A 56,762-nucleotide genomic window follows, 5' to 3' on the forward strand; every position below is an offset into this window, starting at 1 on the left:
AAAACGCGCCCCCAGCAGGACTCGAACCCGCGACCAGCCGGGTAGAAACCGGATGCTCTAATCCACTGAGCTATGGAGGCTTGCCCTTCTGTCGCACACGGTGGCGTGCGTTTTGGGCGGATCTCATCGTAACGCACGGGGGACGGCTTTCCATATTGCCCTCCATCGAAAGTAGGGTGATTGCCATGTCGGATAAGCAAGCAGTGAAGTCGGCGTGGCCGGTCTACCTCGCGGTGCTGGCGGTCGGCGCCGTGGTGGCCGGTGCGTTGTCGTTCAGTTTCGTGGGCGGTTCGCTCGCGGCGCTGGGCATCCCGGACCCGGGTCCGCTGACCACGGTGGGGCTGCCGGCGTTGCGTGGGGTCGCGTGGCTGCTCGCCGCGTTGGCGGCGGGCTCGTTCATGTTCTCGGGCTTCGTGATCGCGCCGGACCGCGCAAAGCTTATCGACGCCGCCCTCACCGTCGACGGCCACATCGCCGCCCGCACCGCGTCGTGGGCGAGCGCCGGAGTGGCGCTCATCGCCGTGGTGATGATTCCGCTGGTGCTCTCCGATGTCTCAGGCACCCCGTTGCCAGACGTCATGTTCTCCCCGCAAATGTGGGCGACTGCGCTGGAACGGGTCGCGGAAGCGAAGATCTGGCTGATCGTGGGGCTGATCGCTGCCGTCGTGGCCTGTTTCGGTTTCGCATGCAGCTCGTGGGCCTCGCAGGTCGCGCTATTCATCGGGTCGATCATCACCGTGATCCCGCTGGGCTTGTCTGGCCACTCCGCCTCGGGCGGCAACCACGATTACGGCACGAACTCCTACCTGTGGCACCTGGTGTTCATGCTGCTGTGGGTCGGCGGTCTCTTGGCGCTGATCGCCCATGGCCGCAGGCTTGGTCCGGAGATGCCGCGTGCGGTGCGCCGGTATTCGTCTGTGGCGTTGTTCGCATTCATCACGCTGATGGTCTCCGGCGTGGTCAATGCCTTGATTCGCGTGCAATTCTCCGACCTGACGTCCACCGCCTACGGCTGGACAGTGCTGCTCAAAGTGGTCGGACTGGCCGTGCTCGGTCTGCTCGGTTTCGCTCACCGCCAACTCACTATCCCGCAACTGGGGAAGAAGCCGGGGCTGTTTGTCCGCGTTGCGGTCGTCGAGACGCTCGTGATGGGTGCGGTCACGGGCGTGGCTGTCTCGATGGGCCGCACCCCGCCGCCGGCCCCGTTGCAGCCGGACCTGACACCGATGCAGATCCAGATGGGCTACAACCTCCAAGTCGCCCCGACGGTGACCAACGTATTCGGCATGTGGCGCTTCGAGGTCTTCTTCAGCGTCATCGCGATTCTGCTCGCCGCCTATTACCTGCACCTTGTGCGCCGCGTGGACGGCTGGAAGCACTCGCGCACCGCATGGTGGCTGGCCGGCTGTGCGACGACGGCCGTGACCATGTCGTCAGGCATCGGCATGTACATGCCGGCGAGCTTCTCCGTGCACATGGTCGTGCACATGATTCTCTCGATGGTGGTGCCCGTCTTCCTCGTGCTTGGCGCGCCGTTGACCTTGGTCAAAGAGGCGTACCCGGAAGGCGAATTCAATGCCCGCGCCTGGGTCGAAGCGTTCGAGGAATCCACCTTGCTCAAGGTGGTGACGTACCCGCCGGTGTCCACCGTGCAATTCCTCGTGGTCTTCTACGTGCTCTACGTCTTCCCGTCGTTCTACGAATTCGCGGTCTCCGAGCACGCCGGCCACCTCATCATGAACATAGTGTTCCTGCTGTCCGGCTACTTCTACTTCTGGGAACTCATCGGACCGGACTATGTGCCGAACCGGCGCTCCACCGTGATCCGTTTCGCGTGGTTCGTGTTCTCCATGCCCATCCACTTGTTCATGGGCGTGTACCTGATGCAGCTCAATTTCATTTTGGCGGAGACCTTTTACACGGAACTCGAGCTCCCATGGAACCCGGATCTGCTGCGCGACCAAAAGGTCGGCGGCGGCATCGGCTGGGCGGCCGGCGGTTTCCCGATGGCGCTCGTCTTCGTCATCCTCCTTCTGGGCTGGCTTCGCGACGATCGCGCTGATGCCAGAGATATCGACCGCCGCGAAGACGAGTCCGACGACGAAGAATGGCGCGCGTACAACGAGATGCTCGCGCAGTATTCGGCGCGCTCCCAACAGGGCTCAAACGGGGCCCGCTAGGGGAGAGAGGGAACCTTCTGCCTGTGGATAACTTTTGGTTATCCACAGGTTCTTTTTTGCGTGCTCGCGCTGGTGCGAAAAGTGGGAAAAGCTTGAAGCGTCACCGCCTTATCGCAGGCAGGTGGCGTTTAGAACACACCGAGACAATTGGACAATTCTCACTACTGACACACCAGCGAAAGGTTCGAACCGACATGTCCCAACTTCCCATTACCCTGTCCGGCAATCTCACCGACGACCCGGTGATCAAGACTTTCGACACCGGCTCCACGCTCACACGCATGCGCGTGGCCACCAGCCGCCGCGTCCGCACCGAGACCGAAGATGCCAACGGCAACGCCCAGTGGGCGGACACCGACCTGCTCTACATCGACGTCGAGTGTTGGGGTCAGCTCGCCGTGAACACCCACGTTTCTCTCACCAAGGGCATGCCTGTTGTCGTGATCGGCCGCCTTGTGTCCGATAAGTGGACCGATGCCGAGGGCAATTCCCGCTACAAGCACATCATCAAGGCCAACCAGATCGCGCTCGAGCTCACCCGCTTCCAGGCATCGTCCCGCTCCACCAGCGTGCACAAGCACACCGTCGACGGCATGAATGACGTCGAAGAGACCACTCGCGACGACATCGTCGAAGCGCAGGGCACCGTCAAGACCAATGCCGGCCAGACTCCGCCGTCCCCGGCGCCGGCGACGGCTGCGGCTGCCAACGGCGTCATTGAGCGGGAGGGCACAGCAGAAGAGATGAGCTTCGTCGACCGTCAGCGCGAATCGGCCCAGGAGGAGCAGGCGAAGCAGGAGGCGCCACCCGTGCCCGTCGGTTAAGGCAGAACCGGCGTGGAGCCGCCCCGGTTAGTCGCGTTTGAAACCGCCTTGCAAAACCGCAGGTGAAATGTGGCTCATGTTTCTGGTGGGATCCGAAACTCAAACGGGACTAACCGGATCGAGTGGGCAGGCCCGAAACCGCCCGAAACCGCGTTGAAACCACCCGAAACCGCGTTGAAACCGCAATGAAACCCCAGGCGAACCCACCGCCACAGAAGCACTGTCGCTTTCACGCGCGCACTTCCACGCCTCGGCGCGGGGTGCGCGCTGCGCTGCGCGGTGCTGTGTGACTGCGCTGTCACTGAGCGGTTCCGGGGCTGGCTGTGTGATGTACCCTTTGTGGTGATTTACGTTGTTCCACCTACACGGATGTAAAGGGGTCTTAAGTGGCCGAGTTCATCTACACGATGAAGAATGTTCGCAGGGCCGTCGGTGACAAGGTCATTTTGGACAATGTCACGATGGCTTTCTACCCGGGCGCCAAGATCGGTGTCGTCGGTCCGAACGGCGCGGGTAAGTCCTCGCTGCTGAAGATCATGGCGGGTATTGACCAGCCGAATAACGGCGAGGCATTCCTCGACCCGGGCGCGACTGTGGGCATCCTGCTCCAGGAGCCGCCGTTGAACGAGGAGAAGACGGTCCGCGAGAATGTCGAAGAGGGCCTGGGCGACATCTTCGAGAAGAAGCAGCGCTTCGAGGAGATCGCCACCGAGATGGCCACGAACTACTCCGACGAGCTCATGGAGGAAATGGGCAAGCTGCAGGAGGAGCTCGATGCGGCTGACGCGTGGGAGGTCGACTCCAAGATCGAGCAGGCGATGGAAGCGCTCCGCTGCCCGCCGTCGGACTCGCCGGTGACCAATCTCTCCGGGGGTGAGCGCCGCCGCGTGGCCCTAGCCAAGCTGCTCCTCACGCAGCCGGACCTGCTGCTTCTCGACGAGCCGACGAACCACCTCGATGCCGAATCCGTCCTGTGGCTGGAGAAGCACCTGCAGGACTACCCGGGTGCTGTCCTAGCTGTGACACACGACCGCTACTTCCTCGACCATGTCGCGGAGTGGATCTGCGAGGTCGACCGCGGCAAGCTCTACCCGTACGAGGGCAACTACTCCACCTACCTGGAGAAGAAGGCCGAGCGTCTGGAGATCGCCGGCAAGAAGGACCAGAAGCTGCAGAAGCGCCTGAAGGGCGAGCTGGAGTGGGTCCGCTCCTCTCCGAAGGCACGCCAGGCGAAGAATAAGGCGCGTCTGGAGCGCTACGAGGAGATGGCGGCCGAGGCGGAGCAGTACCGCAAGCTCGACTTCGAGGAAATCCAGATTCCGACCCCGCCGCGTTTGGGCAACAAGGTCGTCGAGGTCAAGGACCTGAACAAGGGCTTCGACGGCCGCACCCTGATCAAGGACCTGTCGTTCACGCTGCCGCGCAACGGCATCGTCGGCGTCATCGGTCCGAACGGTGTGGGTAAGTCGACGCTGTTCAAGACGATCGTGGGCTTCGAGGAGCCGGATTCCGGCTCGGTCGAGGTCGGCGAGACCGTCCAGATCTCCTATGTCGACCAGAACCGCGAGAATATCGATCCGGAGCAGACGGTGTGGGAGGTCGTCTCTGACGGTCTCGATTACATTCACGTCGGCCAGAACGAGATGCCGTCGCGCGCGTACCTGTCCGCGTTCGGCTTCAAGGGCCCGGACCAGCAGAAGCCGTCCAAGGTTCTCTCCGGTGGTGAGCGCAACCGCCTGAACCTGGCTTTGACGCTCAAGCAGGGCGGAAACCTGATCCTCCTCGACGAGCCGACCAACGACCTCGATGTCGAAACCTTGGGCTCTTTGGAGAATGCGCTGCAGAAATTCCCGGGTTGCGCAGTGGTCATTTCGCACGACCGCTGGTTCCTTGACCGAACTTGCACACACATCCTCGCCTGGGAGGGCAATATTGAGGAAGGCAAGTGGTTCTGGTTCGAAGGTAACTTCGGCGACTACGAGGCCAACAAGGTGGAGCGTCTCGGCGAGGAAGCCGCCAAGCCGTCCCGCGTCACGCACCGCAAGCTGACGCGCTAGTCCACGCAGCTCACCCACCCGCGCACCCACGATCGCGCGGGTGGACTCGCTTTGAGAGAAAGGATCCACGGAATCATGGCTGACAACGCCCCGAACAATATCCAGCACATCACGCTGCGCTGGAACGATTTCGACCGCTACGACCACCTGAATAACTGCAAGTTCCTGGATATTTCCCAGGAGGCGCGCATCGCGTTCATGCGTGAGAATTTCGCAGACCGCGACCAGGAATTCGGGGTGTTCGTCCGCCACGTGGAGATCGATTACCTGCGCCCGGTCATGGCGGACACCACCGCGGTCGAGGTGGAGACGACGGTGACGGAGATCGGCAACACGTCGTTCAAGACGCGCCAGGATCTCAAGGACCGCCAGGGCCGCGTATGCGGCGTGGTCAACACGGTGCTGGTCGCCGTGGATCTGACCACCGCATCCCCGCGCGAGATCACGCAGGCAGAGCGTGGCATCTTGAACGCCGGCTCCGGCGAGTCCGACAACTAGTGGCCGCCGAGACGCTCACGATCGAGTCGGGGGCCGCCGGGCTCAAGGCGCTCGTCGAGCGTGCGCTTCATCTCGAAGCAACAGGTTCAGCACGCTTATCGACGCTCCCTGACACCCCCACCCCCTCCGTCGACGTCTACGTGACCACTCCGTTCAGTTGTGTGGCCTCGCGCCGGGTGGTGGGGCAGGCCTCCCGCGACGGGGCAGTGGTGTCGCTGCAGGATCTGCGCGATGCGCTCGCCGGTGTGCCCGACATCCGTTCCGGCTCCACCAATGGCCCGCTGGAGATCGGCGCTGCCCGCGACGCGAATTGGCTCGGCGCGCTGCCCCCGAAGTCCGGCTATGTCCAGCGCGATATCGTGCCAGTCAATGTCGTGCGCGACCTCGCCGACCAGGGCCGCCGCCTTGCCCGACAGTTCTCGGGTCCGATGGGCCCGCCGCGCTCGCTGCTCGAGCAGATCGTTCTTACCGCCGACACTGAAAAGACCGCCGGCAGCCCCGTCGACGTGCCGATGCGCATGATCTTCACGTGCACCTCGCTCGGCCTCATCCCGGGGCCTGCCGCTCCCGTGGAGATCCCGCGCCACCTGCGCATCTCCACCGCCGGCCGGTGGATTCGTCTCGACGCGCCGTTCGGCAGCGTCTACTACACCTCCGGCGGCATCAACCTGTTCGGTTAACCCTTTAACCGAACAGTTGCGTCAGGTGTTCCGACCCGAATTTCCGTGTCGGGTCCATCTGCTCGCGCAGGGTGCAGAATTCGTCGAAACGCGGGTACATCTCCGCGAAATCTTCCCGGCCGAGATTGTGCATCTTGCCCCAGTGGGGGCGCCCGTCCGCCGCTTTGAGAATGTCCTGGATAGCGGGGAAGAACTCATGCGGATTCATCGTCCGCGGCACGTGGAAGGCGATGTACATTGACTCCCTCCCAGTGGAAGTGGACAGCGCCACATCGTCGGCGGCCGTGGTGCGCAGCTCCAAGGGGAAGGGGATGAGCCAGTTGCGACGGTCGAGCTCCCGGCGGATCTCTCGCACGGCTTCCGGGCCGGCATCAAGGGGGACGGCGAATTCGGTCTCGTGGAAGCGCACCCGGCGCGGGGTGGCGAAGACGTCGTGAGCGCGGGAGCGGTAGCGGTTCGCGGCCATGGCGCCTGCGGCCACATTATTGAGCATGGGGGTCGTCTTCGGGGCCGCCTTCGCGATAGCCAAAGCCGTGGCGAAGGCACCGTTGCCGATCAAGTCGTCCTCGATGAACCGGGTGATCCGCCCGCGCACCTTGGGCTCCCCGCCAGGCGCCGGAGCGCCGGGCGCCAGACGGGTATTGGACTTCACCATCGCGCGGTCCGTGTGCGGGAACCAGAATGCCTCGTAGTGGTCGACGGCGCGGGAGCGTTCTTCCCAGGAATCGAGCACCGTATCGAGGCTTTCCGCACCCTCCTCCGCGAGCACGTCGAAGGCGTCAACACACTGCATTTCCACCTCGACGATGACACCCAATGCGCCCAGCGAGACGGTCATCAAACGAAGCATGTCCGGATCGGTGTCGATGGAGTAGTCGCGGCGCTCACCGGAGGCGTCGATAAGCGAAATGCCCGTGACTGTGCCCGCGAACCCCGTCCACTCGATGCCTGTGCCATGCGTCGATGTCGAGATCGCGCCGGCGACGGACTGGACGTCAATGTCGCCCTGGTTCGCGAGCGCGAGCCCGAATGGCTGGAGGTATTCCGGAATGCGGTACAGGCGCGTGCCGGCGAGAAAGCGCACGCGTTTCGTCTCCGTGTCAACGCGCATGATGCCTGCGAGCTTGTCCAGGCTGATCATCGCCTGCGTGCCCGCGGCGACCGGCGTGAAGGAGTGGCCGCCGCCGACCGTGCGCACCGACTGGCCTGCGGGAAGCGTGCGCACGATGTGCTGCACTTCTTCGATGGTGGCGGGGTAGTAGAACGCGCTCGGCGAGGTGCTCACTGACCCCGACCAGTTGGTGAAGCTCTGGCCGGTGCGTACCTCAGGTTTGCTGATCGTGAATGTCATCGCAGTGTCCACCCATTTCCTCTGTATGTGTCCCACATTTCTGCTGTCCCGTCTGGGGCGACGGCGACGATTCCGTCGACGTGTTCCGTCATCTCTCCGGCTTTCGCGTGGCGGAACCACACGAGGTCGCCGACGCTCACGCTGTCCGCGCCCGGCCCGTGGAGCGGGGTCTGCACCTCGCCTGCGCCCTCCGTCGCGGAATATTTCAGTCCGCCGGGGTGCACGGCCACGGGCACGCGGTCGGCGGCGGGCGGGCCGGACGCGATCCAGCCGCCCGAATTCACCGTCGCCCAGCCCTTCGCCGGGATGCGCGAGACCTGGCAGATGAAGAATGCGGCGGCGCGGTGGTTGACGGTGGCGAAATTGTCGAAGATGACGGGCGTGTAGAAGCCCGAGCCGGCCGCGAGTTCCGTCAACGTGCCTTCGTCCGCGCTCACGTCCAGCGATCCAGTGCCGCCGCCGTTGACGAATTCCAGGTCCGCGAATCCGCGCGCCGCTTCGATACACGCTTTGCGGCGCGGCGCCAGCTGCTCCATCGATGTGCGCCGCAGCCACCGCTTCACGGACCCCGCCACGCCCGATTCCGCATCAGCGACCGACGCGACCTGCCCCTCGTACGCCATGACGCCGACAAGACGCAGGCATCGCTTCTCGACGATCTCCCTCGCCAGCTCCTCCACCTGCTCCGGCGTGCGCACCGGGGAGCGCCGTGGCCCGATGACCGCGCCGGGCAGGTGGAGCGTGCAGTCCAAATCGATGGCCACCCGAACGGGGCCCGCACCTTGCGCCGCCACCTCGATCAGCTCGAGGTGTGCGGTGCAGTCCACCATCACCGTGATGGTCTCGCGCAATTTCTGGTCCGCCGCGAGTTCGCTTAGCGCCGCCGTGTTCACGCAGGGGTAGGCCACGACGATGTCGTCGAAGCCCTCCTGCGCCAGGTGGAGCGCCTCCGGCACGCTGTAGGCCAAGATGCCCTGAAAACCGTCGTGGTCCAGCGCCCGCCTCAGTGCTGCCACACTGCGCAGTGATTTCGACGCCACTCGGATGGGCAACCCCCGCGACCTGCCGACCATCTGCTCGGCATTGTGGTCGAATGCGGCGATATCCACGGCAGCGCACGGTGCCGCGATCTGCCCGCTTGCCACGAGTGGTGGCACGACCGCGAGCAGTGTCTGTGAAGGACTGATGACCGTAGATGGCATGACGCCATCGTAGTTTCACGAAACTAAATATGTGGGCGTTTTCACATTTTCGTTTTGTGTGAAGCCCCGTACCGCTACATCAAATTACCGCTCTGTGGTCGCATTCCCGGGTGGTCTTCCGGCTGGTTGATCAGCATGTAGGCGACCCGCTGCATGTGGTTCCACAGTGCATCGCGCTGCGCCGGGAGCAGTTCTGCTTCGGTGAATTGGTCGAGGGAATTCTCCATCAGCTCCAGCCAGCGCTCCGCCTCTTTCATGCCGATCTTGAAAGGGAAGTGGCGCCGGCGCAGCATCGGTGCCCCGCGTCGCTCGGAGAAAGTCTGTGGCCCGCCCCAGTACTGCACGAGGAACCACCGGAGCCGGTCTTCTGCTCCTTCGAAGTCGCCTTCGGGGTACATGGGGCCGAGGAGATCGTCGTCAGGCACTTGCTTGTAGAAGCCTCTGACAAGCCTGCGGAAGAAGTCCTCCCCGAGTGCCTCGTACATCGTCTGTGCGTTCCTATCCATCGGTCCCAATCCTACGCTGCCTCCCGTGGCCCAGTCGTGAATGTAAAACCCGAACTGTCTGATCAAAATGGACCGCTTGGTCTATTGTGCCTAACAAGATCAGAAAGGATTGTGATGTCTGCCGGATTCAACACCGATTCCATTCACGCCGGGTACGAGCCGGACTCCCTTTACGGGCCGATCAACACCCCGATCTACGCGTCGACCACCTTCGCGCAGGACGATCTGGCGGTGACCCGCAACGGCTACGAATACACCCGCGTGGGCAACCCGACCATCACGGCGCTGGAGAAGACCGTCGCCGCGCTGGAGAAAGCCGACTACGGTGTGGCATTCTCCTCAGGCATGGCGGCTGTGGACTCGCTGCTGCGCATCCTGCTCAAACCCGGCGACCACATCGTCATCGGCAACGACGCCTACGGCGGCACCTACCGCCTTATCCAGCAGATCTTCTCCCAGTGGGGGATCGAAAACACCCCGGTGGATATCACGAACACCGACGAGGTCGCCGCCGCGATTCAGGACAACACCAAGGTCGTCTGGGTGGAGACCCCGACCAACCCGCTGCTGTCCATCGCCGACATTCAGGCGCTCGCCGCGGTCAAGGGCGATGCCACCTTAGTCGTCGACAACACCTTCGCCTCCCCGTACCTGCAGCAGCCGCTGGAGCTCGGTGCCGACGTGGTGCTGCACTCGACGACCAAATACATCGGCGGCCACTCCGACGTCGTCGGGGGTGTCGTGGTCGGCCGCAACGCGACAGAAGGGCACGAGGGCGTTTCGGCGATCACCGCGGGCAGCTTCGATGCGCTGAATAACCTGGAGGAGCAGCTCCGCTTCTTCTTCGGCTGGGTCGGCGCGATTCCCTCGCCTTTCGACACCTACCTCACTGGCCGCGGCCTGAAGACCCTCGGCGTACGCATGGACAAGCACTGCGATAATGCCGAGGCCGTGGCCAACCACCTGAATGCCTCCGACAAAGTCGACCGCGTCTATTACCCGGGGCTTGCGGACCACCCGGGACACGACATCGCCGCCCGTCAGATGCGCCGCTTCGGCGGCATGGTCTCTGTGGCCTTCAATACCGCCGAGCAGGCCATCACGTTCTGCCGCTCCACCAAGCTGTTCTGCCTGGCCGAGTCCCTCGGCGGTGTCGAGAGCTTGCTCGAGCACCCGGCCACCATGACCCACGTCTCCGTGGCCGGTTCCGCCCTCGAAGTCCCGCCGACTCTGGTGCGCATCTCCGTCGGCATCGAGGACGAAGCTGACCTCATCGCCGATCTGGAGCAGGCGCTCGCGAAGCTCTGATCGGGCCGGTGGATTACGATTGCAATCGCGCCCGGCGCGGCCGGCAAAACCCCAGGTCAGTTTTGGTTGACGTGGTAATGATGCAATGTATATCCACCGGACCTAAGGGGGCAGTCCCGGGGCAGCCCAAGCGGGGCAGTGCATGGCCGCCCCAAACACTTAGGCCTGCGCGTCCACCTTGCGGTTCCGCAGCGCACGCGCGACGCGGTCCTGGCCCTCGGAGATGATGCGGCGCAGTCCCGCCGGCATGTCGCCGCCGAGGAATTCATCGGCCTTGGCGATCGCCTCCTCGGAGACATCCCACAGCGGGTACATGCCCTCGAGCGTGCGCTGTGCCATCTCGTTGGTCAGACGGTCCCACAGCTGCGGCGCGACGCGGAAGTACTCGTCGGTCAAGCCCTCGAGACCCTCGCGGGTGAACGTCAGGCCATCCATCAGGTAGCGGGATTCGAGGTTGGTCAGATCCTCGCTCACCAGCTTGTCCCACGCCCATCGCTTATCGACGCTCGCCCGCGCCCTCAACCGCGACACCGCCCCCTCCGAGGAGCCGTCCTTTTCATCCTCGGCAGCCGACAGATCCAACTCGCCGGCGGCGATGAGCGCGGTGATGGCCAGCCAGCGCGTTTCCTGGTTATCCGAGGTCTTCAGCAGCTGCGTGAAGTGGTCCACCGTCTCCTTTTCCGGAGTAAGGCGCGCCAGGGCACGGTCGAAGACGACAGCCGGCTCGGCACCGCGGAAAGCGGAGTTGAGCAGCCCCATGCCCTCGGCACGCCAGTCGTCGGCGACGTACTGCTTGACTGCCTGCGTGGCCTGGGCCAGCAGACGCTCCTGCACACTCGGGTGGGTCTCCTGACGGGCAAAGCGTGCGACCAGTTGCACGAACTGGCGGGCGGGCAGGAAACCGTCGCGCACGGACTCCCACAGCGACGACCACACCAGGGTGCGCGCGAGGGAATCCTCGATCTCGCCGAGGTGCTCTACAGCGAAACGCTGGTGCTCCTCAGTCAGACCCATGAGGCAGTAGGTGAGATCGTCGTCGTTGACCAAGGCGAGGTCGTGGTCCACACCAGACAGTTCGGGGATCTCGGTGCGCTCACCGGCGACATCGAGCTCGACCTGCTTGATGCGGGTAACGGAGCCGTCGATAAGCGAGTACAGCCCGACGCGGACGCGGTGGGTGCGCATGACGTCAGAGTCTTGGACGACAGCGAAGCTATCCGCCGAGATATCCGGGCGGAGGCGGGACACGCCCGTGGTGCGCAGCCACTGCTGCGCCCAGTCGGACAGGTCGCGGCCGGAGGCCTCCTCGAGTGCTCCGAGCAGGTCGGCGAACTCGGCGTTGGAATAGGCATGGTTGTCGAAGTGCCTGCGCACACCGGCGAAGAACTCTTCGTAACCGACATACGCCTGGAGCTGCTTGAGCACACTAGCGCCCTTGGCGTAGGTGATGCCGTCGAAGTTCTGTTCGGCGGTCTCGATATCCGGCGCATCCGCCGCGACGGGGTGCGTCGACGGGAGCTGGTCCTGGTTGTACGCCCACGCCTTTTCCACCGATGCGAACGTGGTCCATGCCTCCGGGTACTCGCCGATGCCCACCTGGGCTGTCGCCGCGGACCAGGTGGCGAACGACTCGTTAAGCCACAGATCGTCCCACCACCTCATGGTGACCAGATCGCCGAACCACATGTGGGCCATCTCGTGGAGGATCGTGTCGTTGCGGCGCTCGAGACGGTAAGGAGTCGGCTCGGAGGTGAACACGTACTCGTCGCGGTAGGTCACCGCACCGACGTGCTCCATTGCACCCATGTTGTACTCGGGGCAGAAAATCTGGTCGTACTTGTCGCCGAAGGGGTACGTGCGGCCGAATTTCTCGTGGTAGAAATCGAAGCCGTCTTTCGTCTGTGTGAACAGGCGCTCCGAATCCATGTGCGGAATGAGGCTCGCGCGGGCGTACAGGCCCAGCTCGATTGTCCGCTCCTCGCCGTTATCGGTGCAGGTGTACGTGTTGGAGACGCGCTCGAATTCGCCAGCGCACACGCAAATCAGGTAGGTCGACAGCGGGTAGTCGATCGTCGTGCGGGTGGTGGCGGTGCCGTCGCCGTTGTCGGTGCGCTCCACCGCTTCGTTGAGCACCACGACATAGCGTTCCGGCGCGGTCACCGAGATCGCGTACGTCGCCTTGATATCGGGCTGGTCGAAGCAGGCGAAAGTGCGCATCGCCATCGCTGGCTCGAACTGGGTGTACAGGTAGTCCTTGCCGTCAGCCGGGTCGGTGAATTTATGCAGGCCCTCGCCCGTGCGGGAATAGGTGTGGGTGGAGGTCACCACCAACTCGTGGGAGCCGGCAGAAAGGGGGAGGGCGCGGCCGTCGATAAGCGCGCCGTCGAGCGTTGCCTCGAAGCTATCCGCAACGAGGTCGAAAAACGTCTCGCCCTCTTTTGATTCAAACGTCACCGTCGTATGTGCGGTGAAGGTGTCCGTGCCGGTGATATCCAGCGCGATGTCGTAGCGCACCTCGCTGATCAGCTCGGCGCGGCGTTGGGCGTCGGATCGCAACAAATTCGTCTTCATGCAAACCAACGTACCCTTGGGGCCATGACTCAAAAAGTGACTTTCTGGTTCGATGTGGCATGCCCGTTCTGCTGGCTGACGTCGCGGTGGATGAAAGAAGTAGAGAAGGTGCGCGACGTGGAGATCGAATGGGTCCCAATGTCGCTCGCAGTGCTTAACGACGGCCGCGATATCCCCTCCGACTACGCCAAAGCCATGGAAGCCAACTGGGGCCCGGCGCGCGTGTTCGCCAAAGTGAAGGACGAAGCCCCGGAGAAGGTCGACGAACTGTACACCGCCATGGGCACCCTTGTGCACCCCGGCGGCGAGGGCGGCAAGAAGGGCTTCGGCGCGTACGACTCCGTGATCGCCCAGGCACTTGAGCAGGTCGGCCTCGATGCGTCCTTTGCTTCAGTAGCCAACGACGATTCCTACGACTCCACGCTCCGCGAATACCACCAGGGCGCGATGGACGCCGTCGGCGACGAGGTGGGCACCCCGGTGCTCAAGCTCGGCGACAACGCCTTCTTCGGCCCCGTGATCACCCGCGTGCCGGAAGGCGAAGAAGCCGGCAAGCTCTTCGACCACGCAGTCGGCCTGGCGGACTTCCCGTACTTCTTCGAGCTCAAGCGCTCCCGCACTAAGGCACCGCAGGTCTAAACCCGCGCCGGCGAAGTTCCCGTAGGCTAGGCACCATGCGTATTTACCTTGGAGCTGACCACGCCGGATTCGAGCGGAAGAACGAGATTGCCGAGCACCTCAAGGCCAAGGGCTTTGAGGTTGTCGACTGCGGTGCGCACGAGTACGACGCCGCCGACGATTACCCGGCGTTCTGCATCGCCGCCGCCGAGAAGACCGTCGCTGACCCGGAGTCCCTCGGCCTCGTGCTGGGTGGTTCCGGCAACGGCGAGCAGATCGCCGCGAACAAGGTGAAGGGTGCACGTTGTGCTCTTGCCTGGTCAGTGGAGACCGCGCAGCTCGCCCGCGAGCACAACAACGCCCAGCTCATCGGCATCGGTGGGCGCATGCACTCGCTGGAGGAGACCCTGGCGATCGTCGACGCATTCGTCGGCATCGGGCCGGACCACCGTGTGGAGGAGCGCCACCAGCGCCGCATCGACATCCTCGCCCGCTATGAGGAGACCAGCGAGACCGAGGAGATCCCGGCGCCGAAGACGCTCTAGTTCCTTCGCCTGACCCACTTCCCGAGGTCTTTCGAGCGGTTAGTCGCGTCCGAATCGCGATTCCCAAAAGACCAGGTCGGCTGTGACTGGTGTGATGCCAAACTGCAACGGGACTAACTTCCCCTACGCTGGCCGCGCGCGACGCGCAGGCCACCGCCAACCCCACTGGCAATGTCTACTGAAATGGACACTCTTTCCTCGCGCGACCGGCCTCGAAGAGGAATCATCGGAAAGCATGAGGGGGAAGCACAGAAAACAACAGGGGTTGGGCCTGGAAGAGATTCGGCAGATCGCAGCCGTCTTTCCACGTGCGGCAGTTACGGGGCCAGCGGCCGCGCTCGCACGAGGGCTTCCTACTTTGGGGTGGGTGGAGGCGGTAGATCTGCGGTATCTGTCGGGGGCGAAGTCGGGGAAGCAGCCGAAAGACCCGCGAGTGGTCTATCGCAGTGGACGGTTGAATCCTGACCTTGTCCAAGAACGCAATGGCATTGCGACTGTGCATCCAATCCAGGTGCTGTTCGATATTTACCGCTACTACGGACGCCTCGAGGCGCTGGTGCCGTTGGAGCATCTGCGTTTTCACCAGCGTATTTCGCAGGATGCGTTGCTGGATGCGATCAAAAGCATGTTGCCCAGGGCTAATGGGATCCGGGGGTTTGAGGGACTGGTGGGGTGGAGCGCGGGGACGTCGCAAAGCCCGCTGGAGACGATCGGCCGCGACGCGGTGTTAAGGGCGAATATCCCGGAGATAGAGAAGATCGAGTTTCAGGTGGCGTTTGAATATGCCGGGCCATTCGGTGAGTATTGCCGGGCGGTCGTTGACATGCTGATCAACGGGTGGCTCGTTGTCGAGCTTGACGGGCGTCTCAAGTACGAAGGCACGTACGGAGCGCCCACGGACGTGATGCTTGCTGAGCTGGAGCGCCAGAAGCATCTGCAAAGTCTGGGACTCACCGTGATCCGCGCGGGCTGGCGCGATGTGATGGGAGGGAAGCTCATCGAAGATATCCGCCGCCTTTTGCGCGCTCACCGCAAAGCTGCGTGATCTACCCGTGCCACTGCGCGAGCCGTTCGCGCAGAATCTTTTCCGCGTCGTCGTGGGCGGCGCGGTTTCCGTCGACGGTGCCGCCGAGCATGATCTGCCAGCCGTTTGCTACCTCATCGGCATTCGGGAAGAACGCGTGCCCCGCATCGGGGTAGACGTGCGCCTCGATGTTCTCGCCTTGCTCGGCAAGCGCACGTGCGGCGATCTCGGCCTGCCACATCTGGTCGGCCTCGCCGGCGAAGAGCAGCACGTTTCCACTGAAATCGCCGAGTTCGATCCGCGCGTCGTCCGCCGCGTTCCCGGCCGCGCCCTCGTACGTCGGGCGGTAGGAGACCGGGTAGCTCGTCGCCATATCCCACAGCATTTTCGCGCCAGCGCTTATCGACGACTCCCTGAACGACGCATACCCCACCGTCTCACCACGGTCGGTGAATGAGGGCAGCTCATCACCCCTGGCGAAGTCCAGGCCGCTGTACGAGTAGTGGGCCGGTGCGAAAGCGACCAGGTTGTCCACCGGGTAGCCCCTCGCCGCAAGCAGCTCTACGAATTCCGCGCCCTTGGACGTGCCGATCACAGTGACGGGGCCCGTGCTGTCGGTATTTTCCTCGATGTAGCGGGTGACCTCGTCGAACTGCTCCAGCGGGACATTCGCGAGGGTAGGCTTCTGATTCGGCTGGCCGAAGAAGAACAGGCTCAGGACCTCGTAGCCGTCGTCGGCAAGCTGCTTGGCGCGGGAGTAGTCCGGAGACCCTTCCGATCCGCCGTAGACCACGACCACCCCGCTGTGCTTCTTTTCTGCCGGGTGGAAGTGGAAGCCGTTCAGGTAGTCGCCTTCGATGGCGGTGACGCGTTCGGAGGTGTCGTAGGAGGATTTGTCCGAGCTCATGCCGCTATTCGATGCGTCCGTGATCGGGTACTTATTCCCGTTGTAGGCGCGCAGGCCGAACACCACGAGCACCAGCACGAGAATGGCGGCAAGTAGCCAGAGCAAGACTTTCCCGATGACGCGCAGTGCTTTCATACTCCCACTATCGCACGTTTTGAAGGTCAGTGGGTCGTGGTGGTTTGGGTGTAGAGCTTGAGGCGGGGGCGACCGCCCACAAGCGTGTACGTGCTGGTCATTAGTGCTTCAAAGGTGTCGTCGCCACGCACAGCGGTGGCGTTGTAGACCAGGGCGGCGGAATCGGTGCCGAGGGGGATGACTCGGGGATCGCGGATCTCGTAACGGTCCCATGCGGGTGCCTGGTTCATGGTGCTGGCGATTGTGGGCTGGTCCATGACCATGCCGTTGACAAGCACCATGACAGCGTCGTCGGTCATGAGATCGCCGTAAAAAGTGCCGCCGGTCTGGGCGCACAGTGCATCCCAACCATCGTGTTCGAGCTGGAGGAGAGTGTCGAGGTTCATGGACCCTTTCTTACCAGCCAGCGAAGTGCCGTTCGAGACGGACCGGACCGGTGATAAGTGAAAGGCCGAGTTGGGCAAGGGCGACGTCGGATACGTTCAGCTTGAGCGGGCCTGTGCGCAGCATACGGGAGCGGTGCGAACGGATGGTCAGCGTCGAGGAAGTCGAGGCGGCGAGCGCCACATGCATGCCGTTCTTTGTCTCGTGGAGCGCGTGATGGAACCAGGCGGCATTGTCGACTAAGAAAGCGCCGTCGACCTTGACCGTAATGCGGTGGTCCGAAATGGGGCCGTAGCCGGTCGTGGGAAAGAGACGCACGCGGGGATCGGCTCGGAAGAGGTCGGGGATCTCAAAGGTGGAGTTGAGGTAAATAGTGGCGTCGAGGGCGAGCCATGAGCTGACCACCAGCTTGAGGACACCGGGGCTGTCGAATGCGGCGTGGCGGGTGAGATACACGCTGATGTCGGTGCTGTCGAAGCGAACCCCAGCAGGGCGGGCGATCGGGTGCGTGATCCGGTGGGCGAGAGCGGTGGTCTCCGCGTTCTTCACGCGGGCTTCTTCTGCGGCATCGGGGAAGCGGCAGCCGAAGTCCTCTTCGTCGTGGACGGCGATAGCGGCGGGCTCGTGGACGAAAGTCGCGCCGGCGTTCCAGGCGCGGAACCCGAATTCCCAGTCCTCGCCGCCGTAGCCGACGAAGGATCCGTCGAAACCGCCGATGCGTTCGAAAAACTCCCTCGAGCAGGTGAGCACGGAGGAGATGATGAAGCGCCAGGAGGTGTCGTCGGGGGCGGAGAGGTGGTGGGTGGTAGACCAGGCGTCGATAAGCCATTGGGGCTCGGTGCGTTCGGGGCCTGTGAGCCGGGTGCCCACGACGACAGCGTGCGGGTCAGCTTTGATGTGGCGCGTGGCGGCGGCCAGGTAGCCGGGCTCGGGGACGGTGTCGCCGTCGAGGAAAGCGAGGATCTCGCCGTTCGCGTGGGTTGCGCCGAGATTGCGTGCGGCGGCGGCGCGGAAGCCATGGTCTTCTTGCGTGACGACGGTCGCGCCGGGCACGTCGGGCACCTGGTCAGACCCGTCGTCGGCGACGATGATCTCCACCTCGTCGGCGACGTCCTGTGCACGTACCGCAGCGACGACGCGGGCAAGGTGCTCGGGGGAGTTGTAGTGCGGAATGACGACGCTGATCATGCCTGTCTCTCCCAGAGGTCAATCCATTGCGCGGCGACATCGTCCCACGTCCACGATGGCGGATCCGTGGGGCCGGGTTCGGTGAAGGCATCGATGGCGGTCGCCCAGCTGCCGGGCGCGGACGGGTCGACGAGCGTGATGCGCCCCGGTAGCCAGTTGTCGATCTCACGGGTGTAGTCCGAAGCGGTCGCGAGCACGTGCCGGCCCGCCCCGAGCCAGGTCATGAGCGACCCAGAGGCGGAGAAGTGCTTGTGGGCGCAAACAGGAACTGCGGTGCGGCCCATTTCAGCGGCGAGTTCGTCGTCGGTCAGCCAGCCGGTGATCTCCGCGTCGAGCCCGGCGTCTGTGGCACGTCGGAGCAGACCGTCAGCCCAGTCCTCGTGGCCGGACGACACGGAGCCCAAGAAGCGCAGGCGGTAGCCGGTGCCGGCAAGAGCGCGAATGAGGTCCTCGTGGCCCTTGCCGGGGTAGAGAAAGCCGAGGACGCCGACGGTGCCGGGCTCCGGGGCGAATGCGGATTCCACACGCGGGATGGGCAGATGAACCACGGAAACGTCCACGCCCTGGGAGCGGAAGAAGCGGGCCTCGTGGTCCGAATTGGTCACGGCCACGCCGCCGGATTCGTTGCAGGCCTGCGCTAGGCGCAGGTAAGCGGGGGAGCGGCGGGCGAAGCGCTCGTCGCCCTCCTCAGGCTGAGGGATGTCATGGAAGCTGACGCTCACGCGCCGCTGCCCGATACGCGTGAGAAGGTTGTCCACGGCGGCAGCGGGGCTGTCGCCGAAGAGGTGGTCGGTGAACGTGGTGTGGATGAATCCATCGGGCAGTTCCGCGTTGCGGAATTCGGTCTCACGGAGCACATCGGCCTTCGTTGCGGCAGCGAGGGAGAAGGCATATTCCGTCACGCCGTGCCCCTCGGGTCCGACGACGAGGTGAGTGGGATCGCTCATTCCGCAGCCCCCAACAGTTCCAGGTTGGCGATGCGCTCGGCATGCCGCTCGAGGCCGTGCTGCACCAACGCAGGCCGGGCGCGGTAGTGATCCAACTGAGCGGAGACGATCTCATCCCAGGGGATCTCGTCGCCGCCGCGTCGGGTCCAGGAGGTGCGGTCAGAAGCAGTAACGCCAAGGGCGGAGGAGGCGTGGGCGTCGATGGGCGCGTCGAGCTCGCCCAGCATCTCGTAGTCCGGCAGCACGACGTCGCCACGCAGGCCGAGTGCCTCGCGGGCGCGGGAGGCCACCACAGCCAGGGTCGCGTTGCCGGGGTGGTTGACGGTGTGCCAGATAGGTGCGGTTTCCAAATAGTCGGAGACCACCACTGATCCGTGGCGTTGTTCACGGGAGCGGATCTGCTCGACGGACATCGCGGCGGCACGTACATAGGCATCGTGGAACGGGCGGTGTGCGACAGGCTCATTGTCGCCCCGGGCAGCGGCAGCAAGAATGCGCAGGTCGTGGTACGGGATCACAGGTGGGTTCAGCGATGAATCCGCCGGGTCGCGGATGATGGCCTGGTAGGGCATGAGGCCGTCGTAACGCATGACGGGGACGACGACGTGGCGCGCGCCCCGGGGCAGCTGCGCCAGTGTCTGGGAGGTGCCCACGGGCAGGCCTCTGTAGTCGTCACGGATGGGTTGGGTGACCAAGATATCGGTGCGGGCGAGCATCTCCCCGAGCCACTCCATATCGGCCTGCTCCAGCTCATGAACTGGGGGAATACGCGTCGAATCGACGTCCCCGGCAGAGGAGATGAGGCGGCGGAGGGACTCGGCTTGGCAGTTCCCGACGACGGTGAGAAACGGCATGGTGCCCCAATATAGCTGTGGGAATAGGACCCCCGTGCCGACGTGTGCAAAAACGTTTATATTAGGGACGGTATTCGGCCGTGGTCCGCGTGGACCTCGGCCGCCATTTGCGAGTAGCTCGGCGGAGGGACGGTGGGATGAAAGTTCTTTCAATCCCTGCAGAACATGTCTATCCGCAGGCGATCAAGCCTGATAACGCGAGCTTTAATCCCGATCCCGATATCAACGGCAATTGGTGGCCTCACCCGGCGCTGGAGGCACAGTGGTGGGATGAGCCACGGGATGTCGATGTAGTGCACATTCACTTCGGGTACGAGCACCGCACCCCGGAGCAGCTCCAGGAATTGGTTGACGCACTGCCGGTTCCGCTTGTGGTCACGGTGCACGACCTTGATAATCCGCACCTGTCGGACCCGGACGACCAGGAACGTCACCGCGCGAATGTGGGGGTGCTCGTGCGCGCGGCGAAGCAGGTGGTCACGCTCACCGAGTGCGCCGCGGCGACGATCGCACAGCGCTACGGGCGTGAGGATGTGGCGGTGGTGGGGCACCCGGCCGTCGTCAAGCAAATGCCCGACGTCGAAGCTGCCGCAGATGCCGCTGTCTTCCTGAAGTCGCTGCGCGCGAATGTCGTGGCGGAGGTCGAGTTTTACCGCGAGATCGCGCAGCATGTGCCCCTCACTGTCTACGCGCACGACGTTGCGGCCACGCGCGAATTGCGCACCGAGCTTTCGCTTATCGACGGGCTCTCCCTAGTCACCCATGACTCCCTCGACGATGCAGCTTTGCACAAGGCTGTGGCAGGCCACCGCGTGTGCATCTTGCCGTATGTGCGGGGAACGCATTCTGGCTGGTTGGAGATGTGTCGTGACCTGGATGTGAGCGTGGCTGTGCCGGACTGCGGCTGCTACGCGGATCAAGCCGACGCGCCTGAGGCTGTGGCTGTGTACCGTGCTGGCGACGGCGCCGCTGCCGGACGTGCCGCAGCTGCGTTGCTGGCGGCGGACCCGGTGCCGTACCGCGGCGACCGTGATGCGCAGCTTCGCGCGATTAAACAGGTGCACGCCGACATCTATGCCGCGGCTGCCGAGACGGGGGCGCGGCAATGACGATCACGCTGCCTGCCACAGGCGATGTGCGAAGCGGCCCGCGTTTGCGGATCGCGTTCGTGGCACCCGCGCGGTACCCGATCCGCGAGCCGTACGCGGGCGGGCTGGAGGCGTTTTGCCACACAATGGTGATGGCTCTGCGCGAGGAGGGCCACGACGTGGATTTCTTCGCCGCGAAAGGGTCCGACGGCAACGTCAAAGAATACGAACTACCTGGTGTGGACTGGGGTGCGCACCCTGAGGACGCCACGGACACCACGTACCCGGCGGGGGAGAAAGAGCGTGAAGAGCGCGCCTTCCTGCGCTTGAGGTCCTACCTGGTCAAGCAGCAGTACGACGTTGTGCACAACAACAGCCTGAGCCCGGCTATGTTTCCGTCGGTGTACTCGCCCGAACCGCTTCCGATGCTCACGACTCTGCACACCCCGCAGCTTGCTGAGATTCAGCAGGCGGTCGATGCGGCAGGTCAGCTGGCAGGCCGGTTCGCCGCGGTGAGCACGACCACGTCCCTCAGTTGGTGCATGCCCACGCCTGTCGAGGTCATTCCCAACGGTGTCAACGTGCGGCGCTGGGCTTTTGGTCCGGGCGGCGACGGGGCGGTGTGGTTCGGTCGCATCGTTCCCGAGAAGGGTCTTCACCTGGCGATGGATGCGTGCCGTCTCCTCGGTTTGCCCCTGACCATCGCTGGCCGGAAGGGTGAGCACGCGTATTTCCAGGAGGAGATCGCCCCTCGCCTGGACGGCCGGCTGATCCGTTGGGTCGGCGAGTTATCGCACGCCGAACTCCGCGGACTGGTCGGCCGCCATGCAGTCTGCGTGGTCACGCCGCGCTGGGAAGAGCCGTTCGGACTGGTGGCATTCGAGGCAATGTCGTGCGGCACACCGGTGGCGGCTTTCGACCGCGGCGGGATGGGAGAGCTGCTCGCTGACGCGCCGGCGGTGCTCGTCGAACGGGATGACGTTGTCGCCCTCGCGGGCGCGATTCATCGCGCGCTCCACCTCGACCGCGCCAAGGTCCGGGAGTGGGTGGTGGACAACCACAGTCTCACGCAAACGGCGCGCCGCTACGTCGATTACTACCGGGAGGTGATGGTCGGGTGAGCACAGCCAGAAAAATAGTCGGCATTTATGCCCACCACCATGGCAGCGGGCACATTCGGCGCTGCCGGAGGATTCAACGCGAACTGGCGGAGCTCGGGTGGGATGCCGTGATTTTGTCCACTGCGCCTGACGCGGACATCGTGCTTGCCGACGACGCCGGGCACGGCCACACCGGCCGAGCCATGACCGCAGGAGGCACTCTCCACTACGCCCCGTACGGCAACCGTGGCCTGCGTGAACGCTACGCAGCGATCGCATCCTGGGTCGACGAGAACGACCCAGCCGCGTTCTATGTCGACGTCTCTGCCGAGGTGTGCATGTTCCTGCGGCTCATGGGCGTCCCCGTGGTCACGTTGGCGATGCCTGGCTTGCGTGACGACGCGCCGCACCAGCTCGCCTACCGCCAGTCCGACGCCATCATTGCCGCCTGGCCCTCGTGGGTCCCAGTGCCCGACCACCTGCGCACGCATTCAGACCGCCTGCACCCAGTCGGCGGCATCACGCTGCTCGACCGCCCCGATGCAGCGCGTGGAGTCGACCGCGATCCGCAACACGTCGTTGTCATGGCTGGCCGCGGAGGGTCAACGTGGGAGCCGGGGGACTGGGACGCCGTGGAAGCCGCCTGCCCGGGTTACCGGTTCACCTTCTTGACTGGTGAGAACCGTGTCGACGACCCGACGGAGTTGATCGCCAGCGCCGGTGTGGTCGTTGCCGCGGGCGGCCAGAATTCCATCGCGGACATCGCTCACCAGGGTGCGCCGGCCGTGATCCTTCCGCAGCCGCGGCCGTTCATCGAGCAGAAAGCCTCCGCGACACTGCTGGCTCGCGAAGGACTCGCTGTCGTTCCCGAGCACTTCCCGGCTCCGGAGGAATGGCCAGACGTGCTCGCCGCCGCCCGCGAGCTGAACGCCGACTGGTCGCGTTGGGAAACCGCTGGGTCCGCGCGCCGTGCGGCCGAGGTGATCGCGCGAATCGCGGACGACCCGACAGACAGCACAGCTGCCATCGTCACGCTCGCCAACGCTGGTCGCGCCAGCCACCTGACGCACCAGGTCAATCTCGCGCCCGAGGGCACCGACCACATCACCGTCGCGCTCGCAGACCACGCACTGCTGGAAAAGGCAGTGCCGAAAAGCCACGTTGTGGACGTCGATAAGCATTCGGGCGCAAAAGGCGGACACCCGAACCTCGCGCGTGCCCGCAACCGTGGTGCCGCTGAAGCGATCGCGCGCGGCAACGACGTGATCGTCTTCCTCGACGCCGATTGCGTCGCCGGCGGCGACCTCGTCCCTCTGTATATGAAGGCGCTTGCGGAGCACCCGGATCCTGTTGTCGCAGGTCCCGTCACCTACATGAAAGAGGGGGAGTTGCGCACTGTGCGCCCGGACCCCCACCCGGCGCGCCCGAATCCGCCGGCGGGCGAGGTGCAGCGGGCGGAGGATTACAACCTGTTCTGGTCGCTCTCCTTCGCCTGCACTGCGCAAACGTGGGAGAGAATCGTCGAGAGCTTCGGCGGCTTCGACGAGGCGTACTCAGGCTACGGCGGGGAGGACACAGACTTCGCCTGGAACTTGCGGGAACACGGCATCGACCTGCTGTGGGTCGGCGGCGCGCACGCGTTCCACCAGTGGCACCCGGTCTCCTCGCCGCCGTGGGAGCACCTCGACGATATCCTGCGCAACGCCGCGGTCTTCCACAGCAAATGGGGCACGTGGCCCATGGAGGGGTGGTTGCGCGCCTTCGAGGAAGCAGGAGCAATCGCGCTTATCGACGGCTCCTGGCAGCGCACCCCTTAAGCGAACATCCCTTCCCCCACGAATCCTGTCTTGCCCACTCCGGGCGGGATGAGGTAGGTGCCGGTGTTGGTGGTCTTGAGGTATTCGAGGAACATCTCGTCGCGCGACATGGACTGGTGCACAGTGGCGAACCGGTCCACGGTGCGCGTGAACGCGATGAAGAATAGCCCCGCGTCAAGCCGCCCTTGGTCGTTGGACCCGTCGACGTAGTTGAACGGGCGCCGCAGCATACGGATCCCGCCGTTCTGGTCGGGGTGGACGTTGAACAGGTGCGATCCGTGGTCGATGACGGGTCGCCCGCGTTCGTTGGTGGCGGCGAAATCCGGTTCGTCGAATTCGTCGGTGCCGGTCAGCGGGGCGCCGACGACCTTGTCGCGGCCGGTGACGCGCTCCTGCTCTGAAAGCTGGAGGGTGTCCCAGACCTCGATATTCATGGCGATGCGCCGTGCAGTCAGGTACGACCCGCCCGCCGCCCAGGGCTGAGAAGAATCCGCCGGGATCCACACGTGCTCGTCCAAGGCATCGGTGTCCTCGGCACGAATATTCGCGGTGCCGTCCTTCTGCCCGAAAAGGTTGCGCGGGGTGGTTTCATCGCGCGTGGTCACGGCGGCTTTGCCGAAGCCGATCTGGGACCAGCGCAGCACCGCATCCGGCACTGCCAGCCGGGTCAGGTTGCGGATGGCGTGGGTGGCCACCTGCGGATCGTTGGCGCACGCTTGGATGCACAGGTCGCCGTCGGAGCGCTCGCGGTTGAGAAAGTCGTTGGTCATGGGCGGCATGTCCGTGAACTCGCTCGGCAGCTTGTCCGTCAATCCGAATTGGTCGCGGAACAGGCTGCGTCCGAAACCGATGGTGATGGTCAGCGCCGCCGGCCCCAAGTCGTAGGCCTCGCCCGAATCGTCCGGCGGGAAGTTTTCCCCGCCGCCGAAGGCGCCCTTCGCGCTGACTTCGCCTCCGAGCGTCAACCGGCGCGCGGCGTCTGTCCAGCGGGTGAGCAGGTCGACCAGGTCGTCCCTGTCCGCTTTCTCATCCATGTCGAAGGCGGCGAAGTGCAGGTTATTCTGCATCGGGCTGATGATCCCCGCTTGGTGTTCGCCAGCGAAGTCGATGATCATCTCCTCGTGGGCGGCGCCGTCGATGTCGCCTGTGGCGGCGGAACCGTCCCGCGAGCATGCTGCCGCAGCAGCGCCGGCGGCGCTCACACCGCCGAGCGCTAAGAATGTGCGCCGGTTGAGCCTGCCCATTTAGGACTCATCTCCCGCATCGACGTTGAGTCCCAGCACGGTGCCGGTGAGGTTGGACAGTGGCTCGCGCAGGGCATCCAGAGAGCGTGTCAGCTTCGCCTGCTCACCAGCGTCCACCTCGTCGTAGTCGACGAATCCGGATTCCAGGCTGCCGTACTGGTCGAGGAGCTCTTGGATGTCGTTGAAACGGTTCTCGATGTCGTCGACAAGCTTTTGGCCTTCTTCCCCGCGCTCTGCGGCGATGTCCTTGACCATGTCGAACGCGATGCGGGAGCCCTGGATATTGGCCTGGAAATCGTAGAGGTCCTTGTGCGACCACCAGTTCTCCTCGCCCGTGACCTTGGTGGTGGCCACCTCTTCGAGCAGGCCCATCGCGCCGTTGGAGACAGTGTCGACGGTGATGTCCTGCTCTTCGATGAAGTTGTCCGCGTTGACGGTGGTGTTCAGCTGCTCCACGTCGGCGATGAGAGTGTCGGCGATCTCGCGGCGGTGCTCCGGCGTGGACGGTTCCCAGCCCTCGCGGGCGGGCGCGCCGTCGGCGTTCTTCTCGTCCTCAGCCGGCGGCCACAGGTCCTTCTCCATGCGGTGGAAGCCGAGCCATTCGGTGAACGTCTGGTCGTCTTCTTTCAGCTCGTCAGCCTCGGCGATGTAATCCACCTCGCGGTAGTCGATGCGGGCGTCGAGGACACCGAGCGCCTCCGCGACCGGCTCAATGCGCTCGTAGTGTACGCGGGTGGTGGGGTAGAGCTGCTTTGCTTTCTCGTCGTCTCCCGCCGCGTAGGCCTCGGCGAATTCCTCGACCTTGGGCAGCAGCTCGGCGACCTCGTTCTGCACGAAAGCGACGTAGTTGTCGCGGGCCTCGTTGAAACGCTTCTCGTCGGACTCGTTGTACTGGATCGGCTCGCCGGTCACCGTGAATTCGCTCTGGCCGACATTCGCGCCGCGCAGACCCGGCTTGCAGGCCGTGAAGTAGTTGCCGGGTTCGAGCTGCACGGTGAGGTCCGCGGTGGAACCAGGCGCGATATTCTCGCGCTCGGCGATGACCCGTAGGCCGTCGTCCGCGAGCACGTAGAACTCGGTGACGCGCTCACCCGAGTTGGTGATGGAGAAGGTGCTGGTGCCGGATTCCACGGAATCCGCGGCTACCTGGCAGGCATCTTCTTTCGCCTCGACGTCGATGGCATCGCCCGAGCTGTTCTCCACGCACCCGGCCAACGGCAGGGTGAGGGCGAAAGCGGCGAGTAGAGCGGGGGAGCGTTTCATAGCAGGACCTTTCGTGAGTCATCTTCGTGGGCGGGGGTGGTGGTGTCCGTGTCGCCCTCGTACGTATTCGCGCTGCGTCGGCGACCCGCTTTCACGTGCCGCACGAAGATCGGCACGATGACGGCGATGTACGCGGCCCAGGCAATGACCTGCAGCCAGGACATTTGGGGCATGAAACCGGTGAATGCCTGCAGCAGCGTGGCGGTGATCCCGGCGGGATCAATGACGCCCTCGAGGTTGAACGCCCACCCGAACGGGAAGGACGCCAACCAGAACGGGTAAGAATCGAAGCCGGTGAGCACTTCGCCGGTGCGCGGGTGCGTCGGGGCAATGGGAGCGCCGGAGAAGGGGCCGGGGAGGAACTGCGCCTCCTGGAGATCGTGGATGGCGTAGGCGAGAATGCCCGCCGCGACGACGATAAGCAGGGCGCTGGACCACGTGAAGAACGTGCCCAAGTCGAGCTTCAGCGCGCCGCGGTAGATCAGCCACCCCATCACCACGGCGATGCCGATGCCCAGAAACGCGCCGACGACCGCGCTCGGGGTGGTGGTCCAGCCCCACAGCAGGAGCGTCAGCTCGATGCCCTCCCGGGCCACCGCGACGAACGCGAGCCAGAACAGCGCCTGAGTTCCTTTGTCCAGGGCGGTCCCGGTCTTGTCGTCGAGCATGGTGCGCAGCTTGCCGTTCTCATTGCTCAGGGAGACGATCATGCCGGTGATCATGGCCACCGCGATGAGCGACATGATCCCGCCGATGGCCTCCTGTGCCCGGAACGACAAACCGTAGCGGCCGAATGTGAACAGAGCGCCGAGCGCGGTGCAGATCACGGCGGCGGAGATCACACCGATCCACACGGTGCGCGCGGCTTTCTTGGCGCCCGTGGCACTGTCGTCGTCGCCGTGCCCGTTTGCATCAGTACCTGTGCTGCGCCGCGCGATGGCGGCGAAAAGCATGCCGACGATGAGGGAGGCTTCCAGTCCTTCGCGGAGGCCGACCAAGAATGCGGCGATGAACATATCCGGAACTTTCTCGTGCGTGATTTGGCTCGTCTTGGGGCGGTGACCTGCATAACTTAGGGTCACCTTGACTAGCCAAGGTTAACCTTACCTAACGGCTTTCAGGAACGTGAAAACGCCCTCCCTCCGCCGAGACCGCGGGGGTACCGCTCGGGCGGGGGAAGGGCGTTTGGTGTTGGGCGGAGCCGGGCAGTTAGAACTTCGGCGCGCGGCGCTCAAGAAATGCGGAGACGCCTTCGGCGTGGCCGGGGCTGTGAAGCAATTCGGTTTGGAACCGCGCCTCGTTGATCAAGCTGTTGGGCAGTTCCGTCAGCGCCACCCGGTTCACGGCCCGTTTGGTCTGCGCCACGGCGCCGCGCGGCGAGCCGGAGAAACTCTCGGCCCACTGCTGAGCCCGCTCCAACGCTCCGCCGGCGGGTGTGACCTCGGCGAAGAGGCCGAACCCGACAGCATCGGCGGCGGTGATTCGCTCCTGGAGCAGCACCATCTGCATCGTCCGGTGGCGGCCGATCGAGGCGGCGAGTGTGGCCACGGCGCCGCCGTCAGGCATGAGCCCGATGCGGCCGAAAGGCAGGGTGATAAACGACGATTCTGCAGCGACAATGAGATCGCACGCGCACGCGAGCGACGCGCCCACACCAGCCACAGCGCCTTCGGCTGCAGCGATGACCGGGACGTCGGCGCGCGTGATCGAGCCGATCATGTGCTCGATTCCGCCCAGCGAGTGAGCGGCGACCTCCGCGGTGCTCTCACCGGTGAATGCCTCGATGTCCATGCCGGAGCAGAAGGACTTCTCGTCGCCGGTGACGATGATGCACCGCACCTCCGGGTTGGCGTTCGCCGCCTGGACAGCATCGCCGATGGACCAGTAGGAATCCGGTTCCAACGCGTTGCGCTTGGAGGGGTTGGAGATGCGGATGAGGGCGACCGCGCCGTCGATAAGCGAAGTGATGTTGCCCTTGAGCTCGCGTGACATGGCTGCGGCCTTACTTGACGAAGTCCGCGAGACGGCCGGTGATGATGTCCGCCGCGTCATTAGCGATGCGGGTAACCACCTCGTCGCAGGTCGGGATGTCGTTGATGATGCCCTGGACCAGGCCGCAGGTCCAGATGCCCGCGTCCAGGTCACCGTTCTCGTAGACTGTGCGGCCGCGCTGGCCGGAAACGAGGTCGCGGACCTCGGGGAACTGCGCGCCAGCATTGAGCTTTTCGACGACCTCGCGGCTGACCTCGTTCGACGCCACGCGCGCCGTGTTGTTTAGAGTGCGGAAGATGAGCTCGGTGTCGAGCTCTGAGCGCTCCACGATCGCTTCCTTGACATTGCGGTGGACCGGCGCCTCCTCGGTGCACAGGAATCGGGTGCCCATGTTGATGCCCTCCGCGCCGAGTGCGAGAGCCGCCGCCATGCCGCGGCCGTCAGCGAAACCGCCGGAGGCGACGATCGGAATGTCCAGCTTGTCCGCTGCCGCCGGAAGAAGAACCAGACCCGGAATATCGTCCTCGCCCGGGTGGCCGGCGCACTCGAAACCGTCGACGCTGACCATGTCCACGCCCTTCTCCTGCGCGCTGAGCGCATGACGCACGGAGGTGCACTTGTGGATGACGGTCACGTCCGCGTCCTTCAGCATCGGGACGAGCTTCGCCGGGTTAGCGCCAGCCGTTTCGACGATCTTCACGCCCTTCTCGATGGCGACACGCAGGTATTCCTCGTAGGGCGGCGGCGTGATCGTTGGCAGGATGGTCAGGTTCACGCCGAACGGCTTGTCGGTCATCTCCCGCATGCGGTCGATTTCCTTGCCGAGGTCTTCCGGCGACGGCTGCGTCAGCGACGTGAGAATGCCCAGGCCGCCGGCGTTCGAGACTGCGGATGCGAGGTCGGCGGTACCGACCCACTGCATGCCGCCCTGGATGATCGGGTGCTCGATGCCGAGCATCTCGTTGACGCGGGTCTGGATTGCTGCCATTGTCGACTCTCCTTGAATCTCGCCGTGATTGTTCGGACTACCTAATGAGAGCTACATTACACATTGACTAAAAGTGTTGCGTAGGTAACGCGAATTTTGGTCGGGATGAACGCGTTGCCTCCGGCCAGGTTCGCTGAAAGGCCACGTGGAATTAACTTTTCTGTTAGTCCGAGCGCATATTTTTCACAGTATGTCTTCCACGTCCCGTCGCACTCTGCTCAAGGCGCTCGCGATCGGTGCGGGCTCCACGCTCGTCGCCCCAGCCCACGCGCTCGCCCAATCTAGCAGCGAATCTTCCAGTGGATCTTCCGTGCTTCAGCTCTTCGGCCCTGCCGGCGGGAGGTCGGTCGGATCATCGGAATCCGGCCTGGTCGTCGGAAATATCGGCTCCAACGGCCGCGGGCGCTTTCTTGCCGGCGATGTCCAAGTGGTCACGGTGACGGAAGATTCCGCCACGATCACGTGGCTGACGTGGGAGGCCGAGAGTGCATCCGATAAAGCGCCGAAGGGGCTGCCGACCGCCGGCGAACTCCGCGTCTGGCCGGTCGACAACCCCTCCGATACGACGGTGGTGAAAAGCCCGTCAGACCGCTTTTTCCATCAGCTCACGGTCTCTGGTTTGCGTGCAGACACCACCTACGCATTCCTGGCTACCTCTCACGGAACCGAAGCCGCCGCGACGCACAACCGGAAGCAAGAGGACACCCGGCTGTTCACCACCCTGCCGCGTCTGTCCGGGCCAATGCTGGGCACCATCATCGTCGCCAACGACACCCATATCGGTGAGAACGGCGACGGCATCTGGATGAACAACTTCCCGCCTCCGGCACGTTCCCTACCGGGGGAGCGCCCGTACCCGGAGGTCTCCCTCGATGCAGTGATCGACACCGCGCACTCTGTCGGGGCCAGCCACCTGTTCGTCAACGGCGACGTCACCTCCGAAGCGCGCCCCTGGGAAATCGCAAAGGCGAAAGAGCTGTTGGACGGCTTCAACGGAAAGGTGCGCTGCACCCGCGGAAATCACGATCGCCCGCACAAGCTTTCCGACGGCCCCGAGTACGCCGACGCCCCCGCCTACGACGACAAGCACACCGATGGCTGGGGTGCCGTTTTCGAGCCCCGCCAAACCGCATGGGTGGAAGATATCCGCGGTGCCGGTGGCGACCTGATCGCGCGCGTGGTGGGCATCGACTCGACCAAACTGGACACCAGCGGTGGAATGATTTCCGACGAGCAGTTCAAGCAGATCCAGTCCATCTTCGACGAGGACCGTTCAACGCCCATCGTGGTCATGCTGCACCACCCGGCCACGCGTCAGGCAGCCTGGACCAATCCCGCTGGCCCCGCTTTTGTTCTGCGCGATATGGACATCATGCGTCTCCAGCGCATGATCGCCGCCCAAGACAACATCAAGCTCGTTCTCACAGGCCACACTCACCGCGGCCGCAATAACCGCCCCGATGTTGCCAAGAACACCGTCTTCTTGGAGACACCCGCGGTGAAAAACTGGCCCACCGGCGCAACCCAGATCCGTTTCTTCCAGGACGGAATGGCGGTCAATTTCCGCCAGAATTCCTCCGAGGAAGCGCTGCGCTGGGCAGCCCGGACCCGTTGGACGATGTTCGGTCTCAGCCCCGAAGCGATGCTCGGCCCGCTCGATTCGCGGGCGCTGGTGATCCGCTACTAGTCGAAGCCGAAATCGCCGAAGCCCCCGAAATCTCCGAAGCCGTCGAAGAATCCGCCGCCATCGTCAGCGCCGCCGCGGGGGCTGCGCAGGAGAAGTTAGTCCCGTTGCAGTTTGGCATCACACCAGTAACATCTGACCTGGTCTTTTGGGGATCGCGATTCGGACGGGACTAACCGCTCGATTCACGCGCGCTGGTGATCCGCTACTAAAAGTCGAAGTCGAATCCGCCGCCGACGTCGCCCATGTCGCCGGCATCCGCGCCGGCGCCGTCTAGCCCGCCGGCCTCAAAGCTGTCCGCGCTGGCTGCGGTGGCCATGCCGGCGAACATCGTGGAATAGAACATCATGGAGCTCGCCGCCCACACACCGGTCATCGCGGCGGGTGCCCACCAGGCAGTGGAGTACCAACCAGCGGGCACTGGGCGGCCGGCGACCGCGCCGCCGGGGTAGTAGTGCGGCGTGGCATTGCTTGCGTAAGGGGAGGCCTGGACTGTTTCGCCGTCGAATTCGGCGCTGCGGGGCTCGCTCACGCGGCCAGCCTGGCGCTGAGCTTCAAGTTCGGGAAGCTCTGGGCCGGGCGCCAATCCGATGATCTCGCGTGCGGCGTTGACGTAATACATGCCCTCGAGCGCGGACTCGCGGGCGAGCTGCGCCTGCTTGACGGTCCGCGCCTGGGTCAGCGCGGAGTTGGCGGCGTTATAGCGTTCCGATGCGTCCCCCATCGCTTGTTCCGAGGCGGTGTCTGTCCCGGAAATGGTGAGCACCTGGTGGCCGAGGCGCTCGACCCAGCGTCGTGCGTCCGCAAGCGCGTCCTCGAAATTGGCTCCTTCGACCTGTGCGCGTTGGCTGTTATTTTGCGTGCGGCCGATGAGCGTGACGGTGCCTACGACGGCCGCCGCGATGATGAGCAAGGTGACTAATCCCATATTCGCTCCTTTCCGTAACTGCTTTCGCCAACGATAACGGCTTTCCCGACATTCCCTTCCGGCGTATTTTTGGAGTCGACCGCGCGGTGGGATACACTCGTTTTCGCGCGTATTCACGCACGTTTACGCACGTGGGAATGTCGTATAGTGGCTAATACCTCAGCCTTCCAAGCTGAAGACGCGGGTTCGATTCCCGTCATTCCCTCCACTTTTGGTCGGTTTTCGCTTTCTGCGGGACCTGCTGAAGCATGACGAAACGCCCCGGGCATCCTGTCGGATTCTCGGGGCGTCCGTTTATTTCTGTGCTGAGTGCAGCTCCTACTGCTGGTCGGGGTGAAGGTTGAAAATGATGACGTGCTCCGGGTCTGCGCCCACGGCGTAGGTGGTGTCGTTGATGCGGTAGAGGAAGGGGTGGGACCGCAGAACCTGCAGAAGGGCATCGGAGTCAGCGGTCGTCGGCGGGTCGCATGCCCTCTTCGTCAGCAGGATGTCGGTGATGGTCAGTCGGTTGTCGTGCTCGAAGAAGTAGTTGGCGGTGCCGGAATTGCAACCGTCAGCAATGCGCAGGTGGCCCCGCGCGGAGGGCTGCGACCGGAAATCAAGCGACACCAAGTCATTCTTCTGGGCGACCAGATCGCCGTTGAGGCGGCTAGCTTCGGGCGCGGTCAATGGGCGGGCGCCTTCCGGCAGGCTTTGGATCAGGCCGGTCTGCTCCTGCTTGCCGCCGCCGAAGAGTGCGGAGCTCATCTGAGCGAATTGGTTGGCGAGGTCTGGGTTGGAGGACAGCTCCTGGGCGCTTGCGGTGCCGGCGCCGAGCATGCCGGCAGTGAGGGCCGCAGTGGCTGTCGCGATGGACAGTTTCTTTACGGTGTTAGTACTCATGACTCCAAGCGTATGAGCGGCTCACTGCAGGTCAACGGTCCCGAGTGGAAGTCGGGGGCATTGTTATTCACCCGATAAGTTTTGTGCAGGAATCTACACCGGAGATAACGGGGCGGTTACAAAAAGCGCGTCGATAAGCGTCTTGTTGTGCTCAACCCTGACCTTATGATTCAGCAGTCTTTGGGGTACGCGGGATCCGTGACCCTCAAGCGAAAGGCCCCGGTGGTGAACCGGGGCCTGCGAATGTGGGAAGAGGAGCGTGGACTAGTTCTCCTGAGAAGCTTCGGCCTTGACGAACTCGATGGCCTTGCCCTGGCTTGCCAAAGCGACGGTATTGTCGTCGATCTGGTAGACCGCCGGGTTAGCCTGCAGAATCGTCTTCAGCGCGTCTGCATCGGCGGCGCCTGCGCCTTCGCACAGTGCGAGCGTTTCGGCGAAATCGCTGATGCGGAGGTTATCGGCGGAGTCGAAGTGATAGTTGGCGTTGCCAGCGTTGCAGCCGTCGTCGTAGGACAATGTGCCGTCAGGAGTGCCGGACGGGGTGAACTCGAGGCTGATGTTCTCGTTGTTCTTCGCCTTTAGCGGTCCGGTCAGCGCGGCTTTCGCCTTCACCGGGTCAAGGTGATTGGAACCTTGCGGCAGGTCGACGATCAACGTGGAATCCTGGCCCTTACCGGCATCGTTCTTGGGGCCCTGAAGCGTGGAACTCAGCTGAGTAGCTCGGTCCTTGATCTCGGATGTGGAGGAGAGCTCTTGCGCACCCGCTGTGCCTGCCCCGAGGGCGCCCCCGGCGATGGCCACTGCGGCGGTTGCGACTGTCATCTTCTTCACGGTTGCAAGTGTCTTAGAAACCATGCTTTTCACCGTACTTGCCGCCAACTGGATGACAAGACACTTCACGGAATACCGAGGGGGCTATGACCGGCTGGCCACCTCACGGCCAGTTTTGTCTGCGCTGAAACTCAGGCTCTCGCCCTATGTCTGTCCAATCGTAGATAAAGCGTGCGGCAGAACAGTTCGAAGGCGTTCAGTGCTCATTCCGGCCCCCAATGAAACGGCGCTTTTTTGGCTCACGCTAGAATCGTCTCCCGTGAGCCAGCCCGGTCAACAGCCGGGGGCTTTCAATGACCTACGGGGCGTGGCGCAGTTTGGTAGCGCACCTGCTTTGGGAGCAGGGGGTCGCAGGTTCAAATCCTGTCGCCCCGACAAGGAGACTTCTTAAGTCTCCTCGACATACTTTGAACGATTCCGCAATCTAGCCAGGAGAGAATTTCCGTGAAGACTTCCGTGGACAAGCTCAGCGACACTCGCGCGAAGCTGACCGTGACCGTTCCGTTTGACGAGCTCGGCCCGGAAATCGACCAGGCGTACAAGGCCATCGCACAGCAGGTCAACATCCCGGGTTTCCGTCGCGGCAAGGCGCCGCGCCAGCTTATCGACGCCCGGTTTGGTCGCGGCCCCATCCTCGAGCAGGTCGTCAACGATATGCTGCCGACCCGCTACGAGTCTGCTGTGGCAGAAAATGATCTGAAGGTCATCGGCCAGCCGGAGATCGACATCACCAAGATCGAGGACAACGACTTCGTCGAGTTCACCGCTGAGGTGGACATCCGCCCGGAGATTGAGGTCCCCGACTTCTCCAAGATCTCCGTCGAGGTGCCGGCCCTGAAGGTCGACGACGAGGCCGTCGACGAAGAGCTCGACAACCTGCGTGCCCGCTTCGGCGAGCTCAAGGACACCCGCCGCAAGATGAAGAAGGGCGACTTCGCGATCATCGATCTCGAAGCCACCATCGACGGTGAGAAGATCGAGGAGGCCTCCACCGAGGGCATCACCTACGAGATCGGCCGCGACGACCTCATCGAGGGTCTGGACAAGGCCATCAAGGGCCTCAAGACCGGTGAGGAAGCCGAGTTCACCTCCGAGATCCAGTTCGGCGAGCACAAGGGCGAAGAGGCCACCATCAAGGTCACCGTCCAGCAGTCCAAGGAGCGCAAGCTGCCGGAGCTGGACGAGGAATTCGTCCAGATGGCCTCCGAGTTCGACACCGTCGAGGAGCTGCGCGAGTCGACCAAGAGCCAGCTCGAGGAGAACAAGAAGGCCCAGCAGGCCGCCGACATCCGCGATGAGGTGCTCAAGGCTGCTCTCGAGCAGACGAAGTTCGAGCTGCCGCAGGCAGTTGTGGACGAGCAGGTTCACAACCAGCTCCACCAGATCCTCGGCCAGATGGCCCACGACGAGGCAGCCTTCGCCCAGATGCTAGAGGCGCAGGGCACGACCCGCGAGGAATTCGACAAGGAATCCCGCGAGAACGCCGAGAACTCCGTGCGCACTCAGCTGTTCCTCGACGCCGTCGCTGACCAGGAGGAGCCGGAAGTCTCCCAGCAGGAGCTGACCGACCACATCCTGTTCACCGCGCAGTCCTACGGCATGGACCCGAACCAGTTCATCATGCAGCTGCAGCAGTCCGGCCAGGTCGCCAACCTCTTCGCCGACGTCCGCCGCGGCAAGGCTCTCGCCGCCGCCATCTCCCGCACCTCCGTCAAGGACGACGAGGGCAACACCATCGACCCGAACGATTACTTCGGCGAGATCGAAGAGGATGAGATCGCTGAGGCAGAGGCCGCCGACAAGGCAGTCGCCGATGCCGCAACCGAGTCTGAGTCTGCAACCGAAGAAGATAAGTAAGACTCTTCTCTGAACCTCCCAGCCGTGTGAACTAATCCACCTCGGCCGGGAGGTTTTTCGCTGTCACGTCGGGGTGAGCGTCGATAAGCATTGCGCTGCCTTCTACGCTGTCAGCGAACATGGCCCCGCTCGCGGAATCCGCAACTAGGGTGGGGCGTTATCGTAGGCGAGAAACGACGATTGAAAATACTTAAAGGAGCACTTCGATGACTTCTCCGGCAACCGGCATGAATTTGGGCGACTCGGTGTACGAGCGTCTGCTGCGCGAGCGCATCATCTTCCTCGGCCAGCAGGTGGACGACGAGATCGCGAATAAGCTGTGCGCGCAGATCCTGCTGCTGTCCGCGGAGGACCCGAACCGCGACATCTCGCTGTACATCAACTCGCCGGGCGGCTCCGTGACCGCCGGTATGGCGATTTACGACACGATGAAATACTCCCCGTGCGACATCGCCACCTACGGTATGGGCCTGGCGGCGTCGATGGGCCAGTTCCTGCTGTCTGGCGGCACCAAGGGCAAGCGTTTCGCGCTGCCGCATGCGCGCATCATGATGCACCAGCCGTCCGCAGGTGTGGGCGGTACCGCAGCAGACATCGCGATCCAGGCGGAGCAGTTCGCCGAGACGAAGCGCGAGATGGCTGAGCTCATCGCGGAGCACACCGGCCAGACCTTCGAGCAGATCACGAAGGATTCGGACCGTGACCGCTGGTTCAACGCCCAGCAGGCGAAGGACTACGGCATCGTCGACCACGTGATTTCCAGCGCCCAGGGCACGATCAGCAACTAACCGGCAGAGCTACACAGAAGAGGAGATAAACACTATGTCTTTCCAGATGCCCAACTCCCGCTACGTCCTGCCGAGCTTCATCGAGCAGTCCTCGTTCGGCACGAAGGAGACCAACCCGTACTCGAAGCTGTTCGAGGAGCGAATCATCTTCCTGGGCACCCAGGTCGACGACACGTCCGCGAACGACATCATGGCGCAGCTGCTCGTGCTGGAGTCCCAGGACCCGGACCGCGACATCACGATGTACATCAACTCGCCGGGCGGTTCGTTCACGTCCCTGATGGCGATCTACGACACGATGCAGTACGTCCGCCCCGATGTCCAGACCGTGTGCCTCGGCCAGGCGGCATCCGCCGCGGCGGTCATTCTCGCCGCTGGTGCGCCGGGTAAGCGCGCCGCACTGCCGAATTCCCGCGTGCTGATCCACCAGCCGGCCACCCAGGGCACCCAGGGCCAGGTGTCGGACCTGGAGATTCAGGCCAGGGAGATCGAGCGCATGCGCCGCCTCATGGAGGACACGCTCGCCCGCCACTCCGGCCGCACGTCCGAGCAGGTCCGCATCGACACCGACCGCGACAAGATCCTCACCGCACAGGAGGCTGTCGAGTACGGCATCATCGACCAGGTCTTCGACTACCGCAAGCTCAACGCTTAAAAAGCATTCGCTTATCGACGCCCCCTCCGTCGCATCCCTTTCAAGGATTCCCGGCGGAGGGATTCGTCGTTTTAGGCGTGGTTATTCGCAGTAGATCATGTTCTCTTTGATTTCCTCGGGAACCCCGAGCTCTTCAATTGTGGCTTTGTCGTAGCACTTGAAGCCGGTCTGGGTCAGGCCGGCTTCTTCGATGGGCACCCACTCGTTTCCATCCCACATGACATAACCGACCGCGTCGGTCGCATAGATCCCAATCTCTGCAAACTTGCCGTCGCAGTAAACGGAGACTTCCTCTCCGGGAGCGCCTTCTTCCATCGGCTTCCACTCGCACGGGCCCTTCTCAGAACCAGCGTCGGGTTCTGCGGCCACTGCTTCTTTTTCTTCGGTCTAGTAAATAGTGGACACGGTGGTCGAAGGACGCTCGCTGGTCTCTTCTTTCGCCGCTTCTGTGGTCGCTGCTGCAGTTTCTTCCGCGGTAGTGTCTGCGGCGGACGCTGCGGGCGGGGACGTCATCTCCGGTTCTGAGAGAGTTTCATCCTCAGTGCCGCACGCAGCCACGGCGAGCGGGAGAGTGAGCGCGAAGAATGCGGCGGTGCAGCGGCGGCGGATGTGCGTAGTCATGGCGGGAAGTCCTTTTCATGGGGGTTGTTTTAACCAACACCCTAGCGTGTGGCTCGGACCAACGCGGGGACCAGCACATTCGCCGATTATTGAACTACAGTACGGTCAGGCCCCGTGACGATGAACGATGCGTCGTTATAGCCGCACTCGATGGTTTCCTCATCGGGGGCCTGGCACCAGCCGTTGAGGTGCTCGAGGCGCTCACCCGGGGCGAGCGCACCGTCGCCTGCGGGGATGCCCTCCAGAACGCCCCAGGAGACACCGTCGTCGCTGGCGAAGATCGCCCCTGGGCGTCCGGTGAACGGAGCCCACGGTTGGCCGGGCATGTCCTCGAGGTTCGGCACTGAGTCATCGGGGTTCGCGGAACACGCGACAGACGCTGCGCCGAGGACGCAGAAATAGTTCGTGCCCGCCTTGTCCATTTCGATCACGGCAGTCTCGCCGCGCTCGTCCAAAAACTCAGCGGGGGAGACGAGCGAGTACTCGGGTTCGGTCGTCTCGCTGGCAATTTCGCTGGCTGTTTCGCTTGCCGTTTCGCTGGCAGTCGAGGTGCTCGGCTCCGGCTCGGCGATGTCCTGGTCCTCGGAGCAACCCGCCATGGCGAGCGGGAGAGCGAGGGTACAGCTGGCGATGGCGAAACGGCGAAACATCATAGGCCGCAGTCTACTTCGCCAAAAACGCCAGTAGGGCCTCGTTGAACTTCTCGGGCTGCTCGGTGCCGACTTGGTGGGAAGCGTCCTCGATGACGACGCACTGGGCCTCACCGGTCACGCCCGCGGCGATCTCCTGGAGCTGCTTCGGGCCAGTCGAGGGGTCCTCGGCACCGGCGATGGTCAGCACCGGAATGCTGATCTCCTGCAGACGCTCGTCAAAGCCCCACTTCGCCAGGGCATCGCCGCATTGCGCGTACGCTTCGGGGTCGACGGATCCGACCATCGCTTTGAACTTATCGACGACACCCGCCTCCCTTTCCTTGAATCCCTCCGTGAACCAGTTGTCCACGGTCGGGTCCACGATGGAATCCATGCCGCTGTCGCGCGCGGTATCGGAGCGTTCCTGCCACTTGCCGGCACCGCCGAGGAAAGTGGCGGTGGAGGCGAAGACAGCGCGGTCAATGCGGTCGGAAGTCGCAGCCAGGTACTGCGCGATCGCGCCGCCCATGGACAGCCCGACGATGGTGCAGTGCTCGATGCCCAACGAGGTCAACGTCTCTAGCACGTCCTGTGCGAGATCGTCGACGGTGGTCATTCCCAAATCGACAGCCGGGGTGGGGGAGTCGCCGTGGCCGCGGTGATCGATGCGCACGACGCGGTAATCACCTTCCAAGGCTGACATCTGCGGCTCCCATGCCTCGTGCGTGGTGCCGATGGACGGGAGCAGAACGACGGTTTTCTCGCTGGATTCGTTGCCGGATACGATGGAATGCAGTGTGGTCATGCTTTTCATTGTTCCCAAAAACGACGCTGCGTGCAGGCGCTCAGCGGGGCCTCCCACTGTGCGTGGCTTCCATCTGAAATAGTGGTGGGAAGGAGAGCTCAGTGGCAGTGTTCGAGTTGTTCGAACGGCCGCATCGGGAATGTTCACCCCACCGGGTAGCGTTGGGGTTCACAGCACGATCCTGAACCGACAAGAAGACGTAAAAGCGAGAAGTAGAACACCCCATGGCAGTTACGCAAGACAGTTCCGACCTGTTGAAGTGCTCCTTCTGCGGCAAGAGTCAGAAGCAAGTGCGCAAACTCATCGCCGGCGGCGGTGTGTACATCTGCGACGAGTGCATTGAACTGTGTAACGAGATCATTGAGGAAGAGCTGGCTGGTGCCCAGTCCCAGGACAGCGGCGAGGAAGGCAAGCTCCCGCGTCCGTCCGAGATCACGGCGTTTTTGGATCAGTACGTGATTGGGCAGGACCCGGCGAAGCGCACTCTGGCTGTCGCGGTGTACAACCATTACAAGCGTGTGCGCACGGACAAGGGCAGTCTGCGGAAGAAGGACGAGGACGTCGAGATCGCCAAGTCCAATATTTTGCTGCTCGGCCCTACTGGTTCGGGCAAGACCTACCTGGCGCAGACGCTCGCGCGGATGCTGAATGTCCCGTTCGCCATCGCGGATGCGACGAGTTTGACGGAAGCAGGCTACGTCGGCGAAGACGTGGAGAATATCCTGCTCAAACTCCTCCAGGCCGCGGATTTCGATGTGGACCGCGCGCAGAACGGCATCATCTACGTCGACGAGGTGGACAAGATCTCCCGCAAGTCGGAGAACCCGTCGATCACCCGCGACGTGTCGGGTGAGGGCGTGCAGCAGGCGCTGCTGAAGATCCTCGAGGGCACTGTCGCCTCCGTTCCGCCGCAGGGCGGCCGCAAGCACCCGAACCAGGAATTCATTCAGGTGGACACCACCAATATCCTGTTCGTGGTGGCTGGCGCATTCGCGGGCCTGGACAAGGTCATCGCGGAGCGCGTGGGCAAAAAGGGCATTGGTTTCGGCGCGGAGATCGATAGTGCGGCGGAGCGCGAGGAGCAGAATATGCTCGCGCAGGTGCAGCCGGAGGACCTGGTCAAATTCGGTCTGATTCCGGAATTCATCGGCCGCTTGCCCATCGTGGCGGCTGTGGAGAACCTCGATGAGGAATCACTCGTCCGCGTGCTTACTGAGCCAAAGAACTCCCTGGTGAAGCAGTACCAGCGTCTGTTTTCCATGGACGGTGCGGAGCTGCGCTTCACCGACGACGCGTTGTCGGCAGTGGCGAAGAAGGCCGCTGACCGTGGTACTGGCGCGCGTGGCCTGCGCGCGATCATGGAGGACACCCTGGTGCCCATCATGTACGACTTGCCCGACCGTGAAGACGTCGAAGAAGTCGTGGTGGACGCTGACGTGATCAACGGGGCCGGCGAGCCGGAATACGTGCTGCGGAAGTCCAAGAAGTCCGCGTAACAGGGCAGGCCCCAGCTATTCGCCGGACGGGGTGTCGGTGTAGTTGGGGTCGTAGATGTCGTCGACAAGCGTGTCCGCGATGTAGTCGCCCTCGCTGGACTCTTCCTGGCTTGCGGGCTGCGTGACGGCGGGCGTGGAATACGTCAGGTACGACTCGTAGCCCGAATGGGTGATATTCGACGTGAGGAATGTCAGCACCGCGTCAATGGTGAGGCGGCGCATGCCCTCCGTGTTGGTGGGGCTGAGCAAGTTCAAGCCGCCGAATTCATCCATCGTGGCGTGATTGCCTACGCGGAAGAATGTCAGGGACGCGATGAGCACAACGACATCGGTCGCGGAAATGCCCGGACGGAACGCACCCGCGTCTTGGCCCATCAGCAGGAGGCGTTCAATCTGGAGAAGCACCTCCGAATCGTTGCGGGTGGCGGTGAATTCCTCTGGGCTGAGCACGGGATCGAGATTCTCGCGCAAAAACAGGCGGATTGAATCCGGGTTCTGGATCATCCGGTTGTACAGCACGTCCACGAAGCGGCGGATGCCCTCGACTGGGACTGCGTAGGAACGGTCCAGGAATTCCTGGGGCGGGATGAAGCTCCACGCCGCGCGGTTGAGCGCGCGGCGGTAAAGTTCGCGCTTGTCGCCGAAGTGGTAATGCAGCATGCGCTTGGACATGCCGGCCTCGCGCGCGATCATGTCGAGCTTGGTGGCGGCGTACCCTTCCTGCGCGAAATGGATCAGCGCAATGTCCACGGCGCGGTCCAGCGCGGCGGTGTCGGCCTTGTCGGCAGGCTCATCGCCGGACTGGGTGCCGGGTTGCGGGGACTCCGTCACAACGTCTCCTTTGAAGCTTGAAAACGGTCTCACGGCGGGGACGCAAATGCCCTGTCGTGTCCTTATTATCGTGCCCAAATGGGGTAGGCCGTGCCGAATGAACGGAAGAAGGTGGGCGCAGAATGTGGAAATTGCCTAGTGCAACGGGGGTAGCATGGGTGATGTTCAGAGAGCCCGCACGCCTATTCGGGGGGTACCGCCCACCCGGGTAGAGGGAGCAAAGCGAAGGAGAAGAAATGACTAATCCGCTCGATCCCACGAAGTCCGTCAAGGTGGCCGTCACGGGTGCCGCCGGCAATATCGCCTATTCGCTGCTGTGGCGGATCGGGTCCGGCGAAGTATTCGGGGCAGACACCCTCGTGGACCTGACACTGCTGGATATTCCGGACGCCGTGGGCACGGCTGAGGGCGTGGCGATGGAGCTCAACGACTCCGCGCTGGGCAACGTCCGCTCGATCACGGTAACCGACGATCCGGCGAAGGCCTTCGACGGCGTCAACGCGGCGTTCCTCGTCGGCGCGAAGCCGCGCGGCGAGGGAGAGTCGCGCGCGGACATGCTCGCAGCCAACGGGAAGATTTTCGTCGAGCAGGGACGCGCGATCAATGACCACGCGGCAGACGATGTGCGCGTGCTCGTCGTGGGCAACCCGGCGAACACGAACGCGTACATCGCGAACAAGGCAGCGCCGGACGTCGGGCCGGAGCACTTCAACGCGCTCATGCGCCTCGACCACAACCGCGCGATCTCGATGCTGTCGGAAAAGCTCGGGGAGCACTCGAGTGCATTCGAGAACATCGTCGTGTGGGGCAACCACTCGGACACCCAGTTCCCGGACATCACGTACGCGACGGTCGGCGGCGAGTCCGTGGCGGACCGCGTGGAGCGCGAGTGGTACGAAAACGAGTTCATTCCGCGTGTGGCCAAGCGTGGCGGCGAGATCATCAAGGTGCGCGGCCGCTCGTCGGCGGCATCTGCGGCGTCGGCAGCCGTGGACCACATGCGCGACTGGGTCACCGGCACGGAGGGCAAGTGGACCACGTCCGCGGTCGTCTCGCAGGGCAGCTACGGGGTCGACGAGGGCCTCGTGTTCGGCTTCCCAGTCATCGGCATCAACGGCCGTTGGGGCACGGTCGAAGGGCTTGAGATTGACGACGCACAGCGGGCGCGCGTCGACGCCAATATCGAGGCGTTGCGCGCCGAGGCGGAGATCGCCGACAAGCTCTTCTAACACCCTCGAAGCCCGGCTGGGTACGACGGCTACACTGTCTAACCGTGACTGAATCTAGCGCGACGTACAACGAGCAGCTCATCGGTGCCAGCCGGGCAGACGCCCTGCCGAAGAGCTGGGAACCTCAGGACCTCGAGCAGGGGATCTACGACGATTGGGTGGCCAAGGGCTATTTCACGGCCGACCCGGCTTCCGATAAGCCCGCCTATTCGATCGTGTTGCCGCCGCCGAATGTCACGGGCCAGCTGCACATGGGGCACGCGCTCGACCACACATTGATGGATTCGTTGGTCCGCCGCAAGCGCATGCAGGGCTACGAGGTCCTGTGGCTGCCGGGCATGGACCACGCGGGCATCGCCACGCAGACCAAGGTCGAGGCGATGCTCAAGGAGACCGAGGGCAAGGACCGCTACGACTACGGCCGCGAGGAATTCATCTCGCGCGTGTGGGAGTGGAAAGAGAAGTTCGGCGGCACGATCACCTCGCAGATGCGCGCGATCGGCGATTCCGTCGACTGGTCGCGGGAGCGTTTCACGCTGGACGAAGGGCTCAACCGCGCGGTCGTCACCATTTTCAAGCAGCTTTTCGACGCCGGGATGATCTACCAGGATTACCGCCTGGTCAACTGGTCCCCGGTGCTGGAGACCGCCGTCTCCGATATCGAGGTCGTCTACAAGGACGTCGAGGGCGAATTCGTCTCCATCCGCTACGGCTCGCTCAATGACGATGAGCCGCACCTCATTGTCGCCACCACCCGCGTGGAGACGATGCTTGGCGACGTCGCTATCGCCGTCCACCCCGATGACGAGCGCTACCAGCACCTCATCGGCGAAGAATTCGACCACCCGTTCCGCGACGACCTGAAGCTGAAGGTCATCGCCGACGACTACGTCGACCGGGAGCTGGGCACCGGTGCGGTGAAGATCACCCCGGCCCACGACCCGAACGACTACGAGATGGGCCTGCGCCACGACCTGGACATGCCCATCATCATGGACAAGACCGGACGCATCGCCGACACCGGAACCCAGTTCGACGGCCTGACCCGCGAAGAAGCCCGCGTGAAGGTGCGTGAGGCACTGGCGGAGCAGGGGCGAATCGTCAAGGAAGTCCGCCCCTACGTCCACTCCGTCGGCCACTCCGAGCGCACCGGCGAGCCGATCGAGCCGCGCCTGTCGCTGCAGTGGTTCGTGAAGGTCTCCGAGCTCGCCCGCATGTCCGGCGATGCCGTCCGTCAGGGCGACACCGTCATCCACCCGAACTCCCTGGAGAAGCGCTACTTTGACTGGGTGGACAACATGCACGACTGGACCATTTCGCGCCAGCTGTGGTGGGGCCACCGCATCCCGATCTGGTACGGCCCAGAAGACGCCGACGGCAACCGAGACATCATCTGCCTCGGCCCCGACGAGGAAGCACCAGTTGGCTACGAGCAGGACCCGGACGTCCTGGACACCTGGTTCTCGTCAGCCCTGTGGCCGTTTTCCACGATGGGCTGGCCGGACAATACCCGGGAGCTGGAGAAGTTCTACCCGACGACGGTGCTTGTCACCGCCTACGACATTCTCTTCTTCTGGGTCGCCCGCATGATGATGTTCGGCACCTTCGCCGGCACTCAAACAGCCGATGTCCTGGGCCAAGGCCAGGACGATCGGCCGGAAGTGCCGTTCGACAATATCTTCCTTCACGGTCTGGTCCGCGACGAGAAGGGCCGGAAGATGTCGAAGTCCCTCGGCAACGGCATTGACCCGATGGACTGGGTGCGCGATTACGGTGCGGACGCACTGCGCTTCGCTCTCGCCCGCGGCGCGAACCCGGGCATCGACCTGCCGATCGGCGACGACAACGCCGCGGCCGCCCGCAATTTCGCGACCAAGCTCTACAACGCCACCAAATTCGCCCTCATGAACGGCGCCGCCGTCGGTCCGCTGCCGGCGCGCGAGGAGCTCACCGACGCAGACCGCTGGATCCTGGACAGGCTGGAAACGGTGCGGGGCAACGTCGATAAGCTTCTCGACGACTACCAGTTCTCCAAAGCCAACGAGGAGCTCTACCACTTCACCTGGGATGAGCTCTGCGACTGGTACCTCGAGATCGCGAAGACCCAGATCCCGCGCGACGGCGAGACCGCACGCGGCCGCACCACCCAGATCGTCCTCGGCCGCGTCCTCGACGTGGTGCTGCGCCTGCTGCACCCGACGATGCCGTTCGTCACCGAGGTCCTCTGGAAAGCTCTCACCGAAAAGGACTCCCTGTGCCTCGCGCCGTGGCCGACCGCAGAGGACACCAACGGCGGCGCCGAGGTCGACGAGGTTGCCCAGCGCCGCATTAACGACGCGATCGCGCTGATCACAGAGCTGCGCCGTTTCCGCTCTGACCAGGGCGTCAAGCCGTCGCAGAAGGTGCCGGCGCGCCTTGATTTCGCCAAGGCGGACCTTGTCGGCCAGGAGGAAATGATCCGCTCGATCGCGAAGGTTGAGGAGCCGGGGGAGGACTTTGAGGCGTCGGCAAGCATTGAAGTGCGTCTCGCCGAAACCACCCTGGACGCGGCCCTGGACACTTCGGGCACCGTCGACGTCGCGGCTGAGCGCAAGCGCCTCGAAAAGGAGCTCGCTGCCGCGCAGAAGGAGCTGGACAACACCGGCAAGAAGCTAGGCAACGAGTCCTTCCTGTCCAAGGCCCCGGCCGAGGTCGTGGAGAAGATCCGCGAGCGCCAGAAGGTCGCGCAGGAAGAGGTCGAGCGCGTCACCGCCCGCCTTGCCGCGCTTCCGGAGGCCAAGTAGTGGCGGACCGCGAGGAGAGCGGATACGACATCCGCATGGACGAAGACGGGCTCGTTCTCAATTTGGGCGACGAGATTATCGACGACACCCCCGCCGACCCCGACTCCGCCGCCCCCGTCCCGCGCCCCGTGAGCGAGGATGATCTCGCCGAACTCGCGCGTGTGGAGCGCGAATTGCTTGCGCGCTGGCCGGAAACGAAGATCGACCCGAGCCTCGAGCGCATCGAGATGCTCATGGACTTCCTCGGCCACCCCGAGCGCGCTTATAAGGTCATTCATGTCGCCGGCACGAACGGCAAAACGTCAACGGTGCGCATGATCGAGTCGCTGCTGCGCTCCTTCGGCGCGCGTGTGGGCCGCACGACGAGCCCGCACCTGCAGTCGATCACCGAGCGCGTCGGCATTGACGGTCAGCCGATTCACCCGGCTGATTTCGTGCGCATCTACGACGAAATCACACCCTTCATTGAGATGGTCGATGCGAAAAGCGACCACCCCATGTCGTATTTCGAGGTGACCGTCGCGATCGCGCTCGCCGCTTTCGCCGATGCGCCCGTCGAGATTGCTGTCGTCGAGGTCGGCATGGGCGGCACGTGGGACGCGACGAATGTCGTTGAATCCGACGTGGACGTCATCATGCCCGTCGGCCTCGACCACACCGACTACCTTGGCGACACCCTCGCCGAGATCGCGGGGGAGAAGGCTGGGATCGTCCGCCGCCCTGAGGCCGTCACCGTCGTCGCGAACCAAGAACCCGACGCAATGCGCGTCATCTTGGAGCGCACCGTCGAGGTTGGCACCGCGGTCGCGCGTCTCGATGAAGAATTCGGCGTCGAAGAAGCCGGCGTCGCCGTCGGCGGCCAAACCTTGAAACTGCGCGGCCTGTCCGGCACCTACGACAACATCTTCCTGCCGTTGTCCGGCCCGCACCAGGCCCGGAACGCAGCCGTCGCACTCGCCGCTGTCGAAGCGTTCTTCGGCGCCGGCGCGGAAAAGCCCCTCGACGCCGACACCGTCCGCGCTGGGTTCGCCGCCGCCGTGTCCCCGGGGCGTCTTGAGCGTGTGCGTTCCACCCCGACGACGTTCGTCGACGCCACCCACAATCCGCACGGCGCCCAAGCCCTCGCCGCCGCGATCGAGCGCGATTTCAACTTCGCGCGCCTCATCGGCGTACTCGGCATCCTCGACGACAAAGATGCCGTCGGCGTGTTCACCGCCCTCGAACCCGTGTTGAGCGAAGTGGTCATCACCCAGAACTCGTCGCCGCGCGCCACCGACGCGTACGAGCTCGCCGAGACCGCGCGCGACATCTTCGGCGAGGAGCGCGTCCACGTCGAAGAGCACCTCCCGTCCGCGTACACGCTCGCCGTCGAGCTCGCCGAAGAAGCGCTCGAAGCCGTCGGCGCGCAGTCCGGCTCGGGAGTGCTCATCACTGGCTCCGTCGTCACCGCCGGTGAGGCTCGCGCCATGTTTGGAAAGGACCCCGAATAATGTCCCGCACGCCCCGCAAACCCGTCGAGTACGGCCCGCTCGGCCCCGGCTCCGCGCCCGTCAAGGACCCGATCAAAGGCCTATCCGGCGTGCTCTCCGGCACCCTGATCATGGAAGCGATCACGATCTGGCTGTGCCTGACCGTCATCCTCAAGATCAACGACGGCGAAATGTGGACCACGTTCAACTGGGTGTTCATCACCGTCATGGGGTTCGCGCATTTCATTGCGGCATTCTTCCAGCGACGCCCGGGAGTATTGCTTATCGACGTCGCCCTCCAAGTCCCCCTCATCATCATCGGCTTTTTCATCCACTGGTCAGTCGGAGCAGTGGGCATCATGTTCGGAATTGTCTGGTTCCTGATCGTGAAAATGCGCGCCGATATCCTGGAACGCCAGCGCCGCGGGCTCCTCACCACGCAGCACCTGGGCACTGCCGACGAGGGGTAGGTGAGGCGGGGTGGCCCGTCGATAAGCACTGCGAAATGTGAGCGGTGCTACCCCGGTCAGAAAAAGTGATCGAGGCGCGGAACTCCACTGTGATCTTTCCTATAATTGTGTGGATGTGTAATCCAGCACAATCGATGAAGGAGATCCATGTCTGAGCCTATTTACATCACCCAGGCCAAGCGCTCGCCCGTCGGCACGTTCGGCGGTTCGCTGTCCCGTATGGCCACCATCGACCTCGGCACCCACATCGCCAAGGCCGTCATCGAAGAATCCGGCGTTCCCGCCGAGAACTTCGACTCCTCCGTGTGGGCCAATGTGGTCACCACGATCCCGCGCGACAACTACACCTCCCGCGCTGTGGCTTTGGAGGCTGGACTGCCGCAGAGCTCCCACGCGTACGGTGTGAACCGCCTCTGCGGCTCCGGCGTGCAGGCGATCATTTCCGCCGCTCAGCAGCTGATCACTGGTGACGCGAAGCTGTCGCTCGCCGGCGGCGTCGAGGTCATGTCCCAGGCTCCGTACTCCGTCGAGGGCATGCGCCAGGGCCGCAAGATGGGCGATGGCCGCCTGATCGACTGGCTCACCGGGGCCCTGACCGACCCGATGGGCAACGGCGGAATGGGCATCACCGCCGAGAACATCGCCGCGAAGCACGACATCTCCCGCGAGCGCCAGGACGAATACGCCCTGCAGTCGCAGGAGCGCGCCGCCGCTGCGATCGCGAACGGCGAATTCGAGGAACAGATCGTCCCGGTCGGCGAGTTCACCACCGACGAGCACCCGCGCCAGACCACGTTGGAGAAACTGGCGGGGCTGCGCCCGTCGTTTAGCAAGGAAGGCACCGTCACCGCCGGTAACTCCTCCGGCATCAACGACGCCGCTGCCGCCACCGTCATGACAAACGAGTCCGGCCTGAAGGAATTCGGCCTCGAGCCGCTGGCCAAGATCGTCTCCTGGGGTGTCGCCGGCTGCGACCCGGCCACCATGGGTCTCGGCCCCGTCGCCGCTGTGCCGAAGGCGCTGGACAAGGCCGGCCTGTCCTTGAACGACATCAAGCTCATCGAGTCCAACGAGGCCTTTGCCGCACAGTGCATCGCTGTCGCGGACCAGCTCGGCTTCGACAACGACAAGACCAATATCCAGGGTGGCGCCATCGCGCTCGGCCACCCGATCGGCGCCACCGGCGTCGTTTTGACCACCAAGCTCATCCACCAGCTGAAGAACGCTGGTGGCGGCTACGGCCTGGTCACCGCCTGCATCGGCGGCGGCCAGGGCATCGCACTCATTCTGGAGGTTTAAAACACATGGCAGCTAAAGACATCACTACAGCAGCAGTTCTCGGCGCCGGTTCCATGGGTGCCGGCATCGCCGCGCACATGGCCAACGCGGGCATCAAGGTTCAGCTCCTCGATCTGCCGATCGAAGGAGCTGAAGGGGACGAGCGGAACGGCCGCGCCCAGAAGGGCATTGACACCCAGCTGAAGCGCCACGGCTTCCAGCGCCCCGAGAACGCGGAGCTGATCACCCCGGGCAACACTGAGGACCACCTGGACCGCCTCGGTGAGGTCGACTGGATCGTCGAGGCCGTCTTCGAGGACATCGACGTCAAGCGCGACACCTTCGCCAAGGTCGACGCCCACCGCAAGCCGGGCACCCCGGTGTCGTCGAACACCTCCACCATCCCGCTGGAGGTCCTGCTCGGCGAGGCATCCGACGAGTTCAAGCGCGACTTCTCCATCACCCACTTCTTCAACCCGCCGCGCGTGATGCGCCTGGTGGAGTACGTCGAGGGCCCGGACACCTCCACCGAGGTCAAGGAGCAGATGCACCACGTGCTGGAGCGCCAGATGGGCAAGGTCGTCGTGGACTGCCGCGACACCCCGGGCTTCATCGCGAACCGCATCGGCAACTTCTGGATGGCGGTCGGCGCGAAGACCGCTTTCGATACCGGCATCAAGCCGGAGCAGGCGGACGTCGCGTTCGGTCGCCCGTTCGGCGTGCCGCGTACCGGCATCTTCGGCCTGTTCGACTACGTCGGCATCCAGCTCGTCCCGGGCATTTGGGGTTCGCTGCTGAAGGCCCTGCCGGAGTCCGACGCGTACCACGACTACAACATCGTCGAGCGCGAAGAGTTCAAGACCCTCCTGGACAAGGGCTTCACCGGCCGCACCGCGGAGTCCGGTTTCTACCGCGGCCGCGACGAGGTCTACGACTTCGCCGCCGGCGACTACCGCCCGAAGGAGAAATTCGAGGTCGGCAAGGACCCGAAGGAGCTCATCGAGTCGGGCACCCCGGAGGGCGACTACGCGAAGGAGGTCTTCGCGACCTTCATCAAGTACTGCTGCGACACCGCGCCGGAGATCGCCGACACGGTCGACCAGATCGACATCGCGATGCAGCTCGGTTACGGCTGGAAGAAGGGGCCGTTCGCACTCGCGGATTCGCTGGGCATCGACTTCGTCGCATCGCTTATCGACGACGCCCCGTCCCTGCTTCAGTCCGCTAAGCAGGCCGGCGGCTTCTACGCCGACGGCAAGGTGCTCGGCACTGACGGCAACCTGACCGACCTGCCGGAACGCGAGGGCGTCATCCGCGTGGCTGACCTGGTCGCTGGCGCCGAGGAGATCGCCGGCAACGACGACGCCACCGTGTACAAGCTCACCGACGGCGACTACGCCGGCTTCGGTGTCTTCGTCTACAAGACCCCGATGAACTCCAACTCCAACGCCGTCACCGAGCTGTGGACGCACGCGCCGGAGTGGGACCTCAAGGGTCTGGTCATCGCCAACGACGAGGAGCGCGCCTTCTCCGCCGGCGCCGACCTGGGCACCCTGGCGAAGCTCTCCGGTCCGGAGGGTGACGCTGAGGAGCTGGCACGCACCATCAAGCAGGGCATCGACGGCCTGCACGGCGCACGCATCGCTCCGTACCCGGTGGTCGGCGCTGTCCGCGGCGTCGCACTGGGCGGCGGCATGGAGCTGCTGCTGCACACCGACGCTTCTGTGATCCACGCCGAGTCCCGAGTGGGCTTCCCGGAGCGCAACGTCGGCCTCTTCCCGGCCTGGTCCGGCCCGGTGCGCCTGCTGGAGCGCCTGGTCGAGATCGGCGCCCCGAACCCGCACGCCACCGCTTTCGGCGTCCTGCTCAACGTCAAGCCGGTCCCGGCTGTCAACGTCGATTTCTGGCGTGAGAATGACGAGGTCATCCAGTCCCCGGACCACGTCGTCGAGGGCGCTCTCGAGCTGGTGAAGAAGCTTGCCGAGGGCTACTCCGCACCCGCCGACGCCGAGCTCCCGCTCACTGGCGAGACCTTGGAGTACACCGACGGTTCCGAGACCGACAAGGCCGTCGGCGAGGCTCTCGCCAAGGTCTTCACCGGCGAGGGCACCGCGACCGAGGACGAGCTGGCCCAGCGCCAGGTCGACGCCGCCACCGAGGTGCTCCAGCGCCAGGAGAACCACGACCGCGCCGTGTCCATGGCGACCACGCGCAAGCCGCTGAATAACTAACCGGCTCTCGCCAAAACCGGCACCCCGCACGATCGCAGGGTGCCGGTTTTGCGCACTATAATGCGCAAAGATCGCTTTCTACGGGTTGCGGTTTCGGTTAGCGTGAAAATCATGACGTTCACTGACATGATCCGCACGCTGTCCGACAGCGTTGTGGACTCGCTCGCGGATTTTGACCGCGAGGTCGCGCTCGCCGCCGGGCTCGATCCGCGGCGCGTCCGCGATTGGGAAGCAGTGAGCAACACCTATTTCGGGCGCACGAAATGGACGAAATGGCAACGAAAAGCCCTCGAGAAGGCGCGGACGAGCGAGCTTTCTATCGATCAGCTCGCGTTCATCGAAACGCGCCTTTCGCTTATCGACGATCCCTCCACCCGCTGGAAGACCCGCCTTTCCTTACTGAACAGCCGCGGCACCTTCGACGCTGTGAAGCGCCGCGCGAAACAGCTCGTGCCGGACCCGGAACCTGCTGCGCCCGCAGACGCCGTCAAATTCGGCCGTTCGAAGATGGGGAAGCGCTCCATGACCGTGACCGCCGACGACCGCCTGCTCGCCGACACCGAGCAATTTCTGCGTGACGGCATTGATTCCTCGAAGCCCGCCATGCCCCAGATGGCGTCCAGATTCGAGGACCTGCTGCGCGGCAACCTCGAAGGCAACTCCGAAGGCAACACCGACGGCCCGCCCGTTACAGGCGTCCCGCACGCGCAACCGCGGCCGCTTGTTCTTGTCGGTCTGCCGGATTTCGTGGATATTGTCCGCGGTAGTGGCGACGAGGTCATTCTCGGGCTTACCGACGGCACGACCATGACGGGTGCAGAATTCCTCAACCGTTTCATCGCCACCGCCGACAATGAGCTGGAAGCTGCGGTCTTCCACCCGCAGCAGGGCGCGGTGAACTTGTACCGGTTGAGCCGCTTCGCCAACCAGAAGCAGCGGGATCTCGCGCGAGCCGCGATGCCGATGTGCTCGCAGCCGTTCTGCCGCCACGGCGCAGACACATGCGAGATCCACCACGTCACACCGTGGAGCAGGGGAGGGGAGACCAACCTGGACAACCTCGCGCCCTTGTGCAGCTACCACAACCGCGTCAACGACGACGATCCACGGCGGCGAAAACGCGGGCGTATTCACATGCGCCGGGGCACCCCGGTCTGGGTTTCACCGCGCGGAACACCCGTGCGTCGCACACATCCCCCGTTCGGCGCCATGAGTACTCTCTTCGGCCGTTAAAACACAAAACCGGGCCCTGCGTTAGCAGGACCCGGCATTCAGAGTGCCTTAGGAGCGGTAAGCGGACACTCCGGTAATCGACTTGCCCACGATGAGGGACTGGATGGTGTCCGTGCCCTCGTAGGTGTGGAGCGACTCGATATCGGCGTGGTGGCGTGCCACGTCATTTTCGAGCTGGATGCCCACGCCGCCGAACATGTCTCGGGCGTCGGCCGCGATCTTGCGTGCGCCGCGGGTGTTGTGGACCTTCGCCAGGGCTGCCTGCTTCTCGTTGAGTTCGCCGGCCTCCTCGAGTTCCAGCAGACGGCGGCAGTACAGCGCCATCGAGGTCACTTCCTGCAGCATGTCGGCCAGGCGCAGCTGGATGATCTGGTTCTTCACCAGGGGGCGACCGAACTGGACGCGGCGCTGTGCATAGTCGAGTGCCTTCTCGTAGCAGTCGATCGCCATGCCGAGCGCGACCCACGCCACCGCGATGCGGGTGCCGGTGAGCACCTTCGCGGTGTCTCGGAAGGAGTGGGAATTGGGGAGGCGGCGGTCGTCGGAAACGCGGACGTCGTTAAGCGTGATGTGTGCTTGCGGAATGCCGCGCAGCGATGCCTTGCCCACGATCGTCTCCGCCGAGTACCCCTCCTGGTCCTGGTCGACGATGAAGCCCTTGACCTCGCCGTCCTCTTCGTCGCGCGCCCACACGATCGTGATGTGACCGACGGAGCCGTGGCCGATCCATTTCTTCTCGCCGTTGATGATCCACTCGTCGCCCTCACGGCGTGCGGACGTTTCAAGGCCGATCGAATCCGAACCGTGGTCCGGCTCCGTCAGCGCGAAGGCGCCGCGGATCTCCATGCGCGACATCGGGCCCAAGTACTTGGCCTTCTGCTCTTCGGAGCCGCACTCGGAAATCGAGCGCATCGCCAGGCCGGACTGCACGATGTGTGCGGTCGCGGTGGACGCGTCCGTGCGGGCGAATTCCATCTGGATCAGACGGTTCGCGCGGATCGAGATGCCCGGCTTGCCGTCGATGGAAATGCCGTCGGTGACCAGGCCGCGGCGAGCGGCTTCCTCGACACCGGGAATGTTGTACTCGGCCTTCTCCCAGGCCTCGTTGATGGAGGGGCGGGCGAACTCCATGAACTCGCGGGCCTTCTTCCACCATTCGAGGTCTTCGCCGTCGACATCGGCGAATACGCGGTAGTAGTCCGTCTTCGGGTTGAGGAGGGCGGCCACGCCGTCGGTCACGTTCTCTTCAGTCATGAGTATTTCTCGCTTTCTGTAGCTTTCGCGCGAAAAGCTGCACCGCTTCCATTCTCGGTCGCGATGCAGCTCATTTTCAGCGTGTGCCTTAGCCGGCGAATGCGCCGACGCCGGTGATGGACTTGCCCACGATCAGGGACTGCATCGTGTCGGTGCCCTCGTAGGTGTGCAGGGCCTCGATGTCGGCGTGGTGGCGTGCCACGTCGTTTTCCAGCAGGATGCCCACGCCGCCGAACATGTCGCGGGCGTCAGCGGAGATCTTGCGTGCGGCGCGGGTGCAGTGGACCTTCGCCAGGGCGGCCTGTTGCTCGGTCAGCTCGCCGGATTCCTCCAGCTCGAGTAGGCGGCGGCAGTACAGGAACATCGAGGTGAGATCCTGCAGCATGTCGGCGAGACGCTGCTGGATGATCTGGTTCTTTACCAAGGGGCGGCCGAACTGGACGCGACGCTGCGCGTAGTCGAGCGCCTTCTCGTAGCAGTCGGTCGCCAGGCCGAGGGAGGCCCATGCGACGGAGACGCGGGTGCCAGCCAGCACCTTTGCGCAGTCGCGGAAGGAGTTGGCGCCGGGGAGGCGGCGGTCGTCGGAAACGCGGACGTCGTTAAGCTTGATGTGCGCCTGCGGAATGCCGCGCAGCGATGCCTTGCCGACGATCGTCTCCGCCTCGTAGCCCTCCTGGTCCTGGTCGACGATGAAGCCCTTGACCTGGCCGTCTTCGGTGTCGCGCGCCCACACGACCGCGATGTGGCCGACCGAGCCGTGGCCGATCCACTTCTTCTCGCCGTTGATGACCCACTCGTCGCCCTCGCGGGTTGCGGTGGTCTCCAGCGCGATGGAGTCGGAGCCGTGGTCCGGCTCAGTCAGAGCGAAAGCGCCGCGGAGTTCCAGGTGGCACATCGGCTTCAGGTACTTCGCCTTCTGCTCCTCGGAGCCGCACAGCGCGATGGACTGCATCGCGAGACCGGCCTGGACACCGAAAGCGGTGCCAAGCGACGCGTCGGTACGGGCAAGCTCAAAGGCCATCAGGCGTGCAGCACGCACGGACATGTGCGGCTCACCCTCGATCTCGATGGCATCGCGGAATAGGCCGCGCTTACCGGCCTCGGCGACGACGGGGATCTGGTACTCGGCCTTTTCCCATCCCTCGTTGACGTAGGGGCGGGCGAATTCACCGAAGTCGCGGGCCTTCTTCCACCACTCGAGGTCCTCGCCCTCGATGTCAGCGAATACCTGGTAGTAGTCGGTCTTCGGGTCCAGCAGCTCGTGGACTGGGTTGTCAGCCATGATTCCCTCTTTTCTTGGGTTCCGGAGTGTGGTTCCGCTCCCAGTGGAAATGTGGAGCAAAACCATAACACTCTTAATTGTGACTTATGTCGCAGAACTTTACAGAGGAATTCGCGCAGACTTTATGTGGGATGCGTCGCACTGCCCCCGAAGGCGGCGGGAAGCTACCCCTCCAGCGGGATAAGGCGCAGGTCCTTGCGCAGAATCTTGCCGGTGGGGTTCTTGGGGATCTCGTCGAGGAAGGTCACTGCGCGCACCTTCTTGTAGGGGGTGACGCGCTCGGCGACCCACTTCATGAGCTCCTCGGCGGTCAGTTCCGCTCCTTGCTGAAGCACGACGAATGCGCGCGGGATCTCGAGTCCGTCGCGTTCGACGCCGACAACGCCGGCGTCGGCAATTGCTTCGTGCGTGAGTAGCAGGGCCTCGAGTTCGGCGGGTGCGACCTGGTAGCCCTTGTATTTGATCACTTCTTTGGCGCGGTCGACGATGTAGAAGCGTCCGTCTTCGTCGACACGCGCGACGTCGCCGGTGCGCAACCACCCGCCGTCGACGAAGGTCTCGTCGGTGGCTTCCTTGTTGTTGAGGTATCCCTGCATGACTTGCGGCCCGCGCACGAGGAGCTCGCCGGATTCGCCGTGCGGGACGTCTGCGAGTGTCTCGATATCCACGACGCGGCATTCGGTGTTCGGGACGGGGTAGCCGATCGAGCCGGGGTTCGTCTCGCCTTTGATGCCGATATTGACCGCGGGGGATGTCTCGGTCATGCCGTAGCCCTGCACGCAGTCGGTGCCGAGGCGGCGTTCGACAGCGCGCGCGACTTCGTCGTCAAGCGGTGCAGCGCCGGAGAACATCAGCTTGTTCGCGGCGAATCCTTCGGGCGTGACCGCCGGGTGCTTCGCTAGGGCGACGGCCATGGGCGGGGCGATGAACGTCAATTCGATGCCGTGTTCGCCGTGCGCGCGCAGGAATGTCTCGAGGTCGAATTTCGGCATGGTGTGGACGTTGGAGCGCAGCATCATCGGGGTTAGCAGCAGTGCGGTCATTCCGTAAATGTGGGAAAACGGCAGGGGAGATAGCGTCGCCGAGGCGTTTCCCATGCCGTTTTTTGTCAGCATGTACTTCGATTGCAGGACATTCGAGGTGAGATTGCTGTGCGTCAGCATGACGCCCTTCGGCATCCCAGTCGTGCCCGAAGAAAATGGCACCGACGCGAGCGCGGTCCCGTCAATGTCGACATCAGGAGCGGGCAATTGCTTATCGACGATCCCCTCCAGATCCCCTTCCCTCACACGCTCCCCGCACTCAACGTCGGAGATCCCGATGAAGAGGTCTGCGCCGGCCATTTCTGCGACCTTTTCCACGTCGTCGGCGTTCATGAGGACGCCGATCGGGTTGACTGTGGCCCCGGCGCGGAAGATGCCGAACAGGGCGACCGCGAAGTTGATGGAGTTGGGAATTTGAAGGGATACGACGCTGCCGGGACCGATGCCGCGCTGCGCGAGGTACCCGGCGACCGCATCGGCTTTGCGCTGCAGTTCGCCGTAAGTGATGGTGTCGCCGGTGGTCAGCTCGGTGATCGCGGTCCGGGCGGCGTCTTCGTCGGTGAGGTCGTTGAAGATCTGCTCGTAGACGGTGCCTCCGAATAGCTCGAGGTCCGGGTACGGGCTGGCGTAGATGGAGGCGGGGGTCAGGGTCGCAGTCATGCTGTCGGTCCTTTCGCGATCGCTGAATGAACATCACGTTTCGCCTAGGAAGTTACCTAAGCAAAACTATATCCCTATTGTGACGCGGATCGCACTACTTCGCATCGAAAAACAAAATAATTTTCATGCTCCATCCCAGGTACCCTTGGATGCATGCAAGCTGGTTCTCTCGCTCTCGCCGCGGTCCTGTCGTTGGGTGCGATCGTCCTCGCGTTCATGAACACTCCGAAGTGGGTGGCACTGTTGCTGCTGGCCGGGGCGGGCGTTTTCCTGTTCATCGGTCTGAGGGAGAAGTACCGGTCATACAGCGCCCGAGAGGGTGCGCCGATCGAGCTCGACGATGAACAACGCGACACCGTCTCCCGTCTGAAGGCCGAGGGGCGCGAGGATTCGGCGGTCCGTCAGGTGCAGCTGTGGTTCCGAAACACGGACTATGAGACTGCGGCGGCTGTTGTGCGCGACGTCAGCTAGCAGGCGGTAGGGTTGGAGCCATGACTGAACGCACTCTGATTCTGATTAAGCCTGACGGTGTCGCAAACGGCCACGTGG

The 56,762-nt window shown here is 63.9% G+C and carries 51 protein-coding genes and 3 tRNA genes (1 of these 54 running past the window's edge); 28 read left to right on the forward strand and 26 right to left on the reverse strand.

Features of this window, described 5'->3' with window-relative positions:
* Positions 1–6 precede the first annotated feature (6 nt).
* Positions 7–80 (reverse strand) — tRNA-Arg (locus M3G19_RS08435).
* A 105-nt stretch (positions 81–185) separates the two neighbouring features.
* Here M3G19_RS08435 and M3G19_RS08440 point away from each other — a divergent pair.
* The 5 genes from M3G19_RS08440 to M3G19_RS08460 all read left to right on the forward strand — a co-directional run bounded on the left by M3G19_RS08440 (position 186) and on the right by M3G19_RS08460 (position 6,239).
* Positions 186–2,180 (forward strand): bifunctional copper resistance protein CopD/cytochrome c oxidase assembly protein, encoded by a 1,995-nt coding sequence (locus M3G19_RS08440; protein WP_259902173.1) that lies wholly within the window; start codon positions 186–188, stop codon positions 2,178–2,180.
* A gap of 194 nt (positions 2,181–2,374) precedes the next feature.
* On the forward strand, positions 2,375–3,004 hold the full coding sequence (locus M3G19_RS08445; RefSeq protein ID WP_259902174.1) for a single-stranded DNA-binding protein: 630 nt from the start codon (positions 2,375–2,377) through the stop codon (positions 3,002–3,004).
* Positions 3,005–3,390: 386 nt separating this feature from the next.
* Positions 3,391–5,061, forward strand: coding sequence for an energy-dependent translational throttle protein EttA (ettA, locus tag M3G19_RS08450; protein WP_210572350.1), 1,671 nt, complete (start codon positions 3,391–3,393; stop codon positions 5,059–5,061).
* A 75-nt stretch (positions 5,062–5,136) separates the two neighbouring features.
* Positions 5,137–5,559, forward strand: coding sequence for a thioesterase family protein (locus M3G19_RS08455; RefSeq protein WP_210572352.1), 423 nt, complete (start codon positions 5,137–5,139; stop codon positions 5,557–5,559).
* Positions 5,559–6,239 carry a hypothetical protein gene (locus tag M3G19_RS08460; RefSeq protein WP_259902175.1) on the forward strand — a complete coding sequence of 227 codons (681 nt, stop codon included), beginning with the start codon at positions 5,559–5,561 and terminating at the stop codon, positions 6,237–6,239. The genes M3G19_RS08455 and M3G19_RS08460 overlap by 1 nt, the downstream gene beginning before the upstream one ends.
* Positions 6,240–6,243: 4 nt before the next feature.
* Here M3G19_RS08460 and M3G19_RS08465 read toward each other — a convergent pair whose 3' ends face one another.
* The 3 genes from M3G19_RS08465 to M3G19_RS08475 form a co-directional block, all read right to left on the reverse strand.
* On the reverse strand, positions 6,244–7,590 hold the full coding sequence (locus M3G19_RS08465) for a D-arabinono-1,4-lactone oxidase (protein WP_259902176.1): 1,347 nt from the start codon (positions 7,588–7,590) through the stop codon (positions 6,244–6,246).
* Positions 7,587–8,792, reverse strand: coding sequence for an alanine racemase (locus tag M3G19_RS08470; RefSeq protein ID WP_259902178.1), 1,206 nt, complete (start codon positions 8,790–8,792; stop codon positions 7,587–7,589). Before M3G19_RS08470 ends, M3G19_RS08465 begins: the two co-directional genes overlap by 4 nt.
* Positions 8,793–8,866: 74 nt before the next feature.
* Entirely contained in the window at positions 8,867–9,298 is a 432-nt protein-coding gene (locus M3G19_RS08475) for a globin (RefSeq protein ID WP_259902179.1), read from the reverse strand.
* Between the two features lie 114 nt (positions 9,299–9,412).
* Between M3G19_RS08475 and M3G19_RS08480 the strand changes: the two genes are divergently transcribed.
* Complete coding sequence (locus M3G19_RS08480; RefSeq protein WP_259902180.1) at positions 9,413–10,606, forward strand: cystathionine gamma-synthase; 1,194 nt, start codon at positions 9,413–9,415, stop codon at positions 10,604–10,606.
* Positions 10,607–10,765: 159 nt separating this feature from the next.
* On the opposite strand, the gene pepN is transcribed toward M3G19_RS08480, so the two are convergent.
* On the reverse strand, positions 10,766–13,177 hold the full coding sequence (pepN, locus tag M3G19_RS08485) for an aminopeptidase N (protein WP_259902181.1): 2,412 nt from the start codon (positions 13,175–13,177) through the stop codon (positions 10,766–10,768).
* A 24-nt stretch (positions 13,178–13,201) separates the two neighbouring features.
* Between pepN and M3G19_RS08490 the strand changes: the two genes are divergently transcribed.
* The 3 genes from M3G19_RS08490 to M3G19_RS08500 all read left to right on the forward strand — a co-directional run bounded on the left by M3G19_RS08490 (position 13,202) and on the right by M3G19_RS08500 (position 15,385).
* Entirely contained in the window at positions 13,202–13,816 is a 615-nt protein-coding gene (locus tag M3G19_RS08490) for a DsbA family protein (RefSeq protein ID WP_259902182.1), read from the forward strand.
* Positions 13,817–13,851: 35 nt separating this feature from the next.
* The gene (locus M3G19_RS08495) at positions 13,852–14,340 is read left to right on the forward strand and encodes a ribose-5-phosphate isomerase (protein ID WP_259902183.1); all 489 of its coding nucleotides are present in this window, start codon (positions 13,852–13,854) and stop codon (positions 14,338–14,340) included.
* A 367-nt stretch (positions 14,341–14,707) separates the two neighbouring features.
* Positions 14,708–15,385, forward strand: a complete 678-nt coding sequence (locus tag M3G19_RS08500; RefSeq protein ID WP_259902184.1) for an endonuclease domain-containing protein — start codon at positions 14,708–14,710, stop codon at positions 15,383–15,385.
* A 1-nt stretch (position 15,386) separates the two neighbouring features.
* Here M3G19_RS08500 and M3G19_RS08505 read toward each other — a convergent pair whose 3' ends face one another.
* Genes M3G19_RS08505 through M3G19_RS08525 form a run of 5 tightly spaced genes read right to left on the reverse strand, consistent with a single transcriptional unit; the run spans position 15,387 to position 19,779 of the window.
* The gene (locus M3G19_RS08505; protein WP_259902185.1) at positions 15,387–16,406 is read right to left on the reverse strand and encodes a dienelactone hydrolase family protein; all 1,020 of its coding nucleotides are present in this window, start codon (positions 16,404–16,406) and stop codon (positions 15,387–15,389) included.
* Between the two features lie 26 nt (positions 16,407–16,432).
* Positions 16,433–16,792 carry a nuclear transport factor 2 family protein gene (locus M3G19_RS08510; protein ID WP_210572386.1) on the reverse strand — a complete coding sequence of 120 codons (360 nt, stop codon included), beginning with the start codon at positions 16,790–16,792 and terminating at the stop codon, positions 16,433–16,435.
* Between the two features lie 10 nt (positions 16,793–16,802).
* Positions 16,803–17,978: a glycosyltransferase family 2 protein gene (locus M3G19_RS08515; RefSeq protein WP_259902186.1), complete on the reverse strand. Its 1,176-nt coding sequence runs from the start codon at positions 17,976–17,978 to the stop codon at positions 16,803–16,805.
* The gene (locus tag M3G19_RS08520) at positions 17,975–18,925 is read right to left on the reverse strand and encodes a glycosyltransferase family 1 protein (protein ID WP_259902187.1); all 951 of its coding nucleotides are present in this window, start codon (positions 18,923–18,925) and stop codon (positions 17,975–17,977) included. The genes M3G19_RS08515 and M3G19_RS08520 overlap by 4 nt, the downstream gene beginning before the upstream one ends.
* On the reverse strand, positions 18,922–19,779 hold the full coding sequence (locus M3G19_RS08525; protein WP_259902188.1) for a WcbI family polysaccharide biosynthesis putative acetyltransferase: 858 nt from the start codon (positions 19,777–19,779) through the stop codon (positions 18,922–18,924). The genes M3G19_RS08520 and M3G19_RS08525 overlap by 4 nt, the downstream gene beginning before the upstream one ends.
* A 137-nt stretch (positions 19,780–19,916) precedes the next feature.
* On the opposite strand from M3G19_RS08525, the gene M3G19_RS08530 reads away from it, so the two are divergent.
* From M3G19_RS08530 to M3G19_RS11905, 3 genes are read left to right on the forward strand one after another with little or no spacing between them, the layout of a single operon-like run.
* Positions 19,917–20,888, forward strand: a complete 972-nt coding sequence (locus M3G19_RS08530) for a glycosyltransferase (protein ID WP_210572391.1) — start codon at positions 19,917–19,919, stop codon at positions 20,886–20,888.
* Positions 20,885–21,988 carry a glycosyltransferase gene (locus M3G19_RS08535; RefSeq protein WP_210572392.1) on the forward strand — a complete coding sequence of 368 codons (1,104 nt, stop codon included), beginning with the start codon at positions 20,885–20,887 and terminating at the stop codon, positions 21,986–21,988. Before M3G19_RS08530 ends, M3G19_RS08535 begins: the two co-directional genes overlap by 4 nt.
* Positions 21,985–23,784 (forward strand): glycosyltransferase, encoded by a 1,800-nt coding sequence (locus M3G19_RS11905; RefSeq protein ID WP_311198348.1) that lies wholly within the window; start codon positions 21,985–21,987, stop codon positions 23,782–23,784. The genes M3G19_RS08535 and M3G19_RS11905 overlap by 4 nt, the downstream gene beginning before the upstream one ends.
* Here M3G19_RS11905 and efeB read toward each other — a convergent pair.
* From efeB to M3G19_RS08565, 5 genes are all read right to left on the reverse strand, one after another.
* Positions 23,781–25,028 carry an iron uptake transporter deferrochelatase/peroxidase subunit gene (efeB, locus tag M3G19_RS08545; protein ID WP_259851252.1) on the reverse strand — a complete coding sequence of 416 codons (1,248 nt, stop codon included), beginning with the start codon at positions 25,026–25,028 and terminating at the stop codon, positions 23,781–23,783. The two genes, M3G19_RS11905 and efeB, sit on opposite strands and share 4 nt — an antisense overlap.
* A complete protein-coding gene (gene efeO / locus M3G19_RS08550) occupies positions 25,029–26,291 on the reverse strand; it encodes an iron uptake system protein EfeO (RefSeq protein WP_259851251.1) in 1,263 nt (420 codons plus the stop codon).
* Positions 26,288–27,373, reverse strand: a complete 1,086-nt coding sequence (locus M3G19_RS08555; protein WP_259902189.1) for an FTR1 family protein — start codon at positions 27,371–27,373, stop codon at positions 26,288–26,290. Before M3G19_RS08555 ends, efeO begins: the two co-directional genes overlap by 4 nt.
* Positions 27,374–27,500: 127 nt before the next feature.
* Positions 27,501–28,283, reverse strand: coding sequence for an enoyl-CoA hydratase-related protein (locus tag M3G19_RS08560; RefSeq protein WP_259902190.1), 783 nt, complete (start codon positions 28,281–28,283; stop codon positions 27,501–27,503).
* Between the two features lie 10 nt (positions 28,284–28,293).
* Positions 28,294–29,271, reverse strand: a complete 978-nt coding sequence (locus M3G19_RS08565) for a nitronate monooxygenase family protein (protein WP_259902191.1) — start codon at positions 29,269–29,271, stop codon at positions 28,294–28,296.
* Positions 29,272–29,461: 190 nt separating this feature from the next.
* On the opposite strand from M3G19_RS08565, the gene M3G19_RS08570 reads away from it, so the two are divergent.
* On the forward strand, positions 29,462–30,958 hold the full coding sequence (locus M3G19_RS08570) for a metallophosphoesterase (protein WP_259902192.1): 1,497 nt from the start codon (positions 29,462–29,464) through the stop codon (positions 30,956–30,958).
* 205 nt (positions 30,959–31,163) lie between these two features.
* Here the strand turns inward: M3G19_RS08570 and M3G19_RS08575 are convergent, their stop codons facing one another.
* Positions 31,164–31,883, reverse strand: coding sequence for a DUF1542 domain-containing protein (locus M3G19_RS08575; protein ID WP_259902193.1), 720 nt, complete (start codon positions 31,881–31,883; stop codon positions 31,164–31,166).
* 133 nt (positions 31,884–32,016) lie between these two features.
* On the opposite strand from M3G19_RS08575, the gene M3G19_RS08580 reads away from it, so the two are divergent.
* Positions 32,017–32,091, forward strand: a tRNA-Gly gene (locus M3G19_RS08580).
* Between the two features lie 110 nt (positions 32,092–32,201).
* Here the strand turns inward: M3G19_RS08580 and M3G19_RS08585 are convergent.
* Positions 32,202–32,765 (reverse strand): META domain-containing protein, encoded by a 564-nt coding sequence (locus M3G19_RS08585; RefSeq protein WP_259902194.1) that lies wholly within the window; start codon positions 32,763–32,765, stop codon positions 32,202–32,204.
* 264 nt (positions 32,766–33,029) lie between these two features.
* On the reverse strand, positions 33,030–33,620 hold the full coding sequence (locus M3G19_RS08590; RefSeq protein ID WP_259902195.1) for an META domain-containing protein: 591 nt from the start codon (positions 33,618–33,620) through the stop codon (positions 33,030–33,032).
* 277 nt (positions 33,621–33,897) lie between these two features.
* Here M3G19_RS08590 and M3G19_RS08595 point away from each other — a divergent pair.
* The 4 genes from M3G19_RS08595 (at position 33,898) to M3G19_RS08610 (ending at position 36,896) form a co-directional block, all read left to right on the forward strand.
* Positions 33,898–33,971, forward strand: a tRNA-Pro gene (locus M3G19_RS08595).
* Positions 33,972–34,040: 69 nt separating this feature from the next.
* Entirely contained in the window at positions 34,041–35,453 is a 1,413-nt protein-coding gene (gene tig / locus M3G19_RS08600) for a trigger factor (RefSeq protein WP_259902196.1), read from the forward strand.
* Between the two features lie 206 nt (positions 35,454–35,659).
* Positions 35,660–36,241: an ATP-dependent Clp protease proteolytic subunit gene (locus M3G19_RS08605; RefSeq protein WP_259902197.1), complete on the forward strand. Its 582-nt coding sequence runs from the start codon at positions 35,660–35,662 to the stop codon at positions 36,239–36,241.
* A 34-nt stretch (positions 36,242–36,275) separates the two neighbouring features.
* Positions 36,276–36,896: an ATP-dependent Clp protease proteolytic subunit gene (locus M3G19_RS08610; protein WP_246874871.1), complete on the forward strand. Its 621-nt coding sequence runs from the start codon at positions 36,276–36,278 to the stop codon at positions 36,894–36,896.
* 81 nt (positions 36,897–36,977) lie between these two features.
* Here the strand turns inward: M3G19_RS08610 and M3G19_RS08615 are convergent, their stop codons facing one another.
* From M3G19_RS08615 to M3G19_RS08630, 4 genes are all read right to left on the reverse strand, one after another.
* A complete protein-coding gene (locus tag M3G19_RS08615; RefSeq protein WP_259902198.1) occupies positions 36,978–37,265 on the reverse strand; it encodes a hypothetical protein in 288 nt (95 codons plus the stop codon).
* Positions 37,266–37,283: 18 nt separating this feature from the next.
* Positions 37,284–37,517, reverse strand: a complete 234-nt coding sequence (locus M3G19_RS08620) for a hypothetical protein (protein WP_259902199.1) — start codon at positions 37,515–37,517, stop codon at positions 37,284–37,286.
* An 86-nt stretch (positions 37,518–37,603) separates the two neighbouring features.
* Complete coding sequence (locus M3G19_RS08625; RefSeq protein ID WP_259902200.1) at positions 37,604–38,170, reverse strand: hypothetical protein; 567 nt, start codon at positions 38,168–38,170, stop codon at positions 37,604–37,606.
* A 10-nt stretch (positions 38,171–38,180) separates the two neighbouring features.
* Positions 38,181–38,954 carry an alpha/beta fold hydrolase gene (locus tag M3G19_RS08630; protein WP_259902201.1) on the reverse strand — a complete coding sequence of 258 codons (774 nt, stop codon included), beginning with the start codon at positions 38,952–38,954 and terminating at the stop codon, positions 38,181–38,183.
* Between the two features lie 224 nt (positions 38,955–39,178).
* On the opposite strand from M3G19_RS08630, the gene clpX reads away from it, so the two are divergent.
* Positions 39,179–40,450, forward strand: coding sequence for an ATP-dependent Clp protease ATP-binding subunit ClpX (clpX, locus tag M3G19_RS08635; protein ID WP_259902202.1), 1,272 nt, complete (start codon positions 39,179–39,181; stop codon positions 40,448–40,450).
* Between the two features lie 15 nt (positions 40,451–40,465).
* Here clpX and M3G19_RS08640 read toward each other — a convergent pair whose 3' ends face one another.
* Positions 40,466–41,281, reverse strand: coding sequence for a TetR/AcrR family transcriptional regulator (locus M3G19_RS08640; protein ID WP_259902203.1), 816 nt, complete (start codon positions 41,279–41,281; stop codon positions 40,466–40,468).
* Positions 41,282–41,517: 236 nt separating this feature from the next.
* On the opposite strand from M3G19_RS08640, the gene M3G19_RS08645 reads away from it, so the two are divergent.
* The 7 genes from M3G19_RS08645 (at position 41,518) to M3G19_RS08675 (ending at position 51,974) form a co-directional block, all read left to right on the forward strand.
* The gene (locus M3G19_RS08645; protein ID WP_259902204.1) at positions 41,518–42,510 is read left to right on the forward strand and encodes a malate dehydrogenase; all 993 of its coding nucleotides are present in this window, start codon (positions 41,518–41,520) and stop codon (positions 42,508–42,510) included.
* Between the two features lie 44 nt (positions 42,511–42,554).
* Positions 42,555–45,293, forward strand: a complete 2,739-nt coding sequence (locus tag M3G19_RS08650) for a valine--tRNA ligase (protein WP_259902205.1) — start codon at positions 42,555–42,557, stop codon at positions 45,291–45,293.
* Positions 45,294–45,328: 35 nt separating this feature from the next.
* Positions 45,329–46,783: a folylpolyglutamate synthase/dihydrofolate synthase family protein gene (locus M3G19_RS08655; RefSeq protein ID WP_259902217.1), complete on the forward strand. Its 1,455-nt coding sequence runs from the start codon at positions 45,329–45,331 to the stop codon at positions 46,781–46,783.
* Positions 46,783–47,232 (forward strand): DUF4233 domain-containing protein, encoded by a 450-nt coding sequence (locus M3G19_RS08660; RefSeq protein WP_259902206.1) that lies wholly within the window; start codon positions 46,783–46,785, stop codon positions 47,230–47,232. The genes M3G19_RS08655 and M3G19_RS08660 overlap by 1 nt, the downstream gene beginning before the upstream one ends.
* A gap of 147 nt (positions 47,233–47,379) precedes the next feature.
* The gene (locus M3G19_RS08665) at positions 47,380–48,531 is read left to right on the forward strand and encodes an acetyl-CoA C-acyltransferase (protein WP_259902207.1); all 1,152 of its coding nucleotides are present in this window, start codon (positions 47,380–47,382) and stop codon (positions 48,529–48,531) included.
* Between the two features lie 5 nt (positions 48,532–48,536).
* The gene (locus M3G19_RS08670) at positions 48,537–50,741 is read left to right on the forward strand and encodes a 3-hydroxyacyl-CoA dehydrogenase/enoyl-CoA hydratase family protein (protein ID WP_259902208.1); all 2,205 of its coding nucleotides are present in this window, start codon (positions 48,537–48,539) and stop codon (positions 50,739–50,741) included.
* Positions 50,742–50,852: 111 nt separating this feature from the next.
* Positions 50,853–51,974, forward strand: coding sequence for an HNH endonuclease signature motif containing protein (locus tag M3G19_RS08675; protein WP_259902209.1), 1,122 nt, complete (start codon positions 50,853–50,855; stop codon positions 51,972–51,974).
* Positions 51,975–52,022: 48 nt separating this feature from the next.
* Here M3G19_RS08675 and M3G19_RS08680 read toward each other — a convergent pair whose 3' ends face one another.
* From M3G19_RS08680 to M3G19_RS08690, 3 genes are all read right to left on the reverse strand, one after another.
* Positions 52,023–53,228: an acyl-CoA dehydrogenase family protein gene (locus M3G19_RS08680; protein ID WP_259902210.1), complete on the reverse strand. Its 1,206-nt coding sequence runs from the start codon at positions 53,226–53,228 to the stop codon at positions 52,023–52,025.
* Between the two features lie 88 nt (positions 53,229–53,316).
* Positions 53,317–54,510 (reverse strand): acyl-CoA dehydrogenase family protein, encoded by a 1,194-nt coding sequence (locus tag M3G19_RS08685; RefSeq protein ID WP_259902211.1) that lies wholly within the window; start codon positions 54,508–54,510, stop codon positions 53,317–53,319.
* Positions 54,511–54,674: 164 nt separating this feature from the next.
* Positions 54,675–56,213: an AMP-binding protein gene (locus M3G19_RS08690; protein WP_259902212.1), complete on the reverse strand. Its 1,539-nt coding sequence runs from the start codon at positions 56,211–56,213 to the stop codon at positions 54,675–54,677.
* A 153-nt stretch (positions 56,214–56,366) separates the two neighbouring features.
* Here M3G19_RS08690 and M3G19_RS08695 point away from each other — a divergent pair, with 153 nt between their 5' ends.
* Together M3G19_RS08695 and ndk are read left to right on the forward strand one after the other, a co-directional pair.
* Complete coding sequence (locus M3G19_RS08695; RefSeq protein ID WP_259902213.1) at positions 56,367–56,684, forward strand: hypothetical protein; 318 nt, start codon at positions 56,367–56,369, stop codon at positions 56,682–56,684.
* A 20-nt stretch (positions 56,685–56,704) separates the two neighbouring features.
* On the forward strand, positions 56,705–56,762 hold the start of the coding sequence (ndk, locus tag M3G19_RS08700; protein WP_210572452.1) for a nucleoside-diphosphate kinase. It continues 353 nt past the right edge of the window; the window shows 58 of its 411 coding nt (coding positions 1–58); it begins with the start codon at positions 56,705–56,707; the stop codon falls past the right edge of the window.

This window comes from Corynebacterium sp. p3-SID1194 (genome assembly GCF_025144155.1).
In the GTDB taxonomy this organism is placed as follows: Bacteria; Actinomycetota; Actinomycetes; order Mycobacteriales; family Mycobacteriaceae; genus Corynebacterium.

Excerpts from the sequence above, each read along its gene's own strand:
- M3G19_RS08440 (WP_259902173.1), top strand. The coding sequence starts at position 186 with ATGTCGGATAAGCAAGCAGTGAAGTCGGCGTGGCCGGTCTACCTCGCG.
- M3G19_RS08445 (WP_259902174.1), top strand. The coding sequence starts at position 2,375 with ATGTCCCAACTTCCCATTACCCTGTCCGGCAATCTCACCGACGACCCG.
- M3G19_RS08455 (WP_210572352.1), top strand. The coding sequence starts at position 5,137 with ATGGCTGACAACGCCCCGAACAATATCCAGCACATCACGCTGCGCTGG.
- M3G19_RS08465 (WP_259902176.1), bottom strand. The coding sequence starts at position 7,590 with ATGACATTCACGATCAGCAAACCTGAGGTACGCACCGGCCAGAGCTTC.
- M3G19_RS08470 (WP_259902178.1), bottom strand. The coding sequence starts at position 8,792 with ATGCCATCTACGGTCATCAGTCCTTCACAGACACTGCTCGCGGTCGTG.
- M3G19_RS08475 (WP_259902179.1), bottom strand. The coding sequence starts at position 9,298 with ATGGATAGGAACGCACAGACGATGTACGAGGCACTCGGGGAGGACTTC.
- M3G19_RS08480 (WP_259902180.1), top strand. The coding sequence starts at position 9,413 with ATGTCTGCCGGATTCAACACCGATTCCATTCACGCCGGGTACGAGCCG.
- pepN (WP_259902181.1), bottom strand. The coding sequence starts at position 13,177 with ATGAAGACGAATTTGTTGCGATCCGACGCCCAACGCCGCGCCGAGCTG.
- M3G19_RS08490 (WP_259902182.1), top strand. The coding sequence starts at position 13,202 with ATGACTCAAAAAGTGACTTTCTGGTTCGATGTGGCATGCCCGTTCTGC.
- M3G19_RS08495 (WP_259902183.1), top strand. The coding sequence starts at position 13,852 with ATGCGTATTTACCTTGGAGCTGACCACGCCGGATTCGAGCGGAAGAAC.
- M3G19_RS08505 (WP_259902185.1), bottom strand. The coding sequence starts at position 16,406 with ATGAAAGCACTGCGCGTCATCGGGAAAGTCTTGCTCTGGCTACTTGCC.
- M3G19_RS08510 (WP_210572386.1), bottom strand. The coding sequence starts at position 16,792 with ATGAACCTCGACACTCTCCTCCAGCTCGAACACGATGGTTGGGATGCA.
- M3G19_RS08515 (WP_259902186.1), bottom strand. The coding sequence starts at position 17,978 with ATGATCAGCGTCGTCATTCCGCACTACAACTCCCCCGAGCACCTTGCC.
- M3G19_RS08520 (WP_259902187.1), bottom strand. The coding sequence starts at position 18,925 with ATGAGCGATCCCACTCACCTCGTCGTCGGACCCGAGGGGCACGGCGTG.
- M3G19_RS08525 (WP_259902188.1), bottom strand. The coding sequence starts at position 19,779 with ATGCCGTTTCTCACCGTCGTCGGGAACTGCCAAGCCGAGTCCCTCCGC.
- M3G19_RS08530 (WP_210572391.1), top strand. The coding sequence starts at position 19,917 with ATGAAAGTTCTTTCAATCCCTGCAGAACATGTCTATCCGCAGGCGATC.
- M3G19_RS08535 (WP_210572392.1), top strand. The coding sequence starts at position 20,885 with ATGACGATCACGCTGCCTGCCACAGGCGATGTGCGAAGCGGCCCGCGT.
- efeB (WP_259851252.1), bottom strand. The coding sequence starts at position 25,028 with ATGGGCAGGCTCAACCGGCGCACATTCTTAGCGCTCGGCGGTGTGAGC.
- efeO (WP_259851251.1), bottom strand. The coding sequence starts at position 26,291 with ATGAAACGCTCCCCCGCTCTACTCGCCGCTTTCGCCCTCACCCTGCCG.
- M3G19_RS08560 (WP_259902190.1), bottom strand. The coding sequence starts at position 28,283 with ATGTCACGCGAGCTCAAGGGCAACATCACTTCGCTTATCGACGGCGCG.
- M3G19_RS08565 (WP_259902191.1), bottom strand. The coding sequence starts at position 29,271 with ATGGCAGCAATCCAGACCCGCGTCAACGAGATGCTCGGCATCGAGCAC.
- M3G19_RS08570 (WP_259902192.1), top strand. The coding sequence starts at position 29,462 with ATGTCTTCCACGTCCCGTCGCACTCTGCTCAAGGCGCTCGCGATCGGT.
- M3G19_RS08575 (WP_259902193.1), bottom strand. The coding sequence starts at position 31,883 with ATGGGATTAGTCACCTTGCTCATCATCGCGGCGGCCGTCGTAGGCACC.
- M3G19_RS08585 (WP_259902194.1), bottom strand. The coding sequence starts at position 32,765 with ATGAGTACTAACACCGTAAAGAAACTGTCCATCGCGACAGCCACTGCG.
- M3G19_RS08590 (WP_259902195.1), bottom strand. The coding sequence starts at position 33,620 with ATGGTTTCTAAGACACTTGCAACCGTGAAGAAGATGACAGTCGCAACC.
- M3G19_RS08605 (WP_259902197.1), top strand. The coding sequence starts at position 35,660 with ATGACTTCTCCGGCAACCGGCATGAATTTGGGCGACTCGGTGTACGAG.
- M3G19_RS08610 (WP_246874871.1), top strand. The coding sequence starts at position 36,276 with ATGTCTTTCCAGATGCCCAACTCCCGCTACGTCCTGCCGAGCTTCATC.
- M3G19_RS08620 (WP_259902199.1), bottom strand. The coding sequence starts at position 37,517 with ATGACTACGCACATCCGCCGCCGCTGCACCGCCGCATTCTTCGCGCTC.
- M3G19_RS08625 (WP_259902200.1), bottom strand. The coding sequence starts at position 38,170 with ATGATGTTTCGCCGTTTCGCCATCGCCAGCTGTACCCTCGCTCTCCCG.
- M3G19_RS08630 (WP_259902201.1), bottom strand. The coding sequence starts at position 38,954 with ATGACCACACTGCATTCCATCGTATCCGGCAACGAATCCAGCGAGAAA.
- clpX (WP_259902202.1), top strand. The coding sequence starts at position 39,179 with ATGGCAGTTACGCAAGACAGTTCCGACCTGTTGAAGTGCTCCTTCTGC.
- M3G19_RS08645 (WP_259902204.1), top strand. The coding sequence starts at position 41,518 with ATGACTAATCCGCTCGATCCCACGAAGTCCGTCAAGGTGGCCGTCACG.
- M3G19_RS08655 (WP_259902217.1), top strand. The coding sequence starts at position 45,329 with ATGGACGAAGACGGGCTCGTTCTCAATTTGGGCGACGAGATTATCGAC.
- M3G19_RS08660 (WP_259902206.1), top strand. The coding sequence starts at position 46,783 with ATGTCCCGCACGCCCCGCAAACCCGTCGAGTACGGCCCGCTCGGCCCC.
- M3G19_RS08665 (WP_259902207.1), top strand. The coding sequence starts at position 47,380 with ATGTCTGAGCCTATTTACATCACCCAGGCCAAGCGCTCGCCCGTCGGC.
- M3G19_RS08670 (WP_259902208.1), top strand. The coding sequence starts at position 48,537 with ATGGCAGCTAAAGACATCACTACAGCAGCAGTTCTCGGCGCCGGTTCC.
- M3G19_RS08675 (WP_259902209.1), top strand. The coding sequence starts at position 50,853 with ATGACGTTCACTGACATGATCCGCACGCTGTCCGACAGCGTTGTGGAC.
- M3G19_RS08680 (WP_259902210.1), bottom strand. The coding sequence starts at position 53,228 with ATGACTGAAGAGAACGTGACCGACGGCGTGGCCGCCCTCCTCAACCCG.
- M3G19_RS08685 (WP_259902211.1), bottom strand. The coding sequence starts at position 54,510 with ATGGCTGACAACCCAGTCCACGAGCTGCTGGACCCGAAGACCGACTAC.
- M3G19_RS08690 (WP_259902212.1), bottom strand. The coding sequence starts at position 56,213 with ATGACTGCGACCCTGACCCCCGCCTCCATCTACGCCAGCCCGTACCCG.
- M3G19_RS08695 (WP_259902213.1), top strand. The coding sequence starts at position 56,367 with ATGCAAGCTGGTTCTCTCGCTCTCGCCGCGGTCCTGTCGTTGGGTGCG.